This is a genomic window from Shinella sp. S4-D37, from assembly GCF_040812195.1.
GTDB lineage: Bacteria > Pseudomonadota > Alphaproteobacteria > Rhizobiales > Rhizobiaceae > Shinella.
The window spans coordinates 484,417-542,087 of the sequence record NZ_JBFNXL010000005.1 but is presented as its reverse complement, the minus strand read 5'-3'; the positions used below and the strand labels follow the sequence as shown (position 1 = coordinate 542,087).

Here is a 57,671-nt window from a genome sequence, read left to right as displayed (position 1 = left end):
TCTTCGTCTGAGGCGGGATGAGAGCATTCAAAACGACAAAGGGCGCGCCGGTTTCCCGGCGCGCTCTTTCGTCATTTCCGGCAATCTAGCGGGGCAGCGTGGTCGAGCCCATCAGGGCCTCGTCGATGGCGCGGGCGGCCTGGCGGCCTTCGCGGATCGCCCAGACGACCAGCGACTGGCCGCGGCGCACGTCGCCCGCCGTCCAGAGCTTGTCGACCGAGGTCTTGTAGTCGCGCTCGTTGGCGATGACGTTCGAGGAGCCGCGCTTGTCGGTGTTGATCGCAAGCTTGTCGCCAAGATCCTTCAGTACGCTATTCGTGAAAGGGCCGCGGAAGCCGATGGCGATGAAGGCGAGGTCCGCCTTGATGATGAACTCCGTGCCGGGTATCGGCTTGCGGCGATCGTCCACCTGGCAGCACTTCACGCCCGTCAGCACGCCGTCCTCGTCGCCGACGAATTCGAGCGTACCGACCTGGAACTCGCGCACGGCGCCCTCGGCCTGCGAGGAGGAGGTGCGCATCTTCGTCGCCCAGAACGGCCAGACGGCGAGCTTGTCCTCCTTTTCCGGCGGCTGCGGGCGGATGTCGAGCTGGGTTACCTTCACCGCGCCCTGGCGGAAGGCGGTGCCGACACAGTCCGACGCCGTGTCGCCGCCGCCGACGACGACGATGTGCTTGCCACCGGCAAGGATCGGCTCGGACGGCCAGCCGACGCTGTCGATGTTCTCGCGACCGACGCGGCGGTTCTGCTGCACGAGATAGGGCATGGCATCGTGCACGCCGGCAAAGCCGACGCCCGGAATGCCGGCATCGCGCGGGGTTTCCGAACCGCCGCAATAGAGCACGGCGTCATGCTCGGCGAGCATCTCGTCCATCGGCTTGTCGACGCCGACATTGATATCGTAGTGGAAGGTCACGCCCTCGCCGCGCATCTGGTCGACGCGGCGGTCGATGAAGTTCTTCTCCATCTTGAAGTCCGGGATGCCATAGCGCAGCAGGCCGCCGGCCTTGGATTCGCGCTCGTACAGGTGGACCTCGTGGCCGGCGCGGGCAAGCTGCTGGGCAGCCGCCATGCCGGACGGGCCGGAGCCGATGACGGCGACCTTCTTGCCGGTCTTCACGGTCGCCGGCTGCGGCACGATATAGCCCATCTCATAGGCCTTGTCGGCGATCGCCTGCTCGACGGTCTTGATGGAGACCGGCATGTCCTCCAGGTTCAGCGTGCACGCCTCCTCGCAGGGGGCGGGGCAGACGCGGCCGGTGAATTCGGGGAAGTTGTTGGTCGAATGCAGATTGCGGATCGCGTCTTCCCAGTTGCCGTTGTAGACGAGGTCGTTCCAGTCCGGGATCTGGTTGTGGACCGGACATCCGGTCGGGCCGTGGCAATAGGGGATGCCGCAGTCCATGCAGCGCGCGGCCTGCTTCTGGACCTCGGGGTCCGACATGGGGATGGTGAATTCGCGAAAATGGCGGATGCGGTCGGAAGCCGGCTGATACTTCATCACCTGCCGGTCGATTTCCATGAAACCAGTAACCTTGCCCACTTTTGTAATCCTTGCTCAAAACGGGGCGGCTGGGCCCCAGTACCAGTAGGCAACTCCCGCTACCAATCCTAGTACGATGAATTCGATCCTGATCTCGCCGTTCACAACGGTCGCAATCCCGGGGACCGCGACCGCAACACCAAGCGCTATCAGTCGGTGAAGGTAGGTGAAGCGCTGCCTCACTCGGCAGCGACCCCCATCCTCATGCGCTCCATCTCTTCGAGCGCGCGGCGGTACTCGACCGGCATCACCTTGCGGAATTTCGGACGATACTCGGCCCATTTGTCGAGGATCTCCCGGGCCCGCGGCGAACCCGTATAGTGCAGGTGGTTGGAGACGAGCTGGTAGAGCCGCTCCTCGTCGTGGCGCGTCATGTCGCCGGAGACGTCGACCATGCCCTTGTGCATGAGGTCGCCACCATGGTGATGCAGCTTCTCCAGCATGTCGTCCTCTTCCGGCACCGGTTCGAGTTCGACCATCGCCATGTTGCAGCGACGGGCGAAATCGCCGGCCTCGTCGAGCACATAGGCAACGCCGCCCGACATGCCGGCCGCGAAGTTGCGCCCTGTCTGGCCGATGACGACGACGACGCCGCCCGTCATGTATTCGCAGCCATGGTCGCCCACGCCCTCGACGACGGCGACGGCACCGGAGTTGCGCACGGCGAAGCGCTCGCCGGCGACGCCGTTGAAGTAGCACTCGCCGGAGATCGCGCCGTAGAGCACGGTGTTGCCGACGATGATCGATTCGTGCGGCACCGCGCGGTTGCCTTCCGGCGGGCGCACGACGATGCGGCCGCCCGAAAGCCCCTTGCCGACATAGTCGTTGCCGGCGCCGACGAGATCGAAGGTGATGCCGCGGGCAAGGAAGGCGCCGAAGGACTGGCCCGCCGTACCGTTGAGCTTCACCGAGATCGTGTCGTCCTTCAGCCCCTTGAAGCCGTAGCGCTTGGCGACGGCGCCCGACAGCATCGCGCCGGCGGAACGGTCGACGTTCTTGATATCCACCTCGAAGGCGACGGGCGTCTTCTTGTCGAGCGCGGGCCTGGCCTCCTCGATCAGCTTGCGGTCGAGGATATCCACGATCGGGTGGTTCTGGCGCTCGGTCCAGTAGGTCGCCTCCTTCGGCGCATCCACCTTGTGGAAGATGCGGGAGAAGTCGAGGCCGTTGGCCTTCCAGTGCGAGATCATCGTCTCCTTCTCCAGAAGCTCGGAGGCGCCGATGATCACGTTCAGCGAGCGAACGCCGAGCGAGGCCAGGATTTCGCGCACCTCTTCGGCGACGAAGAAGAAGTAGTTGATGACATGCTCCGGCGCGCCCTTGAAGCGCTTGCGCAGGACCGGGTCCTGCGTGGCGACCCCCACCGGACAGGTGTTGAGGTGGCACTTGCGCATCATGATGCAGCCCGCCGCGATCAGCGGCGCGGTGGCGAAGCCGAACTCGTCCGCCCCCAGCAGCGCGCCGATGACGACGTCGCGGCCGGTCTTCAGGCCGCCGTCGACCTGAAGCGCGATGCGCGAGCGCAGCTTGTTGAGCACCAGCGTCTGGTGCGTTTCGGCAAGGCCGATTTCCCAGGGGCTGCCGGCATGCTTCAGCGAGGTGAGCGGCGAGGCGCCCGTGCCGCCGTCGAAGCCGGCGATGGTGATGTGGTCCGCGCGCGCCTTGGCGACACCGGCGGCGACCGTGCCGACGCCGACTTCCGAGACGAGCTTGACCGAGATATCCGCCTCGGGATTGACGTTCTTCAGGTCGTAGATGAGCTGCGCCAGGTCCTCGATCGAGTAGATGTCGTGGTGCGGCGGCGGCGAGATGAGGCCCACTCCAGGGGTGGAGTGACGGGTCTTGGCGACCGTCGCATCCACCTTGTGGCCGGGCAACTGCCCGCCCTCGCCGGGCTTGGCGCCCTGCGCGACCTTGATCTGCAGCATGTCCGCATTGACGAGGTATTCCGTCGTCACGCCGAAGCGGCCGGACGCGATCTGCTTGATCGCCGAGCGTTCGGGATTGGCCGAACCGTCCGGCAGCGGCAGGTAGCGGTCGGCCTCCTCGCCGCCCTCGCCGGTATTCGACTTGCCGCCGATCCGGTTCATGGCGACGGCGAGCGTCGTGTGCGCCTCACGGGAGATCGAGCCGAAGGACATGGCGCCCGTCGAGAAGCGCTTGACGATATCGACCGCCGGCTCGACCTCGTCGATGGAGATCGGCTTGCGGCCGGCCGCTTCCGCGCCTTTGATGGAGAACAGGCCGCGGATCGTGTTCATGCGCAGCGACGAGGCGTTCACCAGGTCGGCGAACTCCTTGTAGCGATCGGCCGCGTTGCCGCGCACCGCATGCTGCAGCGAGGCGATGACGTCCGGCGTCCAGGCGTGCTCCTCGCCGCGCATGCGGTAGGCGTATTCACCACCGATATCCAGCGTGTTGGCGAGCAGCGGGTCGCGCCCGAAGGCGGCCTTGTGGCGGTTGAAGGTCTCCTTGGCGATGGCATTGAGGTCGATGCCCTCGATGGTCGTCGCCGTGCCGAAGAAGTACTTGTCGACCAGTTCGGAGGAAAGGCCGATGGCGTCGAAGATCTGCGCGCCGCAATAGGACTGGTAGGTCGAGATGCCCATCTTGGACATGACCTTCAGGATGCCCTTGCCGATCGCCTTGATGTAGCGGTAGACGACCTCCTCCGCATCCACTTCCTTCGGGAACTCGCCGCGCTTGTGCATGTCGGTGAGCGTGTCGAAGGCGAGATAGGGGTTGATCGCTTCCGCGCCGTAACCGGCCAGAAGGCAGAAGTGGTGCACTTCGCGCGGCTCGCCGGTCTCCACGACCAGGCCGACCGAGGTGCGAAGCCCCTTGCGGATCAGGTGATGGTGCACGGCGGCGGTCGCCAGCAGCGCCGGGATCGCCAAGCGGTCCGGCCCGATCTGGCGGTCGGAGAGCACGATGATGTTGTAGCCGCTCCCGACGGCCTGCTCGGCGCGCTCGCACAGCCGGTCGAGCATTTCCGGCATGCCGTCGGCGCCGCGCGAGACGTCATAGGTGAAGTCGAGCGTCTTGGTGTCGAAGCGGTCCTCGACATGGCCGATGGAGCGGATCTTCTCCAGGTCGCCATTGGTAAGGATCGGCTGACGGACCTCCATGCGCTTGGCCTTGGCCGCGCCGCCGTGGTCGAGGATGTTCGGCCGCGGGCCGATGAAGGAGACGAGGCTCATGACCAGTTCCTCGCGGATCGGGTCGATGGGCGGGTTCGTCACCTGCGCGAAGTTCTGCTTGAAATAGGTGTAGAGCAGCTTGGTCTTGTCGGACATGGCCGAGATCGGCGTATCCGTGCCCATGGAGCCGATCGCCTCCTGCCCCGTCGTCGCCATCGGCGACATCAGGAGCCTGGTGTCTTCCTGCGTATAGCCGAAGGCCTGCTGGCGGTCGCGCAGCGAGACGTCGCGACGCAGCGCCCGCGGCTCGACCGGGCCGAGGTCTTCGAGGATGATCTGGGTGTTGTCGAGCCATTCGCGGTAGGGATGCTTGGCGGCGAGCGCGGACTTCACCTCCTCGTCGGAGATGATGCGGCCTTCCTCCATGTCGATAAGCAGCATCTTGCCCGGCTGGAGACGCCACTTCTTGACGATGCTCTCTTCCTTGACCGGCAGCGTGCCGGCTTCGGAGGCGAGGATGACGCGGTCGTCGTCGGTGACGAGGTAGCGCGCCGGGCGCAGGCCGTTGCGGTCGAGCGTCGCGCCGATCTGCTTGCCGTCGGTGAAGGCGACGGCGGCCGGGCCGTCCCACGGCTCCATCAGCGCGGCGTGGTATTCGTAGAACGCCTTGCGCTCCTGGCTCATCAGCTGGTTGCCGGCCCAGGCCTCGGGGATCAGCATCATGACGGCATGCGCCATCGAGTAACCGCCGCGCACCAAAAATTCGAGCGCATTGTCGAAACAGGCCGTGTCCGACTGGCCTTCATAGGAGATCGGCCAGAGCTTGGTAATATCCTCGCCGAATAGCGGCGAGGAAACGGAGGCCTGGCGGGCCGCCATCCAGTTGACGTTGCCGCGCAACGTGTTGATCTCGCCGTTATGGGCGACCATGCGATAGGGATGCGCCAGCTTCCACGAGGGGAAAGTGTTGGTGGAGAAGCGCTGGTGCACGAGGGCGACGGCCGATTCGAAGCGCGGATCGGCGAGGTCCTTGTAATAGGCGCCCACCTGATAGGCGAGGAACATGCCCTTGTAGACGATGGTCGTCGAGGAGAGCGACACCGGGTAGAAATTGCTCTCCTCGCCTTCGTATTCGTCATAGATACGGTTGGAGATCACCTTGCGCAGTGTGAAGAGCCGGCGCTCGAACTCGCCGTTCGTCGCGGCCTCGCGGCCCGCGCCGATGAACACCTGGACATGCCGCGGCTCGGTGGCGGCGATCTCGGGCGCCCTGGAGAGCGAGGAATTGTCGACCGGCACGTCGCGGAAGCCGATGAGGACCTGTCCCTCCTCGGCCACGACATCCCCGATGACCTTCTTGAAATAGTCGACGAGCGTCTCGTCCTGCGGCATGAAGATGTGGCCGACGGCATATTCGCCCGCCTTCGGCAGCGTGATGCCCTGCTTTGCCATCTCCTCGCGGAAGAAGCGGTCCGGAATCTGGACGAGAATGCCCGCACCGTCGCCCATCAGCGGATCCGCGCCGACAGCGCCGCGATGCGTCAGGTTCTCGAGCATGAAAAGCCCGTCCTTGACGATTTGGTGCGATTTCTTGCCTTTCAGATGCGCCACGAAGCCGACGCCGCAGGCATCGTGTTCATTGCGCGGATCATAGAGTCCTTGTTTTTTCGGCAGGCCCGGTTTGGAAGCGCGTGTCGTGGCGCCCGTCGCAGTCGCCTGCGCCCGGAACTGCCGCAAATCATGTGCTTGGGTCTTCACCATCATCTTCTTCCTCCTGCGCGCCCCATCCGGGCAGCCGTTTGCGCCCGTGCGACCCCTTGCCTTGGACGGGGCCTCGCGAGCGGTTGCTTCCTGAACCCGGTGCGGCCGCAAAGCGACGGCCGGCCGGAAGTGATCATCGTGACCGCCAGGGCGGCGGGCTTGCATAGGGAGCGGCCTTCCCTCGCCCGGCGCCGTCTTCGGCTGTCTCCGCGGTCGCGGAAGGCGCCTCTTCGGTCTCTTGACCGAAATAGGACAGCAAGACTGTCCTATTTCATGGGCTCTATGCCAGAAACACCCCCTGCCCGCAAGGCCATCATGCCAAATAATCACCACCTCATGAAGAAAAATTGCCCGCCCTGCCGCAAGCTTGAAATTAAATTACCGATGCCCGGCACATTGTTTCCATTCCTTTCATTCTCCAGGGGGATGGCACCTTCCGTCGTTTTCGGCGATTGATCGCCCTTATTTCTCCATTATGGTCCTCCCGCAGCCACATTCGCACTGGAAACCACATGTTTTTCGCCTCCGACAACTGGGCCGGCGCCCATCCCCTCATCGCACAGAGCCTCGTGACGGCAGCCGGCGGCTTCGCCTCGGCCTATGGCACCAGCGACCTCGACAAGCGTGTGGAAAAGACCTTTTCGGAGATTTTCGAGCGCGACGTCACCGTCTTCTTCGTCGGCACGGGCACGGCGGCCAATTCCCTGGCGCTCGCCAGCTTCAACCGCCCCGGCGGCCAGGTCTTCTGCCACCGCGAAGCCCATGTGAACGTCGATGAATGCAACGCGCCGGAATTCTTCGCCGCCGGCTCCAAGCTGGTGCCGATCGACGGGCCTGCCGGCAAGCTCTCCCCCGACGCGCTCGCCGCCGCCATCGGCCGCTTCCCGCCGGATTTCGTGCATGGCGGGCAGCCGATGGCCGTCACCATCACCCAGGCGACCGAAGCCGGCACCGCCTATACGCTCGACGAGATCGCCGCCCTTTCGGCCGTCGCGAAGGCGGCCAGCCTGCCGCTGCACATGGACGGCGCCCGTTTCGCCAACGCGCTCGCCCATCTTGGCACGACGCCGGCGGAGATGACCTGGAAGCGCGGCGTCGACATCGTCTCCTTCGGCGGCACGAAGAACGGCTGCTGGTGCGCCGAGGCGCTGGTGCTGCTCGATCCCGGCAAGGCGCAGCAGATGCATTTCCTGCGCAAGCGCTCGGCCCAGCTCTTCTCCAAGTCCCGCTTCATCGCCGCCCAGTTCGACGCCTATTTCAAGGACGGGCTCTGGCTCACCCTCGCGCGCCATTCCAACGCCATGGCGGCACGCCTTGCGGCCGGTTTCGCCGTATCGCACACGGCCCGCCTCGCCTGGCCGACCGGCTCGAACGAACTCTTCGCCATCATCCGCAACGATGCGATGGCGGCCCTGAAGGACAAGGGCGCCGTCTTCTACGACTGGCCGGCCGGCCCCGAGCTGAAGGCGACCATGCGCGCGGACGAAACCCTCATCCGCCTCGTCACCAGCTTCGCAACGACCGAAGAGGACGTCGACGCCTTCCTCTCGGCGCTTTGACACCAAAAAAGGCGGTGCCCTGCGGCACCGCCCTTCTTCATTCCCGACGTAGGCGGGCGATCAGTTGGTCTGCGCTTCGATCTGCTTGGCGTCGCGCTGGACGGCAGCGATCTCGATACGACGCGGCTTGGCAGCTTCCGGGATCTCGCGCAGGAGATCGATGTGGAGAAGGCCGTTCTTCAGAGAGGCGGCGCGCACTTCCACATGATCGGCGAGCTGGAAGCGGCGCTCGAAGGCGCGCTTGGCAATGCCGCGATAGAGAAACTGGCTGTCCTCGGCCGCTTCGTCCTTCTTCTCGCCCTTGACCGTCAGCGCATGCTCGCGCGCCTCGATGGAGAGTTCGCTCTCGTCGAAGCCGGCCACCGCCATGGTGATGCGGTAGGTATTTTCGCCGGTGCGCTCGATGTTGTAGGGCGGATAGCTCTGCGCCTGGTCGGGCTGGCCGAGGCTGTCGAGCATGGTGAAGAGACGGTCAAAGCCGACGGTGGAGCGATAGAGGGGGGAGAAATCGACGTGACGCATGGTGTCCTCCTTTAGAGCAACGGTTGCAGTCTTTCTGAAGGCTGCCCCCGATTTCCGAAGGTGCAGCCCGGTTCAACCGGCCTCCGCCCCATTCTGGCGACGGAAACCTCGACGGACCCTTTCGGCGCCCGTGACGATGAGATGGGAATGGATTTTCGGCCGTTCAAGGGGTGTCGGGCGGGCGAAAGCGCAAGCCCGCAGAATTTTCCAGATGAACGGCGGATGAACGGCGGCTTCGGACAGCGTTCAGATTGACCCTGCTAGAACGGCAGCATCGGAAGCGAAAACTTCTGACGACCGGGGTGTAACGTCCCTTCCTTCTCGGTCAAATTACGCCGGACTGCATGTGTTGCCACCCCCGTTGCCGCATGCAGCCGGCTTTTTTCTTTGACGGCACCGGCGCCAGCGCCTATCCATCGATCATCGAGGCCTGCCGAGACCCGCCTGCGCCATGGATCCCATCCTCCACGCCACCGCCGACAATCCCGTCCCCGAGAACCATTTCGCCGGCTTCCTGGAAGGCAGCGGCGGCGTGAAGATACGCTATGCGGTGTTCCGCTCGGCGGTGCGCGAGGCCAGGGGCACGGTCGTGCTTTTGCAGGGCCGCAGCGAGTGCATCGAGAAATATTTCGAGACGATCAACGACCTCACCGCCCGCGGCCTCTGGGTCGCCACCTTCGACTGGCGCGGCCAGGCCGGTTCCGACCGGCTGATAGCAGGCAGCCGCACCGGCCACATGACGCGGTTTGCCGAATACGAGGCCGATCTCTCGCTCTTCCTGGAGAAGATCGTGCTGCCGGACGCGCGCCTGCCCTTCTTCATCGTCGCTCATTCGACCGGTGCGCTCGTCGCCCTTTCCCAGGCACCGCTGCTCGAAAACCGCATCGAGCGCATGGTGCTCGCCGCCCCCTTCATCGCGCTTGCCGGCCAGTCGATGAGCCAGCGCAAGATCACTGTCATCGCCCGCCTCGCCACGCTTTTCGGCCTCGGCAAGCGCACCTTCCGAAAGGGCGATCCGCCACTCGACTTCGCGCACAACATCGTGACGTCGGACCAGCGGCGCTTTGCCCGCAACGCCGCGATCTTCGCCGAGCATCCCGAGCTTTCGATAAGCTGGCCCTCCGCCCGCTGGCTGAACGAGACGCTGAGGACCATGGCGCGCGTGACGCATCAGGATCACCTGACGCGCATCCGCATCCCCACCCTGCTTTTGTGCCCGACGCGCGATGCCCTCGTGCCGCGCAAGGCGATCGGCGATCTCGCGCGCATCTTCCGTGCCGCCCGCCTGATCGAGATCGACGGCGCGCGCCACGAACTGTTCCAGGAGGCCGACCGCTACCGCGCGCAGGCGCTGGCGGCGATCGACGCCTTCATTCCGGGAAGCGACGCCGAGCAGACCAGCCTCGGCGCCTGAGCGCGGCCCTCAAGCCTTCAGCAGCGCCATCGCCTCGTCATAGACCTTGCGGCTGCCGGCCGCGATGATCTCGCCGCCCATTTCCGCCGGGCCGCCGTCCCAGGCGGTGATGATGCCGCCCGCCTGCTCGATGACCGGGATGAGGCCGCCGACATCATAGGGCTTCAGCCCGCATTCGACGACGAGGTCGATATGGCCGGCGGCGAGCAGCGCATAGGCGTAGCAATCGACGCCGTAGCGGAAGAGGCGAACCTTCTCCTGCACCGCTTCGAACCGCGTCTTGCGGCTTTCCGTGAAGAGATGCGGCGAGGTGGTGAAGAGGATGGCATCCGACAGGCTGTCGCATGGCCGCGTCGACAGCGTCTTGCTGCCGTCCGGCCCGGCATAATGGGACACCTTGCCGTCGGCGAAGTAGCGCTCGCGGGTGAACGGCTGGTCGATCAGCCCCATGACGGCCTCGCCATTGCGGTAGAGGCCGATCAGCGTGCCCCAGACCGGCACGCCGGAAATGAAGGCGCGCGTGCCGTCGATCGGGTCGATGACCCAGACATATTCGCGGTCGAGGCCGACCGAGCCGTGCTCCTCGCCGAGGATGCCGTGTTCGGGGAAACGCTGCTCGATCAAGGCGCGAATGGCGAGTTCCGCCGCCCGGTCGCCCTCCGTCACGGGGTCGAAGCCGGCGGCCTCCTTGTTGACGACATCGGCGCCGGCGCGAAAGCGCGGCAGGGTTTCCCTGGCGGCGGCATCGGCAAGACGGTCGAAGAAGGCGCGATCAGGCAACATGGGGATCTCTCGGAGGGCTGCAGACCGCCTTCCTTACTGTATCGCCGCGCAAAACGAAACCGGATTGACGCACACGCCCGCACGCGAAGGCCTTAAGAAAATTGCGCGGCGGGACGCAAATTTGCGCGTCTGCTGCGCTTGACAATTGTGCAGCGCAATATTATTGTTTTCTTACAGTCACTCGTGGCTGTAAATACCCTCCTTGGGTGTTTCCTCCCTAGACTTAGCCGCGCCTCAAGCGCGGTTTTTTTTGACGGGAGGCCGCCTATTCCGCGGCAAGCGCCCGGTCGACGGCATATTCCTCCACATGGTCGGAAAAGTCCTGCAGGAAGGACGAGATCGCCGTTTGCAGCACCGCGAAGTCCGGCCGCTTGGCCAGCGTCGTCTCGTCGACATACAGGCTGCGGTTCACCTCGATCTGCAAGGCATGCAGGCCCTTGGCCGGCCGCCCGTAATGCTCGGTGATGAAGCCGCCCGCATAGGGCTTGTTGCGCACCACGCAAAAGCCCATGTCCTCCAGAAGCCGCATCGCGGTGCGCGACAGCTCGCCCGACGCGCTGGTGCCGTACCGGTCGCCGATGATGAAGTCCGGCCGCATGCCCGTGCCGGAGACGCGGATATTGCCGGGCATGGAATGGCAATCGATGAGCACGGAGAAGCCGAAGGCGACATGGGTGCGCACGACGAGGCGGCGAAGGCACGCATGATAGGGCTTGTAGACCGTCTCCACCCGCTCCAGCGCCTCCTCCACGGGAAAGCGCTGGCGGTAGATTTCCATGTTCTCGGCGACGACCCGCGGCACGGTGCCGAGCCCGCCGGCCACCCGGATCGAATTGATGTTGGCATAGGCGGGCAGCGCGCCCTCGAACATGCGCGGGTCGAGTTCGTAGGGCTCGCGGTTGACGTCGAGCCAGGCACGCGGGAAATGCGCGATCAGCATGGGCGCGCCGAGCGCCGGCGCGACCGAGAACAGTTCGTCGACATAATGGTCTTCCGAGCGACGGATACCGAGCGCGTCGAGACGCGACTGCGCCAGGAAACCCTGTGGATAACGGCGCCCGCTATGGGGGGAATTGAAGACGAGTGGCACGCTCTGCGAAACCGGCTCCAGCACTTCGAAGGGACTGTTTTCGCTAAAAGCCTCCGCCATTGTTGTCCTTTACCATGCCGTCAAGTCATTGCGTCCGCCATGTTGCCAGCGGCCATCGTGCGTGTCCATACTGACAAACGAGGGATAAAGGCTTGCCCTCACCCATTCACCGGATATTTACCGGAATACGCTCTTGTAACAGAACCGCCCGTCCGCGGGCCGACAACCTTAGCAACGGTTCCCGAACTCCATGACACCCAAGATTCTCCTCGCAGAAGACGACAACGATATGCGCCGATTCCTCGTGAAGGCGCTTGAAAAGGCGGGCTACCAGGTGTTGTCCTACGACAACGGCGCCAGCGCCTATGACCGGCTTCGCGAAGAACCCTTCTCGCTGCTGCTCACCGACATCGTGATGCCGGAGATGGACGGCATCGAGCTTGCCCGCCGCGCGACCGAGCTGGACCCGGACCTGAAGGTCATGTTCATCACCGGTTTCGCCGCCGTGGCGCTCAACCCGGATTCCAAGGCCCCGAAGGACGCCAAGGTTCTGTCAAAACCGTTCCACCTGCGTGATCTCGTGGAAGAAGTCAACAAGATGCTGGCGGCCTAACCCCCGGAAAAGACCGCAAAATCGGCCCGTAAAAAAAGCTTCGAAAAGCTATTGACGCGCCTCACGGTTTTGTGGTCTATGCCCCTCATCGGATGGGCGTGTAGCTCAGCGGGAGAGCACTACGTTGACATCGTAGGGGTCACAGGTTCAATCCCTGTCACGCCCACCATTCGAATTCCAAAGGCCTTTCGGGAAACCGGAAGGCCTTTTGCTTTGCCGGCGCGGGCTTGCCGTCGAAGCCGGGCCTTCACCCCGTCGATTTCGGGCTTCCGCGGCCCTGCCGCAGACGGAGCTGGGGCCTTCCACTGCTTTCCATACGGCAGCGATTTCCTGCCCACTCGGGTGGCGGCGAGGAAATACACATATGCCATGCAGGAAAGAGTTGACGACGGGGTGTCTCTTGCGGTCATATGATCGTCGCCCAACGTCGCATATTGCACTATGGACCGGGGTCAAGTAGGTGAAGTTCCACCTGAATCCGGCAGGCCGGCGTCATGCCGCACGCGCACTCCCCGCACGATTACCCCCGTAAAACCGTAAAGTGTTTATCGCCCCGCAATGCTTGCGACCGTCTGTCGCTCTCCCAAAGATGGCGCACCCCGTTGGAGGACGGGAATTCGAAAAGTCGATGTGATCGGAGGAGGATCCATGAGCGACGCATCCAGCATACACCCGGTGGACGAGAAACTGCCTGCGGGCCGGCTCGCGACGCTGGGCATCCAGCACGTACTCGTCATGTATGGCGGCGCGGTCGCCGTGCCGCTCATCGTCGGGCGCGCCCTGCAACTCAGCCCGCAGGACGTCGCGTTCCTGATTTCTGCCGACCTCTTCGTCTGCGGCCTCGTGACCATCATCCAGTCGCTCGGCTTCGGCCGGCATGTCGGCATCCGCCTGCCCGTCATGATGGGCGTCACCTTCGCCTCCGTCGGCCCGATGGTCTCCATGGCCACCATGACACCGGGAACGGAGGGCGCACGCATGATCTTCGGCGCCATCATCGGCGCCGGCTTCGTCGCCTTCCTGCTCGCGCCCATCATGGGCCGGCTCTTGCGCTTCTTCCCGCCCGTGGTGACGGGCACGATCATCCTCATCATCGGCGTGTCGCTGATGCGGGTCGGCATCAACTGGACCTTCGGCAATCCCTTCGGTCCGACCGCGCCCAAGCTGATCGACCCCACGCATGCCGAATGGCTCGCCCAGATGAAGACGCTCGCCGAAAGCGGCGGCCCGGCGGTGCCCAGCGGATTCGCCATCGCGCCGACCGTTTCCAACCCGGTCTATGCCGAGCCGAGCCATATCGCGCTGTCGGCGCTGGTGCTGATCTCCATCCTCGCCATCGCCCGCTTCGGCCGCGGCCTCATCAGCAATATCGCCGTCCTCAGCGGCGTCGTCATCGGCTGCGTCGCCGCCTCGATCCTCGGCATGATGCATTTCGACCGCGTGGCCGATGCCGGCTGGTTCGCCGTCGTCACGCCGCTGCGCTTCGGCATGCCGATCTTCGATCCCGTGCTGATCGCCACCATGACGCTCGTGATGATCGTCGTCATGATCGAATCGACCGGCATGTTCCTGGCGCTCGGCGAGATCACCGGCCGGCCGGTCTCTCAGCAGAACCTGACCGCGGGCCTGCGCGTCGACGGCATCGGCACGATGATCGGCGGCCTGTTCAACACCTTCCCCTATACGAGCTTCTCGCAGAATGTCGGCCTCGTCGGCGTCACCGGCGTGAAGAGCCGGTATGTGTGCGTGGCCGGCGGCATCATCATGATCGCGCTCGGCCTCATCCCGAAGATGGGCGCCCTCGTCGAAGCCGTGCCGACCTTCGTGCTCGGCGGCGCCGGCCTCGTGATGTTCGGCATGGTGGCCGCGACGGGCGTGCGCATCCTCACGACGGTGGACTTCAAGTCCTCGCGCAACAACCTCTTCGTCGTCGCCGTCTCCGTCGGCTTCGGCCTGATCCCGCTGCTCGCGCCGAACTACCTGATGTGGATGCCGCATGCGATCCATCCCATCATCGAATCGGGCATCGTGCTCGCCTCCATCGTCGCCGTCCTGCTGAACGCCTTCTTCAACGGCGTGCGCTTCGAGCAGTCCGACGCCGTCGAGGCCGCCCGCATGGCCGACAGCCACTAGGAGACCGGCCCACCCAAAAAACCCGGCTTGCCGTGCGCGAGCCGGGTTTTCTCGTGAACGATGCCGTATGGAGGCTAGGCGGCGGCGGGCATTCGTCAGTTCAGCGGGATCTGAAGGCCGCCCGAGGCCGGCGGACGGGCATAGGTCGTGTTGTTCGCCGCGGTCGTGCTGCATCCTGCCAGCGACAGGACCGCGAGCGCGGCGACGACGAAACCGGTAATGGGGCGCATGAATCTCTCCTTTGCGGTGTGCCCGTATGACATAGGCATGATGGGGGCCGGCGTCCACCACGACGGACCCGCATCCGCGGCGGTCGTCACGGCGCCTCGTCGCGGCCCATCAGGCCGGAAATGTCGCGCGCGGCAAGATCGAGGATATGGCGCGAACGGGCTTCTGCCCGCACGCCGTCGCGCAGCCGCAGCGCATCGACCAGGTCGCGGTGCACGCAGAGCGCCTCGTCGTGCCGCTCCGTCGCCCGGTTGGAGGCGTGCAGTGCATAGGAAAGCGCGGCGTGGATGATCGAGGAGAGCTGGTGGAAGACCTGGTTGTGGCTCGCCTTCAGCAGGGTCTCGTGGAAGCGCGCATCGGCGGCGGTGAAGGCTTCGAGATCGCCCTCGGCAGCGCCCATGTCGTCGCAGGCGCGCTCGAGGTCGGCGATCTCCTGCGCCGTCGCACGCGCGGCGGCGAGAAAGGCGGCGGCGGGCTCGACGGTGCGGCGCGCTTCGAGGATCGAGCCGAGAAGCTCGGCCGACAGCACGCCCGGCCCCATCCAGTCGAGGATCTGCGCGTCGAGCACGTTCCATTCCGAGCGGTCGCAGACGAGCGTGCCGACCCGCGGCCGGCCGCGCACGAGGCCCTTGGTTTCCAGCACCTTCAGCGATTCGCGGATGACGGTGCGGCTGACCCCGTAGGTCGCACACAGGTCGCTTTCACGCGGCAGCACCGTCCCGGGCGCAAAGCGCCCGCCGCAGATATCGCCGCCGATCGCCGCGGTCACGTTGTGGCGCACCCGCGGCCGACGCGGCGACGGCCGGTGCGCCTTTGTTCCCTTGCCCGCCACGCTGCCTCCGCTTCCTCAACCGGCATGATCGTACAATTGCCGCTCAATTATATGACTAATCGGCGGCGAGAGCCATGGCCACCATCCGGAGGGGATCGCAATCCACAATATTGACTTCTGCCGACAAAGTGCATAATGCGCCGGTCCCAACCGAGGAGCCGCCATGCTCGCCGACCGCCCCCCCGTGCTCGTCCTCAACCCGAAAGACAATGTCGGGGTCGTCCCCGTCAATGTCGATGCCGGCCGCATGCTGGTGAACGGCGTTGCCGCCGCCGAGCGCATTCCGCGCGGCCACAAGGTGGCGATCGCGCCGATCGCGGAAAACGAGCCGGTGCGCAAATACGGCCAGATCATCGGCTATGCGACGAAGGCGATCCGCCCCGGCGAGCATGTCCACCTGCAGAACCTCGCCATTCTCGACGTGGCGCTGAAACACGAATTCTGCGTCGACAACGCGCCGCCGGCTATGGTGCCGGAGGGCGCGCGCCGCACCTTCGAGGGATATGACCGCGGCAACGGCCGCATCGGCACCCGCAACTATATCGGCATCCTCTCCACCGTGAACTGTTCCGCCACGGTCTCGCGCTATGTCGCCGAGCACTATGCCCGCAGGTTCCGCGAGGCCGGCCACGACAATATCGACGGCGTGGTGGCGCTGACCTATGGCGGCGGCTGCGCGCTGAACCTGAAGTCCGAGGGCGGGCGCATCCTGACGCGCACCTTCAAGGGCTATGCTCGCAACCCGAATTTCGGCGGCATCCTGATGATCGGCCTCGGCTGCGAGACCTTCCAGTACGGCCCGCTCGTCGAGGAGGCCGGGCTGGAGGAAGGCAAGACCTTCCGCACCATGATGATCCAGAACCAGGGCGGCACGCGCAAGACCATCGAGGCGGCCTGCGCGATGATCGACGACATGCTGCCGGATGTCGGCCGCATCCGCCGCACGCCGCAGCCGCTGTCGGGCATCAAGCTGGCGCTCGAATGCGGCGGCTCGGACGGCTATTCCGGCATTTCCGCCAACCCCGCCCTCGGCGTCGCATCGGACCTTCTGGTCAAGGAAGGCGCGACGACGGTGCTATCCGAAACGCCGGAAATCTACGGTGCGGAACACCTCTTGACCCGCCGGGCCGCCCGACCGGAGGTCGCGGAGAAACTGCTTTCCCGCATCGACTGGTGGCGGGACTACACGGCGAAGAACGACGCCGAACTCAACAACAATCCCTCGCACGGCAACAAGGCCGGGGGGCTCACCACGATCCTGGAAAAATCGCTCGGCGCAGTCGCCAAGGGCGGCTCCATGCCGCTCAACGCCGTCTATGAATATGCAGAAGAAGTCACGGAGCCGGGTTTCGTCTTCATGGACACGCCCGGTTACGACCCCGCGGCCGTGACCGGCCAGATCGCCGGCGGCTGCAACCTCGTCGCCTTCACCACCGGCCGCGGCTCGGTCTCCGGCTACAAGCCGGCGCCCTGCATCAAGATCGCCACCAACACGCCGATGTACGAGCACATCAAGGACGACATGGACATCAATTGCGGCACGATCGTCGACGGCACGGAGACGATCGAGGAGGCCGGCCGGCGCATCTTCGATTTCGTCATCGAAACCGCCTCCGGTCGCAAGACGGCGAGCGAGGCCTTCGACTACGGCGACAACGAGTTCGTGCCCTGGCAGGTCGGCGCCATCACCTGACCGTCAGAGGTGCATGAGGATATTGACGAGCGTGCCGGCCGGGTCGCGCACGAAGAAGCGCCGCACGCCCCAGGGCTCGTCCACCGGTCCGTATTCGACCGGGTGGCCGCCCCTCACCACGGCGGCGTGGACCGCCTCCACGTCGTCCACCTCGATCGACAGGCCCGGCACCGGCGTTCCCCCGCCGCCTTGCGCGGCGAAACTCACCTGCACGGGCATGGTGCCGCCCGTGCCGTAGGTGGCGATCCAGCCGTGGTCCATCAACAGGTCCAGCCCCAATATGTCCTTGTAGAATCCGGCGACGGCGGCCGGATCGGCCGTCTCGACATTCGCGACGATGCGCTTGACCTTCACGAAAACCTCCTTACCGGGCGACGGGCGTCGCATAGGCTGGCATGTCCGGCCGGTGCGCGGCGCGCAGTTGCGCGACGCGGCCGATCACCTTGGGCAGCGAAACCGTGATGTGATGTCGGAGCGTTTCGGCCGCGCGCGCCCGGTCGTCCACGTCGAGCGCGCGGAACACCGCCAGGTGCTCGGCGATGAAGGGTTCGTCGGCGGGCATGCTGTGCGAAACGCCGATGATGTGCTTGCTGACATTCAGCATGAAGCGCGCGCGGCGCAGCGCGATCAACAGCTCCCGGTTCGGGCAATAGCCGAGGCAGGTGATGTGCAGGTCGGTCTCCAGCCCGTCCATCGCCTCGACGGACAGGGCCGGATAGACGGCCAGCGCCTCCTCCAGCCGCTGCGTCATGGCCTGGCGCTCGGCCGGCGGGAGGAAGGGGGCGGCCCGGCTCAGCGCCAGCGGCTCCAGCGCGATACGGATATCGTGCAGGTCGCGCATGCGCTCCTCGTCGAGCGGCACCAGCGTCCAGCGCATGCGCTCGTCCTTTTCCGTAATGCCGTGCGCTTCGAGGCGGGTCAGCGCGTCGCGCGCCACCTGCCGGCCGACGCCGCGGGCGCGCGCCAGCTCCACCTCGTTGATGCGGTGGCGGCCGAAGACGGAGAGATGCACCATCTCCCGCTCCAGGCTCTCGTAGATCGCCTCCCAGCCGGGCGCCTTGCGCAGGGCCGGCGCCTCCTCGTCGAGGCCGAGCATCCCGGCCGTCAGCACCACCCGCTTCGGTCCGCCGCGGCCCTGCCCCACCAGGAAGCCGCGCCCGTCGAAGCGCCGGATCTGCCCCGCCGCCTCGAGCAGCGCGAAAGCCTGGCGGACCGGCGTGCGGGTGGAGGAAAAGAGCGTCGCGACCGGCCCCTCCAGGAGCAGCGCACCCTTCGGCAGCCGTCCGGCGGCAATCGCCTCGGCCAGCACCTCGCGGATGCGCAGGTACAGCGGGCTCTTGTCGAGTGTCCCCTCGGCGCTTTCCGCGCCCGTTTCCGCCAAAGCCTGCCCGGTGCCGATCATGGCGCGGACCATCGCACGAATGCACTGTGCCGACAACGGTCATTGTCCCGCGTGGGCGCCGGCAAGGAAATTGCGTCGCACCGGCAAAAAATCTCCATTCCTTTCGTGACGCGCGAGGTGTTTTGCGCTAGGGAACCCTGCTGAGGCTCGCAATGCGGCCCGAAAAAGCCCATATGTCAGCCGCGTCCACTCGAGGAATTGACCATGCCCGCATATCGCTCCCGAACCACCACCCACGGCCGCAACATGGCCGGTGCCCGCGGCCTCTGGCGCGCGACCGGCATGAAGGACTCGGATTTCGGCAAGCCGATCATTGCGGTGGTGAACTCCTTCACGCAGTTCGTGCCCGGCCACGTCCACCTCAAGGACCTCGGCCAGCTCGTCGCGCGCGAGATCGAGAAGGCCGGCGGCGTCGCCAAGGAATTCAACACGATCGCCGTCGACGACGGCATCGCCATGGGCCATGACGGCATGCTCTATTCGCTGCCGAGCCGCGAGATCATCGCCGATTCGGTCGAGTACATGGTCAACGCGCACTGCGCCGACGCCATGGTCTGCATCTCGAACTGCGACAAGATCACGCCCGGCATGCTGAATGCCGCCATGCGCCTCAACATCCCCGCCGTCTTCGTCTCCGGCGGGCCGATGGAGGCCGGCAAGGTCGTCCTGCACGGCAAGACCCACGCGCTCGACCTCGTCGACGCCATGGTCGCCGCCGCCGACGACAATATCTCCGACGAGGACGTCAAGGCCATCGAGCGTTCCGCCTGCCCGACCTGCGGCTCCTGCTCCGGCATGTTCACGGCCAACTCGATGAACTGTCTGACCGAAGCGCTCGGCCTGTCGCTGCCGGGCAACGGCTCGACGCTGGCGACCCACGGCGACCGCAAGCGCCTCTTCGTCGAGGCCGGCCACCTGATCGTCGATCTCGCCCGCCGTTACTACGAGCAGGAAGACGACAGCATCCTGCCGCGCAACGTCGCCAACAAGAAGGCCTTCGAGAACGCCATGTCGCTCGACATCGCCATGGGCGGCTCGACCAACACGGTGCTGCACATCCTGGCCGCCGCCTATGAGGGCGGCATCGACTTCGACCTCGACGACATCGACGAACTGTCGCGCCGGGTGCCGTGCCTTTCCAAGGTCGCCCCCGCCAAGCAGGACGTGCACATGGAGGACGTGCACCGCGCCGGCGGCATCATGCGCATCCTCGGCGAACTCGACCGCGGCGGCCTCATCCATCGCAACACGCCGACCGTGCATGCCGAAACGCTGGGCGACGCCATCGACCGCTGGGACATCACCCGCACCGGCAGCGAGACCGTGCGCACCTTCTTCCGCGCCGCGCCCGGCGGCATTCCGACCCAGGTCGCCTTCAGCCAGGAAGCGCGCTGGGACGAACTGGACACGGACGGCGAAAACGGCGTCATCCGCTCCGTGGAGCACCCGTTCTCCAAGGACGGCGGCCTTGCGGTCCTCTCCGGCAACATCGCGCTCGACGGCTGCATCGTGAAGACGGCCGGCGTCGATGAATCGATCCTGAAATTCGCCGGTCCCGCCGTCGTCTTCGAAAGCCAGGACGCCGCCGTGAAGGGCATTCTCGGCGGCGAGGTGAAGGCCGGCGACGTCGTCGTCATCCGCTACGAAGGCCCGAAGGGCGGCCCGGGCATGCAGGAAATGCTCTATCCGACGAGCTACCTGAAGTCGAAAGGCCTCGGCAAGGCCTGCGCGCTCATCACCGACGGACGCTTCTCCGGCGGCACGTCGGGCCTGTCCATCGGCCATGCCTCGCCCGAAGCGGCGCAGGGCGGCGCCATCGGCCTCGTGCGCCAGGGCGACCTGATCGAGATCGACATTCCGAACCGCACGATCAACCTTGCGGTTCCGGAAGCCGAACTCGCGGCCCGCCGCGCCGAGCAGGACAAGCTCGGCTGGAAGCCGGCCGCCCCGCGCAAGCGGAACGTCACGACCGCGCTGAAGGCCTATGCCGCCTTCGCCGCCAGCGCCGACAAGGGCGCCGTGCGCATCCTTCCGGAATGATTTTGCCGGGCGCGGCGACAAAGCCGCGCCCGCCCCTTTCCGGACGTCTCCCTTTTCCTATCTCTCCTCCGGCATGATGAAGCGAGCCGGCTTTGACACCGGCTATAAATGTTGATACCAACTCATTTGTCGAAAGCCCGTGAAAGAGGAGTTCCGAGCATGAGACCGAACCACGAGGTCGTATCCCGACAGGACTGGCTGACCGCCCGCAAAGCCCTGCTGGCCCACGAAAAAGAAGAGACCAGGCTACGCGACAAGGTGCGCGCCGAGCGCCTCGCCTTGCCCTGGGTCAAGGTCGACAAGACCTATACCTTCGACACGCCCGAAGGCCGCAAGACGCTGGCGGAGCTGTTCGACGGCCGCAGCCAGCTCATCGTCTACCACTTCATGTACGGTCCCGACTGGGAGGCCGGCTGCCCCGGCTGTTCCTTCATGGCCGACCACATCGACGGCATGCTGCCGCATCTCAACAACCACGACGTCACGATGATCGCCGTCTCCCGCGCCCCGCTGGAGAAACTCATCGCCTACAAGAAGCGCATGAACTGGAAATTCCCCTGGTTTTCCGCCTTCGGCAGCGATTTCAACTTCGACTATCACGTCTCCTTCACCAGGGAGGAGCTGGCGAGCGGCAAGGTCATGTACAACTACCGTGAGACGGACAGCGCCGACGCCCATGACGAACTCCCCGGCCTCAGCGCCTTCTTCAGGGACGAGGACGGTACAGTCTACCACACCTATTCCGACTATGCCCGCGGCGGCGAGGAGGCGCTCGGCACGCTCATGATCCTCGACCGCGCGCCGAAGGGCCGCAACGAGACCGACACGCTGAGCTTCGTCAAGCGCAAGGACGAATATGCAGGGGCGCAGAAGACCTCGTCCTGCTGCGACTGAAACCGCCACCCTGACGCCCGCGCCGATGGCGCTTGCAATCTTTCTTCGCATTGCACAAACTCCCCTCGATGACGGCAGAAGACCGTCACCGAGGGGATCAAAGCGCGCATGTCGATCAAGGCCGGTATCTACCACCTCACCCACTACAAATACGACAATCCCGTCCGTCTCGGACCCCAGATCATCCGGCTGAAGCCGGCGGCGCATTCCAAGACGAAGGTCATCAGCCATTCGCTCAAGGTCTCGCCGGAAAACCATTTCGTGAACCTCCAGCAGGACCCCTACGGCAACTATCTCGCCCGCTACGTCTTCCCCGATCCGGTCACGGAACTGAAGATCGAGGTCGACCTCGTCGCCGACATGACGGTCTACAACCCGTTCGATTTCTTCGTGGAGGAGGAGGCGGAACACTGGCCCTTCGACTATCCGGAGGACCTGCGGGAGGACCTGAAGATCTACCGCACCCCCGAGCCGATGGGGCCTGCGCTGGAGGCCTTCATGGCGAGCGTCGACCGCTCCCGCCAGCGCACGGTGGACATGGTCGTCGGCCTCAATGCGCGCCTCCAGCAGCAGGTCGGCTACGTCATCCGCATGGAGCCCGGCGTGCAGACGCCGGAGGAGACGCTGACCACGGCAAGGGGCTCCTGCCGCGATTCGAGCTGGCTGCTCGTGCAGATCCTGCGCAATCTCGGCCTCGCCGCCCGCTTCGTCTCCGGCTACCTCATCCAGTTGACGCCGGACCTCAAGGCGCTCGACGGCCCCTCCGGCACCGAGGTCGATTTCACGGACCTGCATGCCTGGTGCGAGGTTTATATTCCCGGCGCCGGCTGGATCGGCCTCGACCCGACCTCCGGCCTTCTGACCGGCGAAAGCCACATCCCGCTCGCCGCGACGCCGCACTACCGCAATGCCGCGCCGATTTCCGGCGGCTATTTCGGCGAGGCGAACACCGAGTTCGACTTCGCCATGACGGTGACCCGCGTCGCCGAACACCCGCGCATCACCAAGCCCTTCTCGGACGAGAGCTGGGAGGCGCTGAACGCGCTCGGCCTTAAGGTCGACGGCGTGCTCGCCGAAAACGACGTGCGCCTCACCATGGGCGGCGAGCCGACCTTCGTCTCCATCGACGATTTCGAATCCGACGAATGGAACACCGCCGCCGTCGGCCCGACCAAGCGCGAGAAAGCCGACATCCTCATCCGGCGCCTGCGCGAAAAATTCGCGCCCGGCGGCTTCCTGCATTACGGCCAGGGCAAGTGGTATCCCGGCGAGAGCCTGCCGCGCTGGACCTTCTCGCTCTACTGGCGGCAGGACGGCAAGCCGATCTGGCAGAACCTCGACCTCATCGCCGAGGAGGGCAGCGATACCGGCGTCGGCGAAGCCGATGCGCGGGCCATTCTCACCGGCATTGCCGAGGAACTCGGTGTCCCGCCCGACATGGTGCTGCCGGCCTACGAGGATCCTGCCGAATGGATCATCAAGGAAGGCAATCTTCCCGAGAATGTCGATCCGTCCAATTCGAAGCTGGAAGACCCGGAAGAGCGCAGCCGCATCGCCCGCGTCTTCGAACGCGGCCTCACCACGCCAACCGGTCATATCCTGCCGATCCAGGCCTGGAACGCCCGCGCCACCGGCCGGCGCTGGATCAGCGAGAAATGGCGCACGCGCCGCGGCAGGATTTTTCTCGTTCCCGGCGACAGTCCCGTCGGCTATCGCCTGCCGCTTGGCGCCCTGCCCCATCTGGCACCCTCGAACTATCCCTACATCAACCCGGCCGATCCCACCGAGGACAAGCCGCCGCTGCCGGAATTCGCTGAACCCGGCCGCGCCATGGCCGAGGCCTCCTTCCAGGCGAACGAGGCCGGACAGGACCGCATCGAGCAGATCCGCAGCGACATCGTCGGCGCCGTGCGCACGGCGATGAGCGTCGAGGCGCGCGATGGCCGGCTCTCGATCTTCATGCCACCTGTCGAGCGGGTCGAGGACTATCTCGACCTCGTGACCGCCGCCGAGCGGGCGGCCAAGCGGCTTGGCCTGCCCGTCCATATCGAAGGCTACGCGCCGCCGCAGGACGAGCGCCTCAACGTCATCCGCGTCGCGCCTGACCCCGGCGTCATCGAGGTCAATATCCATCCCGCTTCCGGCTGGCAGGATTGCGTCGACATCACCAGCGCCGTCTACGAGGAGGCGCGCCACTCCCGCCTCGGCGCCGACAAGTTCATGATCGACGGCCGCCATACCGGCACCGGGGGCGGCAACCATGTGGTCGTCGGCGGCAGGAACCCGAACGACAGCCCCTTCCTGCGCCGCCCGGACCTCCTGAAGAGCCTCGTGCTGCACTGGCAGCGCCACCCCTCGCTGTCCTACCTGTTCTCCGGCCTCTTCATCGGCCCGACCAGCCAGGCCCCGCGCATCGACGAGGCGCGGCACGATTCGCTCTACGAACTGGAGATCGCGCTTTCGCAGGTGCCTGCCCCCGGCGAGGGCGCGCCGCCGCTGCCCTGGCTGGTCGACCGCCTGTTCCGCAATCTCCTGACCGACGTCACCGGCAACACCCACCGCTCCGAAATCTGCATCGACAAGTTGTTCTCGCCGGACGGGCCGACCGGCCGGCTCGGCCTCGTCGAGTTCCGCGGCTTCGAAATGCCGCCGAACGCCCGCATGAGCCTTGCCCAGCAGCTTCTCATCCGCGCGCTCATCGCCCGCTTCTGGCTGAACCCGGCCAAGGGAAGCTTCGTGCGCTGGGGCACCACGCTGCACGACCGCTTCATGCTGCCGCATTACGTCTGGCAAGATTTCCTCGACGTGCTCGCCGACCTCAAGACGAACGGCTTCGACCTCAGGCCCGAATGGTTCTCCGCCCAGCTCGAATTCCGCTTCCCCTTCTGCGGCGAGGTCGAGTACGAGGGCGCGAAGCTCGAAGTGCGCCAGGCGCTCGAACCCTGGCATGTCATGGGCGAGCAGGGCGCGATCGGCGGCACGGTGCGCTATGTCGATTCGTCGGTGGAGCGCTTGCAGGTGAAGTTGGAGACCGCCAATCCGGAACGCTACACCGTCGCCTGCAACGGCCGGCCCGTGCCGCTGAAGGCGACCGGCGTGAAGGGCGTCTCGGTCGCCGGCGTGCGTTACAAGGCCTGGCAGCCGGCCTCGGGCCTGCACCCCGTGCTGCCCGTCAACACACCGCTTACCTTCGACATTTATGATACATGGTCGCGGCGGGCGATCGGGGGCTGCATTTATCACGTTGCCCATCCGGGCGGACGCCACTATGACACCTTCCCGGTCAACGGCAACGAGGCCGAGGCGCGCCGGCTGGCGCGGTTCGAGCCCTGGGGACACAGGGCGGGCGGCTATACGCTGTGGCCGGAAACACCGCCGGCGGATTTCCCGCTGACGCTGGATCTGCGCCGGCCCGCCGGTATTTAGTATTTAGCCTCCTCCAGGAGTGAATGGATTGAAGACCACGAGTGTCGAGGCGGAACGCAGGACGGCGGATGCACCGGCGCGCGCCTATGCGCCGCTCGCAGGTGTGGCCGACGAGATGGTTGGCCCCGATGGCGTGGTGCGTCCCGTCTGGCGGCATTTCCTCACTGCGCTCGGCCGCATGGACGAGGCGGAGCTTGCCGGCCGTTTCGCCCGCGCCGACCGCTATCTGCGCGATGCCGGCGTCTTCTTTCGCGCCTATGGCAAGGAGGCCGGCAGCGACCGCGCCTGGCCGCTCTCGCACATTCCGGTGCTGATCGACGAAGCGGAATGGGCCACCCTTTCGCGCGGCCTCATCCAGCGCGCCGAACTGCTGGAGGCCGTCGTCGCCGACATCTACGGCAAGAACGAGCTTGTCGCGAACGGCCTCTTGCCCCCCGCCCTCGTCGCCTCCAACGGCGAGTTCCTGCGCCCACTCGTGGGCGTGCACCCCGCCGGCCGGCATTTCCTGCATTTCGTCTCCTTCGAGATCGGCCGCGGGCCCGACGGCAACTGGTGGGTGCTTTCCGACCGCACGCAGGCCCCGTCCGGCGCCGGCTTCGCGCTGGAGAACCGCGTGGCGACCACCCGCGCCTTCTCCGATGTCTATGCGGAGACCCACGCCCATCGCCTCGCCGGCTTCTTCGGCGCCTTCCGCAGCACCCTGCAGGCCAACAAGCCGGCCGAGGACCGCATCGCCGTCCTGACGCCGGGCCTTGCCAACGAGACCTATTTCGAGCACGCCTATATCGCCCGTTACCTCGGCTTCATGCTGCTGGAGGGTGAGGACCTGACGGTCGTCGGCGGCAAGGTGATGGTGCGCACGGTCGCGGGCCTCAAGCCCGTCGGCGTGCTCTGGCGCCGCCTCGACGCCGCCTTCGCCGACCCGCTGGAGCTGAACCAGAACTCCCATATCGGCACGCCCGGCATGGTCGAGGCGCTGCGTGCCGGCTCCGTCACCTTCGTCAACGCGCTCGGCGCCGGCATCGTCGAGACCCGCGCCTTCCTCGCCTTCCTGCCGAACATCTGTCGCGAGCTTCTGGGAGAGGACCAGCTCCTGCCGTCCGTCGCCACCTGGTGGTGCGGCCAGAAGGAGGAGCGCGCGCATGTCGCGGCCCATATCGAGCGCATGGTCATCGGCCCGGCCTACTCGACCCGCCCCTTCTTCGACGACAATGAGCAGTCCGTGCTCGGCTCGACGCTGCGCGACACCGCCAGGCAATCGATCACCGAATGGCTGGCCTCCGACGGCGCCAAGCTCGTCGGCCAGGAGGCCGTGACGCTTTCCACCACGCCCGCCTTCGTCGACGGCAAGCTCGTGCCGCGGCCGATGTCGCTGCGCGTCTTCGCCGCCCGCACGCGCGACGGCTGGCAGATCATGCCCGGCGGCTTCGCCCGCATCGGCGCCGGCGACAATGTCGCGGCCATCGCCATGCAGGAGGGGGGATCGGCCGCCGACGTCTGGATCGTCAGCCCGAAGCCCGTCGAGCGCACTTCGCTGCTGCCGGCCGAAGAGGTCTTCACCCGCAATATGCCCGGCAGCCTGCCGAGCCGCGCGGCCGACAACCTCTTCTGGCTCGGCCGCTATATCGAGCGGGCGGAAGGGGCCCTGCGCATCCTGCGCGCCTGGCACGGCCGCTACGCCGAATACGCCAATCCCGAACAGCCGCTGCTGAAGGACGTCACCGACTACCTGGAAGCGATCGACATCGACACGGCGGAGGCCGTGCCGACGAGCCTCATCCGCAACATCGACAGCGCCGTCTTTTCCGCCAGCAACATCCGCGACCGTTTCTCGCCGGACGGCTGGCTGGCACTGAACGACCTGTCGAAGACCGCCCGCCGCTTCCATGCCGACGTCGAGGCCGGCGACGACGCGACGCGCGCCATGACCGTGCTGCTACGCAAGCTGGCGGGCTTCGCCGGCCTGGTGCACGAGAACATGTACCGTTTCACCGGCTGGCGCTTCCTCTCCATCGGCCGCTATCTCGAACGCGGCCTGCACATGACGCGCCTGCTCGGCCACATGTCCGGCGAGGACGCGCCCGACGGCGCGCTCGACATGCTGCTGGAGATCGGCGACAGCGTGATGACCCACCGCCGCCGCTACAACGTGGCGACGGCGCGCCTGACGGTCACGGACCTTTTGGCGCTCGACCCGCTCAACCCGCGCTCGATCCTCTACCAGCTCAACGAGATCAAGAACGAGGTCGAGCAACTGCCGAACGCCTACGCCAACGGCCAGATGTCGCCCTTCTACCGCGAGGCGATGCGGCTGCATGCGGGGCTCGCGGTGATGACGCCGGAGACCATGACGGACGCGGTCTACAAGCGCTTCGAGACGGAACTCGAAAAGCTGTCCGACATTCTTGCGCAAACCTATCTGAGCTGAGCGAGGGGGAGGCGCCGAAACCATGCTCTACGACGTCAACCTCCATATCAGCTACCTCTACGACACGCCGGTTTCCGGCGGCCGGCACATCGTGCGCGTGCTGCCGCTCTCGATAAGCGGACGCCAGCGGCTCGTCGCCGGCACGGTGGGCGTGACGCCAGGCCCCGGCGAACGGGTCGATCACAACGACTTCTTCGACAACCCGATGAGCGCCATCCTCTTCCGCAACCCGCATGAGCGGCTGGATATCCGCATGCAGGCGCGCGTGCATGTCGACATGCCGGAACCGGCCGCCGACTTCTCCCCGCGCGTCATGAACCTGCCGGAGGACATCGCGAACTACTGGTCGCTCGATACCGGCTCACCGCACCACTATACCGGCCCCAGCCCGCGGCTGAGGGATTGCCCCGAGATCGCCGAATACGCCCGGTCCATCGTCAAGCCGGACATGACGATCCGCGCCATCGCGACGGCCGTCTGCGCGCGCATCCACAAGGACTTCACCTATGACGGGAAGGCCACGAACGTCGACACCACGCCGCGCGAGGCCTTCAAGCTGAAGCGCGGCGTCTGCCAGGATTTCGCCCATGTGATGATCGTGGCGCTGAGGAGCCTCGGCATTCCCGCCGGCTATGTCAGCGGGTTCCTGCGCACCATTCCCCCGCCGGGCAAGGAGCGGCTGGAGGGGGCGGACGCCATGCATGCCTGGGTGCGCTACTGGTGCGGCCGGGTGAACGGCTGGATGGAGCTCGACCCGACCAACGACATTCCCGCCGGCACCGACCATATCGTCGTCGCCTACGGTCGCGACTATGCGGACGTCGCCCCCGTCATCGGCGTCCTGAAGGGCTACGGCCAGCACAGGACGAACCAGGCCGTCGATGTCGTTCCGGTGCGCCAGACGGCATAAATCCCGTTTGGAAACAGCGGCAAAGGCCGGTTTTTCAGGGTCCACGCAATTTTACGAAAACTATACCACCCGGTCGAACCGTTAAATAACACTTCACTGCTAGCTTCCCCCCACATTATGAAGATGGCGGGTGAACTCTCATGTCGAAGAACACGGAAAGAAAGACCTGGGCCGCGCGTCTCCTGCGCGACCGCGGCGGCAATTTCGGAATGATGACAGCCCTCGTCTTCCCCGTCATGCTGGCGGCCGGGGGCGTGGCCATCGACCTGACCACCATGGTCATGAAGAAGGGCGAGTTGCAGGATGCCGCCGACGCGGCCGCACTCGCCGCGGCCTCGGCGCTTGCCAATGACGGCAAGAGCATTTCCGAGGCGAAGGTCATCGCCCTGCGCTTCCTGAAGGTGCAGATGAGCGGCGCCACCGACGTGGAGGAAGACGAAGACGAAGCCACCGCGGAGGGCAAGAGCGGCGACGGCGAGACCGTGAAGGAGTACGATTTCGACGCCTCCACCGTCGTCGACATCACCGAAACGGCTCTGCTCGGCAACGGCAAGGCGTTCAAGGTGAACGTCTCGACCAGCTACGAGATGAACTTCAACCCCTTCACCCGGCTTCTCGGCCAGACGAAGACCACGATGAACGCCACTAGCTCGGCGGAAAGCGCGACGGAATCGAAGAACGCCCTCTCGATGTTCCTCGTGCTCGACAAATCCGGCTCGATGGCCTGGATCACCAACGAGAAGGACACCTCGGTCTATTCCTGCATCAACTGGACGGAATGGAACTGGGGCCGCAATGTCTACCCGACGAGCCCCTGCTACGTCTCCAAGATGGCTGCTCTGAAGCTGGCGGCCGCCAGCCTCTTCACCCAGTTCAAGACGGCGGACCCGACCGGCACCTATGTGCGCACCGGCACGATCGCCTACGATTCGCAGAGCTATACGCCGAGCGCGCTGGCGTGGGGCTTCACCAGTTCGCTCGACTACATCAACAAGCTTAATGCCGAGGGCGGCACCGCCTCGGGCGACGCCATGAAAACAGCCTATAACAGGTTGAACAAGGCGTCCGAAGACAAGGCGCACAAGAACAAGAACGGCCAGGTCCCGACCAAATACATCGTCTTCATGACGGACGGCGACAACAACAGCACATCCGACGACACGAGCACCAAGGCGACCTGCACCACTGCGAAGCAGGACGGCATGGAAGTCTATACCGTCGCCTTCATGGCGCCGACCCGCGGCCAGAATCTGCTGAAGGAGTGTGCATCGAGCGCATCGCACTATTTCCAGGCCGAGAACATGGCGGCGCTGGTCGCGGCCTTCAAGGTGATCGGCGAGCGGACCTCCGCAGTGGTGTCCCGCCTGACCAAATAAGCGGCACTTCGCTACCGAAAACTACAGAACCCGCGGGGCCATTCCCGCGGGTTTTTTGTCTTTTCAACGTGTTTCAGGCATGTCGAAAATGCAGGCCGCCTTTCTTGAAAAGCATGTTGCAAGCGCTTCGGATAGATGCATAAATTGATTTAAACGCGACTTTCGCGAGAACGACGCACAGAATGCGAGGGGGCAAAGTTCACCATGATGAACCGGGTTACCAACAACGATCTCGCCCCCGCCCCCCGATCCTCGGATCGCGAACAGCTGGCGACCGAACTCCTGGAGCGTCTCAAATACCGCATCGGCAAGGACCCCAAGGTCGCCAAGCCGCATGACTGGCTGACCGCCGCCATCCTCGTCGCGCGCGACCGCATCACCGACAAGTGGATGGATTCCACCCGCCGGACCTATTCCACCGGCGCAAAGCGGGTCTACTACCTCTCGCTCGAATTCCTCATCGGCCGCCTGATGCGCGACGCCATGACGAATATCGGCATCATGGACGAGATGCGCCACGCGCTCGCCTCGCTCGGCGTCGATCTCGACGTCATCGCCGAACTGGAGCCGGATGCCGCCCTGGGCAATGGCGGCCTCGGGCGTCTTGCCGCCTGTTTCATGGAGAGCATGGCGACGGTCGACGTGCCGGCCTACGGCTACGGCATCCGCTACGTGCACGGCCTGTTCCGCCAGCAGATGGCGGACGGCTGGCAGGTGGAGCTGCCGGAGACCTGGCTTGCCCACGGCAACCCTTGGGAATTCGAGCGGCGCGAAAGCTCTTACGAGATCGGCTTCGGCGGTGCCGTCGAGACGATCAACATCGGCGAGGACAAGCAGCGTTTCGTCTGGAAGCCGGCCGAGCGCGTCATCGCCACGGCCTTTGACACCCCGGCGGTGGGCTGGCGGGCCAAGCGCGTCAACACCCTGCGCCTGTGGGCCGCGAACCCGATCGACCCGATCCTGCTCGACGCCTTCAACGCGGGCGACCATATCGGCGCGCTGAAAGAGAGCAACAGGGCGGAAAGCCTGACGCGCGTGCTCTACCCGGCCGACGCCACGTCCGCCGGCCAGGAACTGCGCCTCAGGCAGGAGTTCTTCTTCTGCTCCGCCTCGCTGCAGGACATCCTGCGCCGCCACCTGCAGCAATATCCGGACTTCACCTCGCTGCCGGATGCCGTGGCGATCCAGCTCAACGATACGCACCCGGCCATTTCCGTCGCCGAACTGGTGCGCCTGCTCACCGACGTGCACGGCATCGATTTCGACACGGCCTGGGACATCGCCCGCCGCACCTTCTCCTACACCAACCACACGCTGCTGCCGGAAGCGCTGGAAAGCTGGCCCGTGCCACTGCTGGAGCGCCTGCTGCCGCGCCACATGCAGATCGTCTATGCGATCAACGCCAAGATCCTCGTCGAGGCACGCAAGGACAAGGGTTTCGAGGACCAGCGCATCCGCAACATCTCGCTGATCGAGGAATCGGGCGAGCGGCGCGTGCGCATGGGCAACCTCGCCTTCGTCGGCTCGCACTCGATCAACGGCGTGTCGGCGCTGCACACCGAATTGATGAAGGAAACGGTCTTTGCCGACCTGCACAAGCTCTATCCGGACCGCATCAACAACAAGACGAACGGCATCACGCCTCGCCGCTGGCTGATGCAGTGCAATCCCGGCCTCTTCAACCTGATCCAGGAAGCGATCGGCGATGCCTTCATCGACGATGCAGAGGCGCTGAAGGCGCTCGACCCTTTCGCCGACAACCGGGATTTCCAGGAGCGCTTCGCCGCCATCAAGCGCGAGAACAAGAACCGGCTTTCCAATCTCGTCGGCAGCCGCATGGGCGTCAGGATCGACCCCGCCGCCATGTTCGACATCCAGATCAAGCGCATCCACGAATACAAGCGCCAGCTTCTCAACATCATCGAGGCCGTGGCGCTCTACGACCAGATCCGCTCGCATCCGGAACTCGACTGGGCCCCCCGGGTAAAACTCTTCGCGGGCAAGGCGGCGCCGAGCTATCACAATGCCAAGCTGATCATCAAGCTCGCCAACGACGTGGCCAAGGTGATCAACAACGATCCGGCCGTGCGCGGCCTGCTCAAGGTCGTCTTCGTGCCGAACTACAACGTCTCGCTCGCCGAGATCATGGTGCCGGCCGCCGACCTCTCGGAACAGATTTCCACCGCCGGCATGGAAGCGTCGGGAACCGGCAACATGAAGTTCGCGTTGAACGGGGCGCTGACGATCGGCACGCTCGACGGGGCCAATGTCGAGATGCGCGACCATGTGGGCGAGGAGAACATCGTGATCTTCGGCATGACGGCGGAAGAGGTGGCGAAGGTCAGGGCCGACGGCCACAATCCGCGCGCCATCATCGAGCAGTCGAGGGAGCTGTCGCAGGCGCTCGCCGCGATCTCGTCGGGCGTCTTCTCGCCGGACGACCGCAACCGCTTCGCCGGCCTCGTCGACGGCATCTACAATCACGACTGGTTCATGGTGGCGGCCGATTTCGACGCCTATGCCAAGGCCCAGCGCGACGTCGACGCCATCTGGGCCGATAAGCCGTCCTGGTATTCCAAGACCATCCGCAACACGGCCCGCATGGGCTGGTTCTCGTCCGACCGCACGATCCGCCAATACGCCAAGGAAATCTGGAGGGCCTGATGACCGCAACGCCGAAAAACGGCACGACGGGTGGGCCGTCAGGGCTTCTGGCGAAGGCGGACATCGACGCGATCCTGGAGAGCCGGCACTGGGACCCGTTCGCCGTGCTCGGCCTGCACGCGGCCGGCGATGGCCATGTCGCCCGCTGCTTCCTGCCCGGCGCGACCGAGGTGACCGCCGAGACGCTTTCCGGCAAGGAGATCGGCGCGCTGACGCAGGTCGATCCGGCCGGTATCTTCGCCGGCGAGGTCTCCGTCAGGAAGCTCCAGCCGATCCGCTACCGCGCCAGGAATGACGGCGGCGAATGGGTGGTGGTCGACCCCTATTCCTTCGGTCCGGTGCTCGGCCCGATGGACGACTACTACATCCGCGAGGGCTCGCACCTTCGCCTGTTCGACAAGCTCGGCGCGCATCCGATGACGCTCGACGGCATCGAGGGGTTCCACTTCGCCGTCTGGGCGCCGAATGCAAAGCGGGTCTCCATCGTCGGCAATTTCAACAATTGGGACGGCCGGCTGAACGCGATGCGGCTGCGCCGCGACACCGGCATATGGGAAATCTTCCTGCCCGATATCACCATCGGCCATGCCTACAAATACGAGATCGTCGGCATCAACGGCGAGGTCCTGCCGCTGAAGGCCGACCCCTTCGCCCGCCGCTCGGAACTGCGCCCCGCCAACGCCTCCATGACGACAGGGCCGATCGACCAGACCTGGGAGGACGAGGCGCACCTTGCGCATTGGGCCGCGGCCGACGCCCGCCGCCAGCCGATCTCGATCTACGAGGTGCATGCCGGTTCCTGGCAGAAGAACGACAATGGCGACTTCCTCACCTGGGACGAATTGGCAAGCCGTCTGATCCCCTATTGCGTCGACATGGGCTTCACCCATATCGAATTCCTGCCGATCACCGAGTTCCCCTTCGACCCCTCCTGGGGCTACCAGACGACCGGCCTCTATTCGCCGACCGCCCGCTTCGGCGAGCCGGAAGGTTTTGCCCGCTTCGTCAACGGCTGCCACAAGGTGGGCATCGGCGTCATCCTCGACTGGGTGCCGGCGCATTTCCCGACGGATGCGCATGGCCTCGGCCATTTCGACGGCACCGCGCTCTACGAGCACGAGGACCCGCGGCAGGGCTTCCATCCGGACTGGAACACGGCGATCTACAATTTCGGCCGCGCCGAGGTGCTGTCCTACCTCATCAACAACGCGCTCTACTGGGCGGAGAAATTCCACCTCGACGGCCTGCGCGTCGATGCGGTCGCCTCGATGCTCTATCTCGACTATTCGCGCAAGCACGGCGAGTGGGTGCCGAACGAATATGGCGGGAACGAGAACCTCGCGGCCGTGCGCTTCCTGCAATCGATGAATACCCATGTCTATGCCGCCCATCCCGGCATCCTGACCATCGCGGAGGAATCGACCTCCTGGCCGAAGGTTTCGGCGCCGGTGCACGACGGCGGCCTCGGCTTCGGCTTCAAGTGGAACATGGGCTTCATGCACGACACGCTGCAATACCTGTCGCGCGAGCCGGTGCACCGCAAGTTCCACCACAACGACATGACCTTCGGCCTGCTCTATGCCTTCACGGAGAACTTCGTGCTGCCGCTCAGCCATGACGAAGTCGTGCACGGCAAGGGCTCGCTGATCGCCAAGATGGCCGGCGACGACTGGCAGAAATTCGCGAACCTCAGGGCCTATTACGGCTTCATGTGGGGCTATCCCGGCAAGAAGCTGCTCTTCATGGGCCAGGAATTCGCGCAGTGGCAGGAATGGAGCGAAGCGCGCGCGCTCGACTGGAACCTGCTCGAATACCCGCTGCACGAGGGCATGCGCCGGCTGGTGCGGGATCTCAACGGCACCTACCGCCGCAAGGCGGCGCTGCATGCGCGCGACTGCGAGGGCGACGGCTTCGAATGGCTGATTGCCGACGACCGGGAGAACTCTGTCTTCGCCTGGCTGCGCAAGGCACCGGGCGAGAAGCCGATCGCCGTCGTCACCAACTTCACCCCCGTCTATCGCGAGAACTACGGGGTCCCGCTGCCGGTGGAGGGCCGCTGGCGGGAGATCCTCAACACCGACGCCGAGATCTACGGCGGCAGCGGCAAGGGCAACGGCGGCGCCGTGCAGGCCAAGAAACACGCAAATGGAAGAGTGACAGCCACGATCACCCTGCCGCCGCTGGCGACGCTGATGCTCGAGCTGGATGCATAATTTCGACTGTCGGGAGGACACTATGGAGCAAAAGCGGATTCAACCCCTCGCCCGTGACGCGATGGCCTATGTTCTGGCGGGGGGCCGCGGCAGCCGCCTCAAGGAACTGACCGACCGGCGCGCCAAGCCCGCCGTCTATTTCGGCGGCAAGGCGCGCATCATCGATTTCGCCCTCTCCAATGCGCTGAACTCCGGCATTCGCCGCATCGGCGTCGCCACCCAGTACAAGGCGCATTCGCTGATCCGCCACCTGCAGCGCGGCTGGAACTTCTTCCGCCCCGAGCGCAACGAGAGCTTCGATATCCTGCCCGCCAGCCAGCGCGTGTCCGAAACGCAATGGTACGAAGGCACCGCTGACGCCGTCTACCAGAACATCGACATCATCGAGGATTACGGCGTCGAATACATGGTCATCCTCGCCGGTGACCACATCTATAAAATGGACTACGAGCTGATGCTCCAGCAGCACGTCGATTCCGGCGCGCAGGTCACTATCGGCTGCCTCGAAGTGCCGCGCATGGAGGCGACCGGCTTCGGCGTGATGCATGTCGACGAGAAGGATCAGATCATCGCCTTCGTGGAGAAGCCGGTCGATCCGCCGGGCATTCCCGGCAATCCCGACATGGCGCTCGCCTCCATGGGCATCTACGTCTTCCACACCAAGTTCCTGATGGATCTCCTGCGCCGCGATGCCGCCGACCCGACGTCGAGCCGCGACTTCGGCAAGGACATCATCCCCTACATCGTCGAGCACGGCAAAGCCGTCGCCCATCGCTTCACCGCCTCCTGCGTGCGCTCGGATTTCGAGCGCGAGGCCTACTGGCGCGACGTCGGCACGGTCGATGCCTACTGGCAGGCGAACATCGACCTCACCGACATCACCCCGGAACTCGACATCTACGACGGCTCCTGGCCGATCTGGACCTTCGCCGAGATCAAGCCGCCGGCGAAGTTCGTGCATGACGACGAGAACCGCCGTGGCTCGGCGATCTCCTCGCTCGTCTCGGGCGATTGCATCATCTCCGGCTCGACGCTGCACCGCAGCCTGCTCTTCACCGGCGTGCGCGCCAATTCCTATTCCCGCCTCGAAGGCGCCGTCGTGCTGCCCAACGTCATGATCGGCCGGCACGCGAACCTCAGGAACGTCGTCATCGACCGGGGCGTCGTCATCCCGGAAGGCCTCGTCGTCGGCGAGGATCCGGTGCTCGACGCCAAGCGTTTCCGCCGGTCGGAAGGCGGCATCTGCCTCATCACCCAACCCATGATCGACAAGCTGGAGCTCTAGTCGTCCTCATGAACATCCTTTCGGTGGCATCCGAAGTATTCCCGCTGGTCAAGACGGGAGGCCTCGCCGACGTCGCCGGCGCATTGCCGATCGCGCTCGCCGGGCATGGAATGCACATGCGCACGCTCATGCCCGGCTATCCCGCGGTCATGCAGCGGCTGGAAAGCGCCGAGGTGGTCGCCGTCTTCGACGACCTTCGCGGCGAGACCGCGCGCATCCTCGCCACCCGGCACGAGGGCCTCGACATCCTCGTGCTCGATGCGCCCGGCTTCTTCGACCGGCCGGGCGGGCCCTATACGGATGCCACGGGCAAGGATTTCGTCGACAACTGGCAGCGCTTCGCCGCGCTCTCCTTCGCGGGCGCCGAGATCGCCCGCGGCCTCATGGCGGACTGGCGGCCGGATATCGTGCATGCCCATGACTGGCAGGCGGCGATGACGGCGGTCTACATGCGCTACACCGGCCTGCAGCACATCCCGACCATCCTCACCGTGCACAACCTCGCCTTCCAGGGCCAGTTCGGCGCCGATATCTTCCCCGGCCTCGGCCTGCCGCCGGAGGCCTTCACCGTCGACGGGCTCGAATATTACGGCGACGTGGGCTTCCTCAAGGGCGGGCTGCGCACCGCCTGGTCGATCACCACTGTCAGCCCCACCTACGCCCAGGAGATCACGACGCCGGACTACGGCATGGGTCTCGAAGGCCTGATCAATGCCCGCGCCGGCGACCTCGTCGGCATCGTCAACGGCATCGACACCGACGTGTGGAACCCCGAGACCGACGGCCAGATCGCCCGGCCCTATGCCGCCGGCTCGCTGAAGCAGCGCGCGGTCAACCGGCGGACGCTCGCCGAGCGCTTCAACCTCGAACAGGACGACGGTCCGGTCTTCTGCGTCGTCAGCCGCCTCACCTGGCAGAAGGGCATCGACCTCATCGCCGAGGTCGCCGACTGGATCGTCGATGAGGGCGGCAGGCTCGCCGTGCTCGGTTCCGGCGACCAGGGCCTGGAGGGCGCGCTGCTCGCCGCCGCCTCCCGCCATCGCGGCCGCATCGGCATCGTCATCGGCTACAATGAGCCGCTGTCGCATCTCATGCAGGCCGGCGCCGACGCGATCCTCATTCCCTCGCGCTTCGAGCCCTGCGGCCTCACCCAGCTCTACGGCCTGCGCTACGGCTGCATCCCCGTCGTTGCGCGCACCGGCGGCCTTGCGGATACCGTCATCGATGCCAACGAGGCCGCCCTTTCCGCCCGCGTCGCCACGGGCTTCCAGTTCACGCCGATCAACGCCGAGGGCCTGCGCCAGGCGCTGCGCCGCGTCTTCAGGGCCTGGCGCGAGCCGAAAATCTGGGCCCGCATCCAGAACCAGGGCATGAAGTCGGACGTTTCGTGGGAAAACAGTGCCGCACGCTATGCCGAACTCTACTCCAGCCTTCTTTCGCGAGTGTAAGCCGATGACCGTCAAGACCGTATCGACCACGCCCTATTCCGACCAGAAGCCCGGCACGTCGGGCCTGCGCAAGAAAGTGCCCGTCTTCCAGCAGAAGAACTATGCGGAGAACTTCATCCAGTCGATCTTCGATTCGCTGGAGGGGTTTGCCGGCGAGACGCTGGTGATCGGCGGCGACGGCCGCTACTACAACCGCGAGGTCATCCAGCTCGCCATCAAGATGGCGGCGGCCAACGGCTTCGGCCGCGTGCTCGTCGGTCGTGGCGGCATCCTCTCGACGCCCGCCGCCTCCAACGTCATCCGCAAGTACAAGGCCTTCGGCGGCATCGTGCTGTCGGCCAGCCACAATCCCGGCGGCCCGACCGAGGATTTCGGCATCAAGTACAATATCGGCAATGGCGGCCCGGCACCCGAAAAGATCACCGATGCGATCTTCGCCCGCACCAAATCCATCGACAGCTACAAGATCGCCGAGGTCGCGGACGTGAACCTCGATCTCGAAGGCACGCACGAGATCGAGGGCATGACCATCACCGTCATCGACCCCGTCGCCGACTATGCCGCGCTGATGGAGCAGCTCTTCGACTTCGCCGCCATCCGCGCCCTGCTGTCCGGCGGCTTCCGCATCGTCTTCGACGCAATGAGCGCCGTCACCGGCCCCTATGCCAAGGAGATCCTGGAAAACCGGCTCGGCGCCACCAAGGGCTCGGTGCTGAACTTCATGCCGCTGCCCGATTTCGGCGGTCACCATCCGGATCCCAATCTCGTGCATGCCCGCGCCCTCTACGAGACGATGATGGCCGACGACGCGCCGGATTTCGGCGCGGCCTCCGACGGCGACGGCGACCGCAACCTCATCATCGGCAAGGGCATTTTCGTCACCCCTTCCGACAGCCTCGCGCTGCTCGCCGCCAACGCCCATCTCGCACCCGGCTATGCCAAGGGCCTTGCCGGCATCGCCCGCTCCATGCCGACCTCGGGCGCGGCCGATCGCGTCGCGGAGAAGCTCGGCATCGGCATCTACGAGACGCCGACCGGCTGGAAATTCTTCGGCAACCTGCTCGACGCCGGCCTTGCGACGATCTGCGGAGAGGAAAGCGCCGGCACCGGCTCCAACCATGTGCGCGAGAAGGACGGCCTCTGGGCGGTGCTGCTCTGGCTCAACATCCTCGCCGTGCGCAAGGAGAGCGTTCTCGACATCGTCAGGCAGCACTGGGCGACCTACGGGCGCAACTACTATTCCCGCCACGACTACGAGGAGGTCGACACCGACGCCGCCAACGGGCTGATGGCGAGCCTGCGCGACCAGCTTGCAACGCTGCCCGGCAAGGCTTTCGGCGCCCTCACCGTCGCAACGGCCGACGATTTCGCCTATAACGACCCGGTCGACCAGTCCGTCTCCAAGAACCAGGGCATCCGCATCCTCTTCGAAGGCGGCTCGCGCGTCGTCTTCCGCCTTTCCGGCACCGGCACGTCGGGCGCGACGCTGCGCGTCTATATCGAGCGCTTCGAGCCCGACGCCGCACGCCACGGCATCGAAACGCAGGAGGCCCTCGCCGACCTCATCGCCGTCGCCGAAGAGATCGCCGGCATCAAGGCCCGCACCGGCCGCGACGCGCCGAGCGTGATCACCTGAGATGACGATGACCGCCCCCTCCTTCGCGCCGGGCGCCACGCTTTCCGGGGACGGGGTGGAGTTCGCGGTCTATTCGCACGATGCGGCCCGCGTCGAGCTCTGCCTGTTCGACAAGGACGGCGAGAGGGAGCTTGCCCGCCTCGCCATGGGGCGGGACGAGAACGGTTTTCACCGCGTCTTCGTCGAAGGCGCGGCCGCCGGCACGCGCTACGGCTTTCGCGCCGACGGCGTCTATTCCCCCGACCACGGCCTCTGGTTCGATCCGGCGAAACTGCTCGTCGACCCCTATGCGAAAGAACTCGACCGGCGGTTCGTGCATGACGGGCGGCTCACCCGCTTCGGCGTCGAGACGGCGGATATCGTGCCCAAGGCCATCGTCACGCGCGACCGGCCGGTCAGCGTCAGGCCGCCGCTCTTCCGCCCCGGCGGTTTCGTCTATGAGATCGCGGTGCGCGGCTTCACCATGCTGCATCCTGACGTACCGGAGGCAATACGCGGCACGGTCGGCGCATTGGCGCATCCCGCCGTGCTCGCCCATCTCAAGCGCCTCGGCGTCGACGCCGTCGAGCTGATGCCGATCACCGCCTGGATCGACGAGCGCCACCTGCCGTTGCTCGGCCTTTCCAACAGCTGGGGCTACAACCCGATCGCCCTGATGGCGCTCGACCCGCGCCTCGTGCCCGGCGGCATGAAGGAACTGGCCGATACCGTCGCGGCGCTGCGCGCGGAAAACATCGGCGTCATCCTCGACCTCGTCTTCAACCATTCCGGCGAGAGCGACCGCCACGGTGCGACGCTTTCCATGCGCGGCCTCGACAACCTCACCTATTACCGCCATGTGCAGGATCGTCCCGGCGAGCTGATCAACGATACCGGCTGCGGCAACACCATCGCCGGCGAGCACCCGGTCGTTCGCCAGCTCGTGCTCGACGGCCTGCGCCATTTCGTCCGCCACGCCGGCGTCGACGGGTTCCGCTTCGACCTTGCCACCATTCTCGGCCGCGAGGCGGACGGGTTTTCCGCCCATGCCGCGCTTCTCTCCGAAATCTGCACCGACCCGCTGCTAAAGGACCGCGTGCTGATCGCCGAACCCTGGGACATCGGCCCCGGCGGCTACCAGCTCGGCAATTTCCCGGCGTCCTTCCTCGAATGGAACGACCGCTACCGCGACGACACACGCACCTTCTGGCGCGGCGACAGCCACCGGCTGGGCGCCTTCGTCACCGCCTTTGCCGGCTCCTCCGACATCTTTTCCCGTCATGGCGGAGATCGCACCCGCTCGGTCAACTTCCTCGCCGCCCATGACGGCTTCACGCTGATGGACCTCGTCTCGCACGCGGTGAAGCACAACGAGGCGAACGGCGAGGACAACCGCGACGGCCATAACGAGAACCATTCCTGGAACAACGGCGCCGAGGGCGAGACGAAAGACGGCGCGGTGCTGTCCGCTCGCCGCGCCGATGTGAAAGCGCTGCTTGCCAGTCTCTTTCTCTCCCGTGGCACCGTCATGCTGACGGCGGGCGACGAGGGCGGGCGCAGCCAAGAGGGCAACAACAACGCCTATTGCCAGGACAATGCCACCACCTGGCTGCACTGGGACAGGCTGGACGACGGCCTGATCGAGCACACCGCCATGCTCTCGGCGATCCGCAAGCGCTTTCCCGCGCTCGGCGACACCGCCTTCTGGAGCGGCACCGGCGATATCGAGTGGCGAACGCTGGCCGGCGCGCCGATGACGGTCGGCGACTGGGAGGCACTCTTTGCCGGAAGCCTGCTTGTCCTCCTCAAGACACCTGATCTACAACAGCAGCGGATCGTCCGCGTCGCGATCGCCATCAACCGGACGCATGGGGAGCAGGCGCTCGCCCTGCCGCCACCGGAGGCACGCGACTGGACGAGCCTGCTTTGCGCCAACCATCCCGCGAGCGGTCTCCTCAATGCCCGCAGCGTCGAGATTTTTGTCGAAAAGCACTGATCTTCATCGTCCGGACAAACCCTCTCTCTAAGCATGTCGCGCAAACGCGCCGCGATCCTGCGAGAACACCGAATCCCGGCGCGCATCGAGCGGCAGGAAAACCATATGCCAGACACCATCCACTTGAAGGACATAAGTGCCCTCGTCGGCACGGAAATCGGCCTGTCGCGCTGGTTTACGGTCGACCAGACGATGATCGACCGTTTCGCCGAGGCGACGGAAGACCATCAGTTCATCCACACCGATCCCGTGCGCGCCGCGGCGGAAACGCCATTCGGCGGCACGATCGCGCATGGTTTCCTGACGCTCTCGCTGCTGTCGGCGATGAATTACGATTGCGTGCCGCGTATCGTCGAACAGACGATGGGCATCAATTACGGTTTCGAGAAGGTCCGATTCATGACGCCGGTGAAGAGCGGCGCGCGCGTGCGCGGCCGCTTCGCGCTCGCCGAAGCGCGCTTCCGCGGCGCCGGCATGGTGACGATCCGTTACGACGTCACCGTCGAGATCGAGGACGAGCGCAAGCCGGCGCTGACGGCCGACTGGATCACCATCATCCAGTTCGACCCGAAGGATCGGCCGGAGGACGTTTAGGCGCCCCTCATCCGGCCTGCCGGCCACCTTCTCCTTGGCTGCGGGGCGAAAGGGATATGCCGCACCGGTTTCCCAACCAAAGTCCGGTCGTTCGGCAGGTCCCCTCTCCCCGCTTGCGGGGAAAGGGTGAGGGTGAGGGGCAGACACGCCCCAAACCTCAGACGTCAGAGCCCGGCGTCTTCCGCACCCTCGGCAAGCAGACCGAAGGCATAGGGCGCGAACGAGCGCCAGCACTCCACGCGATAATCCTCTTCACCCGATCGGAAGAGCACGATCTCGATCTTGCCGAGCACGGTGCGCGCCGCAGCGCCGACGGGGAAGATCGCGTTGCCGAGATCGAGCGGGCAGGCGCTGGCGATCGCGCCGGCCGCGTTCGGGCCGGACACAAGCACCGCCGTGTTGCGGTGGGAGACATCCGTCGCCGAATGCAGCGCGGAAACGCCGGACGCAATGCCCATCAGGTCCGCGCCGTTCTCGTCGATCAGCAGCCATTCGTCCGGCCCGAGCCAGAGCGCGTGGCGGCCGCTGACGGAGGCGGAGGACTTCGGCCGCCGCGGCAGTTCGAGGCCGAAGGCCAGCGAGAGCGTGCCGATGGCGTCTTCGCCGGCACGCAGCGACAGGCGGGTTGCGGGGGCGGCAGGCGTGACGCGCGCGCCGGCGGAGCCGCCATGGCGGCCGGCGAGCGGCGCCTTGCGAAGAGCGTGATCAGCCATTGAGGCGTCCTCCTTCCTTGTCGATGAAGACCATGTCGCTGACCTCGACCGCGATGGTGCGGTCGGGCATCGGCACGTAGAGCGTCTGGCCCATGCGCGCCTGGCCGCCGGCCACGAGCGCCATGGCGATCGACCGGCCGCAATTCTCCGACCAGTAGGACGAGGTCACATGGCCGAGCATGGTCATCGGCTTCGGCTCGTTCGGATCGGCGACGACCTGCGCGCCCTCCTCCAGAACCATGTTCGGATCCTTCGTCAGAAGGCCGACAAGCTGCTTGCGGCCCTCCTTGACGAGATCCGGCCGCTTCAGGCCGCGGATGCCGACGAAATCCGTCTTCTTCTTGGAGACGGCCCAGCTGAGGCTCGCATCGTGCGGGGTTACCGTGCCGTCCGTATCCTGGCCGACGATGATGTAGCCCTTTTCGGCGCGCAGGACGTGCATGGTCTCCGTGCCGTAGGCGCAGGCGCCGAGCGGTTCGGCGCGCGCCCAGATGGCCTCCCAGACGGCCTCGCCGTAATCGGCCGGCACGTTGACTTCGTAGCCCGCCTCACCCGTGAAGGACATGCGGAAGAGCCGGGTCGGCACGCCGCAGATCTTGCCCTCGCGCACGCTCATATGCGGGAAGGCCTCGTTCGAGATGTCGATGCCTTCGACGAGCGGTTCCAGGATTTCGCGCGCCTTCGGGCCCTGCACGGCGATGACCGCCCACTGTTCGGTCGTCGACGTCAGCCAGACCTTCAGATGCGGGAATTCCGTCTGGAGATAGTCCTCCATGTGATGCATGACGCGCGGCGCGCCGCCCGTCGTCGTGGTGACGTGGAAGCGGTCTTCCGCAAGGCGGCCGACCACGCCGTCGTCATAGACGAAACCGTCCTCGCGCAGCATGATGCCGTAGCGGCAACGGCCGGGCTTCAGCGTGTCCCAGGCATTGGTGTACATCAGATTGAGGAATTCGGCGGCGTCCGGGCCGACGACCTCGATCTTGCCGAGCGTCGAGGCGTCGAAGAGGCCGGCGGCATTGCGCACCGTGCGGCACTCGCGATTGATCGCATCGTGCATGGTCTCGCCGGAGCGCGGATAGTACCAGGCACGCTTCCAGTTGCCGACATCCTCGAAGACAGCGCCCTGCGCTTCCTCCCAGGCATGCATCGGCGTCTTGCGCGCCGGATCGAAGAGTTCGCCGCGCGAATGGCTGATCAGCGCGCCGAAGGTCACCGGCGTATAGGGCGCGCGGAAGGTCGTGAGGCCGATCTTCGGGATCTCGCGGTTCAGCACTTCCGAGGCGATGGCGAGGCCGTGGATATTGGAGAGCTTGCCCTGGTCCGTCGCCATGCCGTTGGTGGTGAAGCGCTTGATGTGCTCGATCGAATGCATGCCCTCGCGCACGGCGAGGCGGATATCCTTGGCGCAGACGTCGTTCTGGAAGTCGACGAAGGCCTTGACGGTCGTATCGACCCCGGCGCCTTCGCCGGCGCCGGCCATGCCGCCGGACCATTCGAAGGCATTTTCGCCGGAAAGCTCGACCTTGCCGCCGCCCTCGTTGCCGGTGGCCCGGGCCATCAGTTCCCCGGCGGCAAGCGCCTCCTCGATGGTCGCCTGAAGGCCGTCCGTGCCGTTGCACGAACCGACGGAGAGGCAGTCCTGCGCATAGGTGCCCGGCAGGAACCGGCCGGAAGCGGCGTCATAGGCCACCTTGCCGCGCGATTGCGAGAAGAGGTGGACGGAGGGTGTCCAGCCGGCGGACATCAAAAGCGCATCGACGGGAATAGCCCGGGCCGAACCGCCGCCATTGCGGGCCACCGACATGGAGGAGACGCGCAGCTTGCCCTTGGTGTCGACGACCGAATGGCCCGTCAGCACCTCGATGCCGAGCTTGCGGGCTTCCGCCAGAACCGCCTCGCCGGGCTTGTCGCGGTTGTCGACGATCGCCGCGATGGTGACGCCGGCACGCTTGAGGTCGAAGGCGGCCTCATAGGCCGAATCGCTCGCGGTGTAGACGCCGACCTTGCGGCCGACGGCGACGCCGAAATGGTTGAGATAGGTGCGCGCCGCCGACGCCAGCATGATGCCCGGCCGGTCGTTGTTGGCGAAGACCATGTGGCGCTCGATCGAGCCGGTGGCGAGGATGACGCGCTTGGCGCGCACCTGCCACATCCGCTCGCGCGGTAGCGTCTTGTCCGGACGCGCCAGGTGATCGGTGACACGTTCGACGAGGGCGACGAAATTGTGGTTGTAGTAGCCGAAGGCCGTGGTGCGGGTGAGGACGGTGACGTTCTCCATCGCCTTCAGCTTCGCGGCCGCCGCCTGCGCCCAGTCGTAGCCATTCTTTCCGTCGATCTTCACCGACGTATCGTAATGCAGCGCGCCGCCGACTTCCGGCTGCTCGTCGCACAGGATGACCCGCGCGCCGGCTTCCGCGGCGGCGAGCGCCGCCGAAAGACCCGCGATGCCACCGCCGGCGACAAGCACGTCGCAATAGGCGTAGCGGCTGGCATAGTGATCGGGGTCCTCCTCCGTCGGCGCGACGCCGAGGCCGGCGGCCTTGCGGATGAAGGGCTCATAGACCTTTTCCCATGCCGCCTTCGGCCACATGAAGGTCTTGTAGTAGAAGCCCGCGGCGAAGAAGGGCGACAGGAGGTTGTTCACGCTGCCGATGTCGAAGGAGAGCGAAGGCCAGCGGTTCTGCGATTCCACCTTCATGCCGTCGAAGACTTCCTGCACCGGCGCGCGCACGTTCGGCTGGCGGCGGGCGGCATCGCGGGAGACGTCGATGAGCGCATTCGGCTCTTCCGGGCCGGCCGAGAGGATGCCGCGGGGGCGATGATACTTGAACGAGCGGCCGACCAGGTGTACGCCGTTGGCGAGCAGCGCGGAGGCGACCGTATCCCCCTCCAGCGCGTCGAAGGTCTTTCCGTCGAAGGTGAAACGCGCCGTCCTGGCGGGGGTCAGGCGGCCCTGACCGGCAATGCGATTGGCGCCGCTCATTTCGCGGTTCCCTCCGTGGCTTCATAGGTTTCGCCCACTTTTTCAGTGAGGCGCTTTTCGGTGGCTGTCGGCTCGCCCGAAAGGTTCGGCTTCGGCTCGCCGGCCTTGTAGCTCATGACGAACTTGTCGCTCACCGTGTCGCGCGCCGCGTTGAAAAAGCGGCCGCAGCCATGGATATGGCGCCAGCGTTCGAAGATCAGGCCCTTCGGATTGTCGCGCAGGAAGAAGTATTCCTGGAACTCCTCGTCCGTGATGTCGGCGATGTTGGCGGGCCGGGCGATGTGCGCGTCGCCGCCATGGCGGAATTCGAGCTCCGAGCGCTCTTCCTCGCAGTAGGGGCAGTAGATCAGCAGCATTGTATCCTACCTGTTTAAAGCTCTGGTCCCGTCACGAACGTGCCCGGGTCCTGGTCGCAAAGTCTCTGGCCCATGGTGACGAAGGGAGCAATCCGGTGCACGAGCTGCTCGACAGTGTCGTAAGGGGCCAGAATGTCGTTCATTCCCAGATTGACGATGCTCATCGCAAAGACGTTCATGTCGAGGTTGAAGGCGCGGCTCATGTCGGTCTCATCGGGAATGAAATAGACCGCCCGATTGCCGAGCACTTTCGTGCACCCCAGCATCCCGCCCTTGGCCGAGAAGGGCCATTCCGCCTCGCCCGCCGCCCTATGGATCTTCTGGAAACGGAAATCCCCGGCCTCGGGGAAGATGTCTCCAGCCGGAACGGCGCCCGCCGTCATCAGCAATCCGGCGACGAGCGCGCCGTTCATCAGTGGGCCACGGCCGCCGCCGCCGCCTCGTCGATGAGGCGGCCGGTGCGGAAGCGGTCCAGCGTCAGGCCGGACGCCAGCTTGTGCGGCTCGCCCTTCGCGATGAGATGCGCGAAGAGATGCGCCGAACCCGGCGTCGCCTTGAAGCCGCCGGTGCCCCAGCCGCAATTGACGAAAAGGTTCTTCACCGGCGTCACGCCCTGGATTGCCGAACGGTCCGGCGTGTTGTCGGTGATGCCGCCCCACTGGCGCATCATCTTGACGCGGCGGAACATCGGGAAGAGTTCGCAGATCGCGTCGAGCGTATGGGTGATGATCTGCAGGCCGCCGGTCTGGGAATAGGAATTGTACTGGTCCGTGCCCGCGCCGATGACGAGTTCGCCCTTGTCCGACTGCGAGATATAGGCATGCACCGAGTTGGACATGACCACGCAGGGGAAGATCGGCTTCATCGGCTCGGAGACCAGCGCCTGGAGCGGCACGGAATGCAGCGGCAGCTTCACGTCGGCCATCGCCATGATGACCGAGTTGTGGCCGGAGGCCGAGACCGCGACCTTCTTGGCGCCGATGAAACCCCGGGAGGTCTCGACACCCGTCACCGCGCCGTCGGGCCCGCGGCGGATGCCCTTGACCTCGCAGTTCTGGATGACATGCACGCCGCGGTCGGAGGCCGCGCGGGCATAGCCCCAGGCGACGGCGTCGTGGCGGGCGGTGCCGCCGCGGCGCTGGAGGGCGGCGCCGTTGATCGGGTAGCGGCCGGTCGCGGAGATGTCGAGGACCGGCACGAAATCCTTCGCCTGCTGCGGCGTCAGCCATTCGTTGTCGATGCCGTAGAGCCGGTTGGCATGGACGTGGCGCTGGAAGGACTGCTTGTCGTGGACGTTGTGCGACAGCATCATCACGCCGCGCGGCGAGTACATGACATTGTAGTTGAGATCCTGGCTCAGCCCTTCCCAGAGCTTCAGCGAGTGCTCGTAGATGTCCATGCTCTCGTCGTAGAGATAGTTCGAGCGGATGATGGTCGTGTTGCGGCCGGTATTGCCGCCGCCGAGCCAGCCCTTCTCGATCACCGCGACATTGGTGATGCCGTGTTCCTTGGCAAGGTAATAGGCCGCGCCCAGGCCATGGCCGCCCCCGCCGACGATGATCACGTCATAGTCCTTGCGCGGCTCGGGCGAGGTCCATTGCGCCTCCCACCCCTTGTGGCCGCGCATCGCCTCGCGGGCGACGGCGAAAACCGAATATTTGCGCATCCCGTGTCCTCAAAATCCCGCCGGCGGGCCGGCTTGTTTCCTGCCCCGATAGAAAGCAAATCCTGATGCTCCGCGCCGTATTCTTTGCGACGCATTCAGGCGTACCTTGTACCACATGCGACATGAGCGGTGCCCGCGATTCTTGCCAAGCCCTTCGCGCGCGCCGGACCATCGGCCGCCCGGCACGGCGGCGATACCCACGCTTTCCCCAGGCCGCGTGCAAATATCCTCGACCTTCCGGCGCTTCAGGCTGGACTTCTGCGCAGTCATCTGGTATCCGACGCGCCAATCGTCAGCCTTCCGGGCTGCGCGAACGTCTTTTATTTGCCTGACGAGCCATAGGTCGCCGGGCGCCCAACAAACAAAGGAACGGGATTCTCGTGCAGGTACTTGTCCGCGACAACAACGTTGATCAGGCTCTCCGCGCTCTAAAGAAGAAGATGCAGCGCGAAGGCATTTTCCGTGAAATGAAGATGCGCGACTTTTACGAAAAGCCGTCGCAGAAGCGTGCGCGTGAAAAAGCCGAAGCCGTCCGTCGCGTCCGCAAGCTGGCCCGCAAGCGCGCCCAGCGCGAAGGCCTCATCGGCGGTCGTCCCGGCGCCCGTTGATCGGCCGTCTTTTCGACGTTTTCGGATGCAAGACCGGGCGGGGGCGAACATTTCGCCGCCGCCTTTTTTGACGTGAGCGGACGGTTTTTCACGGAAGTGAAAGATTTCCCGTGCAATTGCGGCGCTATCGCCACGCATCTTTGCCGGAATTGCTTTCGCGCATAGCGTATTCGTCGCGCATGAGGCGCGGCAGAAGCCCACTTTGAGGATTCGCACTTGGACATGGCTGCAATTAACGGGTTCCCGACCGACCGCTTCACCCCCTCGGCTGCCCGTCTGCGCCGCCCCCTGATGGCCGCCGTCGCCGCCACCGCCGTCGCCCTCCTCCTGGCCGGCTGCCAGTCGACCGCGACGTCGACGGATGTGCTGAAGGTCGAGCGCGCCCAGGGCTCCGAAGAGAACATCTCCTCGCTCTCGGCCGTCATCGCCGCCAATCCGCAGGATCCGGCGGGCTATAACGTGCGCGGTTCCGCCTATGGCCGCGCCGGCCAGCATCGTCGCGCCATCGACGACTTCAATCGCGCCATCGAGCTCAACCCGCGCTTCTACCAGGCCTATGCCAACCGCGCGCTCGTGGAGCGCAGCCAGGGCGACCAGGCGCAGGCGGCGAGCGACTACAACACGGCGCTGCAGCTCAACCCGAACTATGACGTCGCCTATATCGGCCGCGGCAATCTCTATCGCCAGGCCGGCCGTCTCGACGAGGCGTTCCGCGACTTCAACCGCGCCATCCAGCTCGACACGACCGATCCGCGCGCCTATCACAATCGCGGCCTGATCTTCCAGGCCCGTCGCCAGCACGACAAGGCGATCGAGGATTTCTCGAAGGCCATCTCGCTCTCGCCGAACTCGGCCGAGCCCTATAACGGCCGCGGCATCTCCTATGCCGCGCAGGGCGACGACGACAACGCGTTCCAGGACTTCAACACGGCGATCAACCTCGACGGCAAGCTCGCCGAGAGCTGGGCGAACCAGGCACTGATCTATGAGCGCCGCGGCGAGATGGCCCGCGCCGCCAAGTCCTATTCGCACGCCCTCAGGCTCGACCCGAACTACAAGCCGGCCAAGGACGGCCTCGCCCGCACCCGCGGCGCGGCAAGCGCCGCAAAGCCCGCCTGACAGACAGGGAAACATTCCCAGCAAAAAGCCCGCGATCGTCTCGCGGGCTTTTTTTCGTTCCGGCCGGCAAACCCTTTAGAGTCTGTCTGGTTCAGAATGAACCTGACAGACTGGAGGTTTTTTGTTTTCGTTTATCTCCTCGGGAAAACCGGTTCCCACTTTTCCCTGACAAACTCTAGTGATTCATCGCCTTGACGATGTCGTCGGTCATCTTCTTGGCGTCGCCGAGCAGCATCATCGTGCCGTCCTTGTAGAACAGCGTGTTGTCGATGCCGGCATAGCCGGAGCCGAGCGAGCGCTTGACAAAGAGGCAAGTCTTGGCCTTGTCGACGTCGAGGATCGGCATGCCGTAGATCGGCGAGGACTTGTCGTCGCGCGCGGCCGGGTTCGTCACGTCGTTCGCGCCGATGACATAGGCGACGTCGGCCTGGGCGAATTCCGAGTTGATATCTTCAAGCTCGAACACTTCGTCATAGGGCACGTTCGCCTCGGCGAGCAGCACGTTCATGTGGCCCGGCATGCGGCCGGCGACCGGATGGATCGCGTATTTCACCTCGACGCCGTTCTTCTTCAGCGCATCGGCAAGCTCGCGCACCGCATGCTGCGCCTGCGCCACCGCCATGCCGTAGCCCGGCACGATGATGACCTTGGAGGCGTTCGCCATGAGGAAGGCCGCATCGTCGGCGGAACCCTGCTTGACCGTGCGCTGCACGCCGTCGTCCGCCGCTGCCGCGCCGCTGTCGCCGCCGAAGCCGCCGAGGATGACCGAGATGAACGAGCGGTTCATGCCCTTGCACATGATGTAAGAGAGGATGGCACCCGAGGAGCCGACCAGCGCGCCGGTGATGATGAGCGCGAGGTTGCCGAGCGTGAAGCCGATGCCGGCCGCCGCCCAACCCGAATAGGAATTGAGCATGGAGACGACGACGGGCATGTCCGCGCCGCCGATCGGCACAATGAGCAGCACGCCGAGCGCCAGCGCCAGGACGACGATCAGCCAGAAGTCCATATGGCTTTCCGACAGCGTCAGGCCGACGATGAAGAAGACGATCGCGGCCAGCAGCACGATGTTGATGACATGCCGGTAGGGCAGCATGATCGGCTTGCCGGACATGCGCCCATCGAGCTTCAGGAAGGCGATGATCGAGCCGGTGAAGGTGATCGCGCCGATGGCGGCGCCGAGCGCCATCTCGACGAGCGCCTGGCCGTGGATTTCTCCCACCTGGCCAATGCCGAAGGAGACAGGCGAATAGAGCGCGGCGGCGGCCACCAGCACGGCGGCAAGGCCGACAAGCGAGTGGAAGCCGGCCACGAGCTGCGGCATCGAGGTCATCGGGATCGAGCGGGCGATCCAGGCCCCCGCGCCGCCGCCGACGGCAAGGCCGAGCACGATGAGCACGAGGCCGCCGAAGGACGGCGTCGCCAGAAGCAGCGTCGTGCCGATGGCGATGCCCATGCCGATCATCCCCAGCATGTTGCCGCGGCGGCTGGTCGTCGGATGCGACAGGCCGCGCAGGGCCATGATGAAGAGAACCCCGGAAACGAGGTAGAGGAAGGCTGCAAAGTTAGCGTTCATCGGGCCGGCCTCACTTCTCTTTTTTCTTGTACATCGCCAGCATGCGCTGGGTGACGAGGAAGCCGCCGAAGATGTTGACGGAGGCGAGGATGAGCGCGACGAAGCCGAAGCCGGTCGCCACCCCCGAGAGCGAGATGCCGACGGCCAAGAGCGCACCAACGACGATGACCGAGGAGATCGCGTTGGTGACGGCCATCAGCGGCGTGTGCAGCGCCGGCGTCACCGACCAGACGACATAATAGCCGACGAAGATCGACAAAACGAAGATCGCGAGGCGGAAGACGAAGGGATCGATCGCACCGCCGGAAACGCCGTGGGCTGCGGCAGCGGCCGCATCCGGCACATATTCGGAGGCGGCGCGAACGGCCTCCACGGCGCGTTCCAGGTCGGTGATCGCCTTGTCCAGAAGCTCGTTCGCCATCACTTGCCCTCCCCTTGCTGAACCGAGCCGCCGAAGTTCGGATGCACAACGGCGCCGCCATTCGTCAGCATCGTCGCCTTGACCAGTTCGTCCTCGACATTGACCGAGACCGACTTCGTCTCCTTGTCGACCATGGTCTCCAGGAAGGTCAGCAGGTTCTTGGCGTAGAGCGCCGAGGCGGAGGCCGCGATGCGGCCGGGCACGTTGAGATAGCCGATGACCTTGACGCCCTCGACCTCGGCGATCCCGCCGGGCTCCGCGCCTTCGATATTGCCGCCGCGCTCGACCGCGAGGTCGACGGCGATGGAGCCGGTACGCATGGCCGCCAGCATCTGGCGCGTGACGAGCCGCGGCGCGGGGCGGCCGGGGATGAGGGCCGTCGTGATGACGATGTCCTGCTTGGCGATATGCTCGGCGACGAGCGCCGCCTGTTTCGCCTGGTATTCCTTGGACATTTCCTTGGCATAGCCGCCGGCGGTCTCGGCGGCCTTGAACTCGTCGTCCTCGACGGCAATGAACTTCGCGCCGAGCGAGGCGACCTGTTCCTTGGCGGCCGGACGCACGTCCGTCGCCGAGACGGCCGCGCCGAGGCGGCGGGCCGTGGCGATGGCCTGCAGGCCGGCGACGCCGGCGCCCATGACGAAGACCTTGGCGGCCGGCACGGTGCCGGCAGCGGTCATCATCATCGGCATGGCGCGATCGTATTCATGGGCGGCGTCGATGACGGCCTGATAGCCGGCGAGGTTCGCCTGCGAGGACAGGATATCCATCGACTGGGCACGGGTGATGCGCGGCATCAGTTCCATGGCAAAGGCGGTGAGACCGGCACCGGCCATCTCGGCGATGGCCGTCTCGTTGCCGTAGGGATCCATCGTGGCGATGACGATGGCGCCGGACTTGTAGGTCGCGATCTCGGCCGAGGTCGGCCGGCGTACCTTGAGGACGACATCCGCCGTCCTGGCCTCCTGCGGCCCGACGATGCGCGCACCGGCGGCCTCGTAGTCGCCGTCCGGGATGCGCGAGGCAAGGCCGGCACCGGCCTCCACCAGCACATCGAGCCCCAGGCCCTTCATTTTCCTGACTGTTTCGACGGAACCCGCGACGCGGCCCTCCGCCGGATCACTTTCCCGTGCTACAAAAACACACTGACTCAAACCGTGGTCCTCCCCCCGAGACTGGCCGTGTTGGGTCACGGCGCCGGATGGCGCCGTGCGACAAACCGCGAATGCGGCTTTTCAGGTCAACGCAGCAGGAAGTAGCCGACGACGTTGAGAATGATCAGGAGCAGGACGCTCGAGAAGAAACCGGCGCTGGTGAAGAAGCCTGCAGCCATGGCGATCAGCAGCGCGACGCAGAACAGCGTGCCGTATTTGGCGCCGGCGACGAAGAAGTCGTAGGTCTTCTCGTGCTCCGGGTAATCCATCGCAGCGCCCGTCTCGACCGGTCCGGAATGATGTTCAGCCATAGTCTACCTTCTCCTAAGCACCGCACCCGCTGGCGGAAAAAGCCACCCGGCAGGCGCAGGAAACAGAATCCCTCAAGCGTGAAGACACGCGTCTTTCTGGCCATACACAATGGATCGGCAAAGCGCAACGGCAAGCCGGGCAGAGCGTTTCGACCTTTCTCGTTTCCGAAACGGAACGAGCCGGTTTCGCGCGAAACCGGCCCGGCATGCGACATCTCGGCGCAGGCGCTTCACCCGGCGAAGGCATTCCCGGAAAACTGGATGCGTTCGCCGCCGAAATGGGCCCTACGCGCGGTCGGGCGCACGGTCAGCGGGCTGAACGGCAGGTCGTCGCCGCGGGCGAACATCATGCGGCGCTCGTAGGGCTCCGACTTGAAGAACGGGAAACGCTTGTAGAGCGAGGGCAGCGTCTCCTTGACGTTGGTCGCCAGCAGCATCAGGTCGATGATGAACTTGCCCTGGTTGCTTTTCGGCGAGGCGACGAAATCGGCGTCGAAGACGCGCTTGTAGAAGGCCGAATGGGCGGGCTTGACCATCTGCACGCAGCGATCGGTCTGGAAATAGTCCGTCGCCATGGTGGCGATGCGCAGCGTCAGATACGGGATCGCCGGCATCTCGCTCCAGATCTCCGGATCGGCGGCGAGGCGCACCGGGTCGATGAGCGACATGCCGGCATCGAGGAAGGCGTTGATCTCGTCGGGAAACACCTTTCCCGACGAGGTAACGCGGTGCTCGGGCGTCACATGGTGCAGGCGCACCGTCGAGATGAGCCGCTCCTCGTAGTAGATGCCGAAGACGTAGGCGTGGCTGTCGAAATCGACCTCGTCGATGAGGACCGCCTGCTCGTCGAGATGCATGACCGCGCCGGCCTTGTAGGCCTTGTAGCGGATGCGGGCGACGTCTTCCATGTCCTCGCCCGTCTCCACGCGGCGATACTCGATCCTGTCGAGCAGTGCCAGAAGCTTGTCCGAAAAGCGGTTGGTCGCCGTCTCTACGCTGGCCATTGTCCCCGTACCCCGATTGAAAAACGCCGGCAGCCACCGCGCTGCCACTCTTACAATCGCCGATATAAGACAATTTGTGTAAAATACCATTTATTAACCTTAATATATGGTTAACGCTAATTTTGAAGACGCTGATGCAACGCACCGGCTTCATGCGTCACGGAAGAAGGCGGCGGGAAGGATCAGGCGACGCGGCGGCCGCGGCGGCCGGAGGAGGAACCGCCGGATTTGCGGGCAAGCGTCTCGTAGAGATCGCGCAGCGCATCGGGCGACATGGGTGCGGCGAAGACATAGCCCTGCACGAGATCGGCGCACTGGTGCTTGTTGATGAGCGCAAGCTGCTCGCGCGTTTCCACGCCCTCGATGACGATGCGCAGACCGAGTTCGCGGGAGAGGTTGACCGTGCCGCGCAGCAGCTTGAAGCGACGCGGGTCCTCGCCGATATTGCGAACGAAGGAACGGTCGATCTTGATGACGTCGAGCGGCAGCTGGTCGAGATAGCTGAGGCTGGAATAGCCGGTGCCGAAATCGTCGATGGCGATGGTGATGCCGCGGGCACGCAGCTCCTGCAGGATCGCCTGTACCTTGACCGGCTCTTCCATGAGGCAGCTCTCGGTGACTTCCAGATGCAGCCGGTGCGGCGCAAGCCCCGCCGCCTCCAGCGCCTCGGCGACGAGGTCGATGATGCCGGTGCCGCGCAGGTCCTGCACGGAGAGGTTCACCGAAACGCCCATATGCGCCGGCCAGCCCGCGCAGTCGGCGCAGGCGCGCATGATCATGAAGCGCGTGATCTCGGAGACGATGCCCATCTCCTCGGCAAGCTGGATGAAGACGTTCGGCGGCACCGGGCCGCGCTCGGCATGCGTCCAGCGCGACAGCGCCTCGCAGCACTCGATGCGCGTGCCGTCCGGCACGAACATCGGCTGGTAGGCGACCGACAGCGTGTTGCCGGTGAGCGCCTCGCGCAGGTCGTCCTTCAGCTTCTGGCGGTCCATGTAGCGCGCGTCCATCTCCTGCTCGAAGACGGTGACGCTGCCCTTGGCGCGCGACTTCGTCTCGAACAGCGCGAGGTCGGCGCGGATCTGCATTTCCTCCAGCCGGAAATCGTCGCTCGGCACCATCACCGCGCCGGCGCTGAAGGAGACGAGGAAGGTCAGGCCGTCGAAGTCGTAATTGCCGCGCAACTGCTCGTGGAAGCGGCGCATGCGCGTCTCGAGGTCGCGGCGGTTCGTCTCGTTGGGGAAGAAGAGGATGAATTCGTCGCCCATCAGATGGCCGGCAAGCACCTTGTCGCCGGCAAGCCGGCGCAGGCGCTCGGCGATGGCGCAGAGCAGCCGATCGCCGGTGACGTGGCCCTTCATGTCGTTGACATGCTTGAAGTCGTCGACGTCGAGCACCATGAAGCCGACCGTGCCGGGTTTCTTGCGCTCGCCCAGCGCCTCCTGCACGAGATCGGCGAAATAGGTGCGGTTCGGCAGGCCCGTGAGGCTGTCGTAGCGCACCATGTGCAGGATCTTCTTTTCCGCCCGAACGCGCCCGGTCACGTCCTCGAAGATCAGCACGGCGCCGCCGTTCTCGCGCGGCGAGGCGGTGAATTCCAGATAGAGCCCGTCGGTGACCTGGACCAGCGCGCGCGAGCGCTCGCCCTTCAGCAGTTCGTCGAGCTGGCGCAGGATCATCCGGCTCTGCTCGGTATTGAGGAAGGTGTTGCGCACGCCGAACCTGAGGACGACGTCGAGATGGCAGTCCTTCAGCCGCTCCTGGTTTCCGAGGTGCAGGAGTTCGCAGGCCCGGCGGTTGGCGACGAGGATGCGATGATCGGCATCCAGCATGAACAGGCCGTGCGGCATGTTGTTGAGCGCCGTGTCGAACCGGTCGGCGATGATGGAGACCTCGCGCGTCGCCAGCACGTTCTTGTAGAGGAATTCGCGCACCCCGTTCGCCATCATGCGCGTGGTCATCACGAAGGGCAGGATGAGCACCGCGAGCACCGCGTGGTAGAAGTCCTGCAGGCCCAGGAAGCCGACGACCATGGGGAAGCAGGCCGAGAAGGTCATGTAGTCGACCGCCCGTTTCGAGCCGCAATTGCGCCCGACGACGGAGACCATGGTGGCGAGCGTCACCGCGATCGTGGCGAGTTCGGCGAAGCTGTCGCGGCTGAAGAGCAGGCTGTAGCCGCAGGATGTGCCGAGCGCCAGCGTCGTGCCGACGGCGCCGAGATTGTACCAGTTCTCCCAGTAGCGGATGCCGTCCATGTCGAGCGCCGCATGGTCCACCCGGTCGAAGTGGCGCATGCCGACGGCACGCAGCGACCAGATCGCGACGACGAGGCCACTCCAGATCAGGAAGAAGGGATCGGCGGTCTTGGCGTAGACGAAGGAGAATGTGATGACATGCGAAATCATGCCCACGAAAAGGGTCTGGCGGTTCCCGTACAGCGAACTGACGAACGACAGGTAGACATCAGCCGGCAGGTTTTGACCCTTATCCTTCATGGACTCGGCACTCCCTATGACACGAGAGGGTTACCGGCCAAAATTTAATGAATGATTTCGGGAAATTACCCAATAACAAGGGTATTGCCCGGCAATATTGCACGTTCGTTCAACCAGGGGAAGATGCATTCAACCTAATATTGTAATAAAGCCGGATTTCGGGAGAGAACTCAACCTGGCATACATCAATTGTGTAATTTCCTGACTCCGACACGACACAGTATTACGCTGCGGCAAAGCGAAAAAAAGCAACCTGCAATCGCTGTTTGCAGACCCTTGGTTAACGGAGCGTCGCCGGCAAGCCTACAAACCTATCGATGCCGGCGCGACCGCGCGCCGCCTACCGCCAGCAAACGGCAGGTCCGTCGTCATTTCGCCGAAATGGGGGAATTGACTGCCGCCGGATTTGATAGCAAATCGTCAATTGGTATTTCTTTTCCGGAGCCCATCATGTCGAAACCCGTCGTCGCCATTCCCGCCGATATCAGGGAAATCGAGGGCAACGTCTGGCAGGCCACCCCGAACCAGTATGTGCGCGCCGCCGTCAAGGGTGCAGACGTCACGGTGTTCCTTGTGCCGGCGCTTGAGACGGACAACGATTTCGACGGCATTCTCGACCGGGTGGACGGGCTCCTCGTCAGCGGCTCGCGCACCAATGTGCACCCCTCGCTCTACGGCAGGGAAGCGACCGAGGCGGAAGGTCCCTATGACACAGCGCGCGACGCCACCAGCCTGCCGCTGATCAGCCGCGCGCTGGAGCGCGGCATTCCGCTGCTCGCCATCTGCCGCGGCATCCAGGAGCTGAACGTCGTGCTCGGCGGCACGCTCGCCAACGAGATTCAGGACCAGCCCGGCATGTGGGACCACCGCAAGCCCGACACGCCCGTGCTCGACGTCGCCTACGGCATCCGCCAGACGGTTCGTGTCAAGGAAGGCAGCTGCCTTGCCGCCGTCATCGGCGCCGGCGAGATGCAGGTCAATTCGCTGCACCGGCAGGCGATCTCCGACATCGCGGCGCGCCTTGCCGTCGAGGCCATCGCCGAGGACGGCACGATCGAGGCCGTCTCCGTCATCGGCGCCAAGGCCTTCGCGGTCGGCGTGCAGTGGCATCCGGAATACTGGGTCGGCTCCGACCAGCCGTCGAACAGGCTGTTCGCCGCCTTCGGCGAAGCCGTTCGCGACTATGCCGCCGCCAAAGGGGCGGCCGCGCACCGCACCGCCGCAGAATAGTCGCTCAATCGGCCGAAATCATCGTGATCATGGCGTCGGCGGGCTCCACGGCCTCATAGGCAAGGCCGTCGCCGTCGACGACGGTCAGGATGGCCTCGCCTTGCGCGTCGGCGACGATCACCGTTCCATCGCCGTTCTCGAGCCAGGTGCGCGCTGCCGAAAGGCGCGGCCAGACCGCGTCGCAGTCGCCATCGGCGGTGAAGCGTTCGCTGCGGCTCGAAATGCGCTCGCCGCGCTCGGCAAGGCAGGCGGTGTTCGCAACCACGTTGGAAATGGTGTAGCTGTGCTTCGCCGCCGCCGAGGCGGGGACGGAACCCGTCGTCACCGCATCGATCGGCCCTGTCCGGCCCGCGGCGAGGCTCCAGAGGCCCAGCGACAACGCGCCGGCCGCAGCGGCGATCATCAGCGTCTTCATGGGGCTCTCCTTCGC

At 65.3% G+C, this 57,671-nt stretch carries 43 protein-coding genes and 1 tRNA gene (1 of these 44 running past the window's edge); 23 read left to right on the top strand and 21 right to left on the bottom strand.

Annotated features, from left to right (window positions below):
- Nucleotides 1-11: the final stretch of a calcium-binding protein gene (locus AB3G45_RS10040; RefSeq protein WP_367830412.1), read on the top strand. It extends 955 nt beyond the left edge of the window; the window shows 11 of its 966 coding nt (coding positions 956-966); the start codon falls outside the window, past its left edge; its stop codon occupies nucleotides 9-11.
- Nucleotides 12-85: 74 nt separating this feature from the next.
- Here AB3G45_RS10040 and AB3G45_RS10035 read toward each other — a convergent pair whose 3' ends face one another.
- Complete coding sequence (locus tag AB3G45_RS10035) at nucleotides 86-1,543, bottom strand: glutamate synthase subunit beta (protein ID WP_367830411.1); 1,458 nt, start codon at nucleotides 1,541-1,543, stop codon at nucleotides 86-88.
- A gap of 179 nt (nucleotides 1,544-1,722) precedes the next feature.
- Nucleotides 1,723-6,447 carry a glutamate synthase large subunit gene (gltB, locus tag AB3G45_RS10030; RefSeq protein WP_367830410.1) on the bottom strand — a complete coding sequence of 1,575 codons (4,725 nt, stop codon included), beginning with the start codon at nucleotides 6,445-6,447 and terminating at the stop codon, nucleotides 1,723-1,725.
- A gap of 509 nt (nucleotides 6,448-6,956) precedes the next feature.
- Between gltB and AB3G45_RS10025 the strand changes: the two genes are divergently transcribed.
- Nucleotides 6,957-8,003 carry a low specificity L-threonine aldolase gene (locus tag AB3G45_RS10025; RefSeq protein WP_367830409.1) on the top strand — a complete coding sequence of 349 codons (1,047 nt, stop codon included), beginning with the start codon at nucleotides 6,957-6,959 and terminating at the stop codon, nucleotides 8,001-8,003.
- A gap of 60 nt (nucleotides 8,004-8,063) precedes the next feature.
- Here AB3G45_RS10025 and AB3G45_RS10020 read toward each other — a convergent pair whose 3' ends face one another.
- Complete coding sequence (locus AB3G45_RS10020) at nucleotides 8,064-8,525, bottom strand: Hsp20 family protein (RefSeq protein WP_367830408.1); 462 nt, start codon at nucleotides 8,523-8,525, stop codon at nucleotides 8,064-8,066.
- A 451-nt stretch (nucleotides 8,526-8,976) separates the two neighbouring features.
- On the opposite strand from AB3G45_RS10020, the gene AB3G45_RS10015 reads away from it, so the two are divergent.
- Nucleotides 8,977-9,939 (top strand): alpha/beta fold hydrolase, encoded by a 963-nt coding sequence (locus AB3G45_RS10015; protein ID WP_367830407.1) that lies wholly within the window; start codon nucleotides 8,977-8,979, stop codon nucleotides 9,937-9,939.
- A 9-nt stretch (nucleotides 9,940-9,948) separates the two neighbouring features.
- Here the strand turns inward: AB3G45_RS10015 and hisN are convergent, their stop codons facing one another.
- Both hisN and AB3G45_RS10005 read right to left on the bottom strand, forming a co-directional pair.
- Complete coding sequence (gene hisN, locus AB3G45_RS10010; RefSeq protein ID WP_367830406.1) at nucleotides 9,949-10,722, bottom strand: histidinol-phosphatase; 774 nt, start codon at nucleotides 10,720-10,722, stop codon at nucleotides 9,949-9,951.
- A 265-nt stretch (nucleotides 10,723-10,987) separates the two neighbouring features.
- Nucleotides 10,988-11,872 (bottom strand): N-formylglutamate amidohydrolase, encoded by an 885-nt coding sequence (locus AB3G45_RS10005; protein WP_367830405.1) that lies wholly within the window; start codon nucleotides 11,870-11,872, stop codon nucleotides 10,988-10,990.
- 190 nt (nucleotides 11,873-12,062) lie between these two features.
- Between AB3G45_RS10005 and cpdR1 the strand changes: the two genes are divergently transcribed.
- From cpdR1 to AB3G45_RS09990, 3 genes are all read left to right on the top strand, one after another.
- On the top strand, nucleotides 12,063-12,425 hold the full coding sequence (cpdR1, locus tag AB3G45_RS10000; RefSeq protein ID WP_023512679.1) for a response regulator CpdR1: 363 nt from the start codon (nucleotides 12,063-12,065) through the stop codon (nucleotides 12,423-12,425).
- A gap of 94 nt (nucleotides 12,426-12,519) precedes the next feature.
- Nucleotides 12,520-12,594: transfer RNA gene (locus AB3G45_RS09995), tRNA-Val, on the top strand.
- Between the two features lie 479 nt (nucleotides 12,595-13,073).
- The gene (locus AB3G45_RS09990) at nucleotides 13,074-14,558 is read left to right on the top strand and encodes a nucleobase:cation symporter-2 family protein (RefSeq protein ID WP_367830404.1); all 1,485 of its coding nucleotides are present in this window, start codon (nucleotides 13,074-13,076) and stop codon (nucleotides 14,556-14,558) included.
- A 95-nt stretch (nucleotides 14,559-14,653) separates the two neighbouring features.
- Here the strand turns inward: AB3G45_RS09990 and AB3G45_RS09985 are convergent, their stop codons facing one another.
- Together AB3G45_RS09985 and AB3G45_RS09980 are read right to left on the bottom strand one after the other, a co-directional pair.
- Nucleotides 14,654-14,788 carry a hypothetical protein gene (locus AB3G45_RS09985; RefSeq protein ID WP_367830403.1) on the bottom strand — a complete coding sequence of 45 codons (135 nt, stop codon included), beginning with the start codon at nucleotides 14,786-14,788 and terminating at the stop codon, nucleotides 14,654-14,656.
- Nucleotides 14,789-14,874: 86 nt separating this feature from the next.
- Nucleotides 14,875-15,618, bottom strand: coding sequence for a FadR/GntR family transcriptional regulator (locus AB3G45_RS09980; RefSeq protein ID WP_367830402.1), 744 nt, complete (start codon nucleotides 15,616-15,618; stop codon nucleotides 14,875-14,877).
- Between the two features lie 163 nt (nucleotides 15,619-15,781).
- Here AB3G45_RS09980 and AB3G45_RS09975 point away from each other — a divergent pair, with 163 nt between their 5' ends.
- On the top strand, nucleotides 15,782-17,311 hold the full coding sequence (locus AB3G45_RS09975) for a UxaA family hydrolase (RefSeq protein WP_367830401.1): 1,530 nt from the start codon (nucleotides 15,782-15,784) through the stop codon (nucleotides 17,309-17,311).
- Between the two features lie 3 nt (nucleotides 17,312-17,314).
- Here AB3G45_RS09975 and AB3G45_RS09970 read toward each other — a convergent pair whose 3' ends face one another.
- Together AB3G45_RS09970 and AB3G45_RS09965 are read right to left on the bottom strand one after the other, a co-directional pair.
- Nucleotides 17,315-17,665, bottom strand: coding sequence for a VOC family protein (locus tag AB3G45_RS09970; RefSeq protein WP_367830400.1), 351 nt, complete (start codon nucleotides 17,663-17,665; stop codon nucleotides 17,315-17,317).
- Nucleotides 17,666-17,675: 10 nt separating this feature from the next.
- Entirely contained in the window at nucleotides 17,676-18,749 is a 1,074-nt protein-coding gene (locus AB3G45_RS09965; protein ID WP_367830399.1) for a GntR family transcriptional regulator, read from the bottom strand.
- 168 nt (nucleotides 18,750-18,917) lie between these two features.
- On the opposite strand from AB3G45_RS09965, the gene ilvD reads away from it, so the two are divergent.
- The 13 genes from ilvD to AB3G45_RS09900 all read left to right on the top strand — a co-directional run bounded on the left by ilvD (nucleotide 18,918) and on the right by AB3G45_RS09900 (nucleotide 41,602).
- Nucleotides 18,918-20,753 (top strand): dihydroxy-acid dehydratase, encoded by a 1,836-nt coding sequence (gene ilvD, locus AB3G45_RS09960; RefSeq protein ID WP_367830398.1) that lies wholly within the window; start codon nucleotides 18,918-18,920, stop codon nucleotides 20,751-20,753.
- 159 nt (nucleotides 20,754-20,912) lie between these two features.
- Nucleotides 20,913-21,647 (top strand): DUF899 domain-containing protein, encoded by a 735-nt coding sequence (locus AB3G45_RS09955; protein ID WP_367830397.1) that lies wholly within the window; start codon nucleotides 20,913-20,915, stop codon nucleotides 21,645-21,647.
- Nucleotides 21,648-21,755: 108 nt separating this feature from the next.
- On the top strand, nucleotides 21,756-25,073 hold the full coding sequence (locus AB3G45_RS09950; RefSeq protein WP_367830396.1) for a DUF2126 domain-containing protein: 3,318 nt from the start codon (nucleotides 21,756-21,758) through the stop codon (nucleotides 25,071-25,073).
- 28 nt (nucleotides 25,074-25,101) lie between these two features.
- Nucleotides 25,102-27,501 carry a circularly permuted type 2 ATP-grasp protein gene (locus AB3G45_RS09945; RefSeq protein WP_367830395.1) on the top strand — a complete coding sequence of 800 codons (2,400 nt, stop codon included), beginning with the start codon at nucleotides 25,102-25,104 and terminating at the stop codon, nucleotides 27,499-27,501.
- A 22-nt stretch (nucleotides 27,502-27,523) separates the two neighbouring features.
- Nucleotides 27,524-28,411, top strand: coding sequence for a transglutaminase domain-containing protein (locus AB3G45_RS09940; protein ID WP_367830394.1), 888 nt, complete (start codon nucleotides 27,524-27,526; stop codon nucleotides 28,409-28,411).
- 140 nt (nucleotides 28,412-28,551) lie between these two features.
- The gene (locus AB3G45_RS09935) at nucleotides 28,552-29,787 is read left to right on the top strand and encodes a pilus assembly protein TadG-related protein (RefSeq protein WP_367830393.1); all 1,236 of its coding nucleotides are present in this window, start codon (nucleotides 28,552-28,554) and stop codon (nucleotides 29,785-29,787) included.
- A gap of 204 nt (nucleotides 29,788-29,991) precedes the next feature.
- A complete protein-coding gene (locus AB3G45_RS09930) occupies nucleotides 29,992-32,451 on the top strand; it encodes a glycogen/starch/alpha-glucan phosphorylase (protein ID WP_367830392.1) in 2,460 nt (819 codons plus the stop codon).
- Nucleotides 32,451-34,664 (top strand): 1,4-alpha-glucan branching protein GlgB, encoded by a 2,214-nt coding sequence (gene glgB, locus AB3G45_RS09925; protein ID WP_367830391.1) that lies wholly within the window; start codon nucleotides 32,451-32,453, stop codon nucleotides 34,662-34,664. The genes AB3G45_RS09930 and glgB overlap by 1 nt, the downstream gene beginning before the upstream one ends.
- 22 nt (nucleotides 34,665-34,686) lie before the next feature.
- Complete coding sequence (gene glgC / locus AB3G45_RS09920) at nucleotides 34,687-35,949, top strand: glucose-1-phosphate adenylyltransferase (protein WP_367830390.1); 1,263 nt, start codon at nucleotides 34,687-34,689, stop codon at nucleotides 35,947-35,949.
- An 8-nt stretch (nucleotides 35,950-35,957) separates the two neighbouring features.
- A complete protein-coding gene (glgA, locus tag AB3G45_RS09915) occupies nucleotides 35,958-37,397 on the top strand; it encodes a glycogen synthase GlgA (RefSeq protein ID WP_367830389.1) in 1,440 nt (479 codons plus the stop codon).
- 4 nt (nucleotides 37,398-37,401) lie between these two features.
- Nucleotides 37,402-39,033 carry an alpha-D-glucose phosphate-specific phosphoglucomutase gene (locus AB3G45_RS09910; RefSeq protein ID WP_367830388.1) on the top strand — a complete coding sequence of 544 codons (1,632 nt, stop codon included), beginning with the start codon at nucleotides 37,402-37,404 and terminating at the stop codon, nucleotides 39,031-39,033.
- A 7-nt stretch (nucleotides 39,034-39,040) separates the two neighbouring features.
- Complete coding sequence (gene glgX, locus AB3G45_RS09905; RefSeq protein WP_367830387.1) at nucleotides 39,041-41,008, top strand: glycogen debranching protein GlgX; 1,968 nt, start codon at nucleotides 39,041-39,043, stop codon at nucleotides 41,006-41,008.
- A gap of 105 nt (nucleotides 41,009-41,113) precedes the next feature.
- On the top strand, nucleotides 41,114-41,602 hold the full coding sequence (locus tag AB3G45_RS09900; RefSeq protein WP_367830386.1) for a MaoC family dehydratase: 489 nt from the start codon (nucleotides 41,114-41,116) through the stop codon (nucleotides 41,600-41,602).
- A 164-nt stretch (nucleotides 41,603-41,766) separates the two neighbouring features.
- Here AB3G45_RS09900 and AB3G45_RS09895 read toward each other — a convergent pair whose 3' ends face one another.
- Genes AB3G45_RS09895 through AB3G45_RS09875 form a run of 5 tightly spaced genes read right to left on the bottom strand, consistent with a single transcriptional unit; the run spans nucleotide 41,767 to nucleotide 47,323 of the window.
- A complete protein-coding gene (locus AB3G45_RS09895; RefSeq protein ID WP_367830385.1) occupies nucleotides 41,767-42,315 on the bottom strand; it encodes a sarcosine oxidase subunit gamma in 549 nt (182 codons plus the stop codon).
- The gene (locus AB3G45_RS09890) at nucleotides 42,308-45,301 is read right to left on the bottom strand and encodes a sarcosine oxidase subunit alpha (protein WP_367830384.1); all 2,994 of its coding nucleotides are present in this window, start codon (nucleotides 45,299-45,301) and stop codon (nucleotides 42,308-42,310) included. The genes AB3G45_RS09895 and AB3G45_RS09890 overlap by 8 nt, the downstream gene beginning before the upstream one ends.
- A complete protein-coding gene (locus AB3G45_RS09885) occupies nucleotides 45,298-45,657 on the bottom strand; it encodes a sarcosine oxidase subunit delta (RefSeq protein WP_367830383.1) in 360 nt (119 codons plus the stop codon). Before AB3G45_RS09885 ends, AB3G45_RS09890 begins: the two co-directional genes overlap by 4 nt.
- A gap of 14 nt (nucleotides 45,658-45,671) precedes the next feature.
- Nucleotides 45,672-46,070: a hypothetical protein gene (locus tag AB3G45_RS09880; RefSeq protein ID WP_367830382.1), complete on the bottom strand. Its 399-nt coding sequence runs from the start codon at nucleotides 46,068-46,070 to the stop codon at nucleotides 45,672-45,674.
- The gene (locus tag AB3G45_RS09875) at nucleotides 46,070-47,323 is read right to left on the bottom strand and encodes a sarcosine oxidase subunit beta family protein (RefSeq protein ID WP_367830381.1); all 1,254 of its coding nucleotides are present in this window, start codon (nucleotides 47,321-47,323) and stop codon (nucleotides 46,070-46,072) included. Before AB3G45_RS09875 ends, AB3G45_RS09880 begins: the two co-directional genes overlap by 1 nt.
- Nucleotides 47,324-47,703: 380 nt before the next feature.
- Between AB3G45_RS09875 and rpsU the strand changes: the two genes are divergently transcribed.
- Together rpsU and AB3G45_RS09865 are read left to right on the top strand one after the other, a co-directional pair.
- Nucleotides 47,704-47,931, top strand: coding sequence for a 30S ribosomal protein S21 (gene rpsU / locus AB3G45_RS09870; protein ID WP_024270893.1), 228 nt, complete (start codon nucleotides 47,704-47,706; stop codon nucleotides 47,929-47,931).
- 291 nt (nucleotides 47,932-48,222) lie between these two features.
- Nucleotides 48,223-49,050, top strand: a complete 828-nt coding sequence (locus tag AB3G45_RS09865) for a tetratricopeptide repeat protein (RefSeq protein WP_367833549.1) — start codon at nucleotides 48,223-48,225, stop codon at nucleotides 49,048-49,050.
- Between the two features lie 175 nt (nucleotides 49,051-49,225).
- Here AB3G45_RS09865 and AB3G45_RS09860 read toward each other — a convergent pair whose 3' ends face one another.
- The 6 genes from AB3G45_RS09860 to AB3G45_RS09835 form a co-directional block, all read right to left on the bottom strand.
- Complete coding sequence (locus AB3G45_RS09860) at nucleotides 49,226-50,626, bottom strand: NAD(P)(+) transhydrogenase (Re/Si-specific) subunit beta (RefSeq protein ID WP_367830380.1); 1,401 nt, start codon at nucleotides 50,624-50,626, stop codon at nucleotides 49,226-49,228.
- A 10-nt stretch (nucleotides 50,627-50,636) separates the two neighbouring features.
- Entirely contained in the window at nucleotides 50,637-51,047 is a 411-nt protein-coding gene (locus tag AB3G45_RS09855; RefSeq protein ID WP_023515780.1) for an NAD(P) transhydrogenase subunit alpha, read from the bottom strand.
- Nucleotides 51,047-52,201, bottom strand: coding sequence for a Re/Si-specific NAD(P)(+) transhydrogenase subunit alpha (locus AB3G45_RS09850; protein ID WP_367830379.1), 1,155 nt, complete (start codon nucleotides 52,199-52,201; stop codon nucleotides 51,047-51,049). The genes AB3G45_RS09855 and AB3G45_RS09850 overlap by 1 nt, the downstream gene beginning before the upstream one ends.
- Before the next feature lie 86 nt (nucleotides 52,202-52,287).
- The gene (locus AB3G45_RS09845) at nucleotides 52,288-52,512 is read right to left on the bottom strand and encodes an aa3-type cytochrome c oxidase subunit IV (protein WP_367830378.1); all 225 of its coding nucleotides are present in this window, start codon (nucleotides 52,510-52,512) and stop codon (nucleotides 52,288-52,290) included.
- Nucleotides 52,513-52,742: 230 nt separating this feature from the next.
- Nucleotides 52,743-53,516 (bottom strand): hypothetical protein, encoded by a 774-nt coding sequence (locus AB3G45_RS09840; RefSeq protein ID WP_367830377.1) that lies wholly within the window; start codon nucleotides 53,514-53,516, stop codon nucleotides 52,743-52,745.
- 182 nt (nucleotides 53,517-53,698) lie between these two features.
- On the bottom strand, nucleotides 53,699-56,011 hold the full coding sequence (locus AB3G45_RS09835; protein ID WP_367830376.1) for a putative bifunctional diguanylate cyclase/phosphodiesterase: 2,313 nt from the start codon (nucleotides 56,009-56,011) through the stop codon (nucleotides 53,699-53,701).
- A 450-nt stretch (nucleotides 56,012-56,461) separates the two neighbouring features.
- On the opposite strand from AB3G45_RS09835, the gene AB3G45_RS09830 reads away from it, so the two are divergent.
- On the top strand, nucleotides 56,462-57,241 hold the full coding sequence (locus AB3G45_RS09830) for a gamma-glutamyl-gamma-aminobutyrate hydrolase family protein (RefSeq protein WP_367830375.1): 780 nt from the start codon (nucleotides 56,462-56,464) through the stop codon (nucleotides 57,239-57,241).
- A gap of 4 nt (nucleotides 57,242-57,245) precedes the next feature.
- Here AB3G45_RS09830 and AB3G45_RS09825 read toward each other — a convergent pair whose 3' ends face one another.
- Entirely contained in the window at nucleotides 57,246-57,656 is a 411-nt protein-coding gene (locus AB3G45_RS09825) for a hypothetical protein (RefSeq protein WP_367830374.1), read from the bottom strand.
- Between the last annotated feature and the right edge of the window lie 15 nt (nucleotides 57,657-57,671).

What these genes read in the sequence shown, in the direction of transcription:
- AB3G45_RS09835 (WP_367830376.1), bottom strand. Translation starts at nt 56,011, where the DNA reads ATGAAGGATAAGGGTCAAAACCTGCCGGCTGATGTCTACCTGTCGTTC.
- AB3G45_RS09985 (WP_367830403.1), bottom strand. Translation starts at nt 14,788, where the DNA reads ATGCGCCCCATTACCGGTTTCGTCGTCGCCGCGCTCGCGGTCCTGTCG.
- AB3G45_RS09825 (WP_367830374.1), bottom strand. Translation starts at nt 57,656, where the DNA reads ATGAAGACGCTGATGATCGCCGCTGCGGCCGGCGCGTTGTCGCTGGGC.
- AB3G45_RS09845 (WP_367830378.1), bottom strand. Translation starts at nt 52,512, where the DNA reads ATGGCTGAACATCATTCCGGACCGGTCGAGACGGGCGCTGCGATGGAT.
- AB3G45_RS10025 (WP_367830409.1), top strand. Translation starts at nt 6,957, where the DNA reads ATGTTTTTCGCCTCCGACAACTGGGCCGGCGCCCATCCCCTCATCGCA.
- AB3G45_RS09950 (WP_367830396.1), top strand. Translation starts at nt 21,756, where the DNA reads ATGTCGATCAAGGCCGGTATCTACCACCTCACCCACTACAAATACGAC.
- AB3G45_RS09830 (WP_367830375.1), top strand. Translation starts at nt 56,462, where the DNA reads ATGTCGAAACCCGTCGTCGCCATTCCCGCCGATATCAGGGAAATCGAG.
- AB3G45_RS09895 (WP_367830385.1), bottom strand. Translation starts at nt 42,315, where the DNA reads ATGGCTGATCACGCTCTTCGCAAGGCGCCGCTCGCCGGCCGCCATGGC.
- AB3G45_RS09875 (WP_367830381.1), bottom strand. Translation starts at nt 47,323, where the DNA reads ATGCGCAAATATTCGGTTTTCGCCGTCGCCCGCGAGGCGATGCGCGGC.
- glgC (WP_367830390.1), top strand. Translation starts at nt 34,687, where the DNA reads ATGGAGCAAAAGCGGATTCAACCCCTCGCCCGTGACGCGATGGCCTAT.
- AB3G45_RS09940 (WP_367830394.1), top strand. Translation starts at nt 27,524, where the DNA reads ATGCTCTACGACGTCAACCTCCATATCAGCTACCTCTACGACACGCCG.
- AB3G45_RS09975 (WP_367830401.1), top strand. Translation starts at nt 15,782, where the DNA reads ATGCTCGCCGACCGCCCCCCCGTGCTCGTCCTCAACCCGAAAGACAAT.
- AB3G45_RS09890 (WP_367830384.1), bottom strand. Translation starts at nt 45,301, where the DNA reads ATGAGCGGCGCCAATCGCATTGCCGGTCAGGGCCGCCTGACCCCCGCC.
- AB3G45_RS09955 (WP_367830397.1), top strand. Translation starts at nt 20,913, where the DNA reads ATGAGACCGAACCACGAGGTCGTATCCCGACAGGACTGGCTGACCGCC.
- AB3G45_RS10015 (WP_367830407.1), top strand. Translation starts at nt 8,977, where the DNA reads ATGGATCCCATCCTCCACGCCACCGCCGACAATCCCGTCCCCGAGAAC.
- ilvD (WP_367830398.1), top strand. Translation starts at nt 18,918, where the DNA reads ATGCCCGCATATCGCTCCCGAACCACCACCCACGGCCGCAACATGGCC.
- AB3G45_RS09855 (WP_023515780.1), bottom strand. Translation starts at nt 51,047, where the DNA reads ATGGCGAACGAGCTTCTGGACAAGGCGATCACCGACCTGGAACGCGCC.
- AB3G45_RS10020 (WP_367830408.1), bottom strand. Translation starts at nt 8,525, where the DNA reads ATGCGTCACGTCGATTTCTCCCCCCTCTATCGCTCCACCGTCGGCTTT.
- AB3G45_RS09840 (WP_367830377.1), bottom strand. Translation starts at nt 53,516, where the DNA reads ATGGCCAGCGTAGAGACGGCGACCAACCGCTTTTCGGACAAGCTTCTG.
- AB3G45_RS09935 (WP_367830393.1), top strand. Translation starts at nt 28,552, where the DNA reads ATGTCGAAGAACACGGAAAGAAAGACCTGGGCCGCGCGTCTCCTGCGC.
- AB3G45_RS09910 (WP_367830388.1), top strand. Translation starts at nt 37,402, where the DNA reads ATGACCGTCAAGACCGTATCGACCACGCCCTATTCCGACCAGAAGCCC.
- AB3G45_RS09885 (WP_367830383.1), bottom strand. Translation starts at nt 45,657, where the DNA reads ATGCTGCTGATCTACTGCCCCTACTGCGAGGAAGAGCGCTCGGAGCTC.
- cpdR1 (WP_023512679.1), top strand. Translation starts at nt 12,063, where the DNA reads ATGACACCCAAGATTCTCCTCGCAGAAGACGACAACGATATGCGCCGA.
- glgA (WP_367830389.1), top strand. Translation starts at nt 35,958, where the DNA reads ATGAACATCCTTTCGGTGGCATCCGAAGTATTCCCGCTGGTCAAGACG.
- AB3G45_RS10005 (WP_367830405.1), bottom strand. Translation starts at nt 11,872, where the DNA reads ATGGCGGAGGCTTTTAGCGAAAACAGTCCCTTCGAAGTGCTGGAGCCG.
- AB3G45_RS09865 (WP_367833549.1), top strand. Translation starts at nt 48,223, where the DNA reads ATGGCCGCCGTCGCCGCCACCGCCGTCGCCCTCCTCCTGGCCGGCTGC.
- glgB (WP_367830391.1), top strand. Translation starts at nt 32,451, where the DNA reads ATGACCGCAACGCCGAAAAACGGCACGACGGGTGGGCCGTCAGGGCTT.
- glgX (WP_367830387.1), top strand. Translation starts at nt 39,041, where the DNA reads ATGACCGCCCCCTCCTTCGCGCCGGGCGCCACGCTTTCCGGGGACGGG.
- hisN (WP_367830406.1), bottom strand. Translation starts at nt 10,722, where the DNA reads ATGTTGCCTGATCGCGCCTTCTTCGACCGTCTTGCCGATGCCGCCGCC.
- AB3G45_RS09990 (WP_367830404.1), top strand. Translation starts at nt 13,074, where the DNA reads ATGAGCGACGCATCCAGCATACACCCGGTGGACGAGAAACTGCCTGCG.
- gltB (WP_367830410.1), bottom strand. Translation starts at nt 6,447, where the DNA reads ATGATGGTGAAGACCCAAGCACATGATTTGCGGCAGTTCCGGGCGCAG.
- AB3G45_RS09930 (WP_367830392.1), top strand. Translation starts at nt 29,992, where the DNA reads ATGATGAACCGGGTTACCAACAACGATCTCGCCCCCGCCCCCCGATCC.
- AB3G45_RS09900 (WP_367830386.1), top strand. Translation starts at nt 41,114, where the DNA reads ATGCCAGACACCATCCACTTGAAGGACATAAGTGCCCTCGTCGGCACG.
- AB3G45_RS09860 (WP_367830380.1), bottom strand. Translation starts at nt 50,626, where the DNA reads ATGAACGCTAACTTTGCAGCCTTCCTCTACCTCGTTTCCGGGGTTCTC.
- AB3G45_RS09880 (WP_367830382.1), bottom strand. Translation starts at nt 46,070, where the DNA reads ATGAACGGCGCGCTCGTCGCCGGATTGCTGATGACGGCGGGCGCCGTT.